Genomic DNA, 55,952 nt, shown 5'->3' with positions numbered 1-55,952 from the left:
CTGGCTGAAGCTCAACATCTTCCATTGGCATTTGACCGACGACGAGGCCTGGCGGCTGGAGATCAAGGCCTATCCGCAGCTAACCTCGACTGGCGTGCTGCGCGGCCCGGACGAACCTCTGCTGCCGCAGCTTGGAAACGGCGCTGAGCCGGTGGACGGCTCCTATTCGCAGGGAGATGTCAGGGAGATCGTCGCTCATGCTCTGGCGCTCGGCGTCGAGGTCGTGCCGGAAATCGATATTCCCGGCCACAGCACAGCCGCCCTCGTCGCCCTGCCGGATCTGGCCGACGGGCAGGAAGCGCCGGAGAGCTATCATTCCGTCCAGGGCTATCCCAACAATGCCCTCAACCCGGCCGTGGAGCCGACCTATGAGTTCCTCGGGAAAGTGTTCGATGAAATGGTCGAGCTGTTTCCCTCCGAATATATCCACATCGGCGGCGACGAAGTGGCCAACGGTTCCTGGCTCGCCTCGCCGCTCGCCCGCAAACTGATGGAGCAGGAAGGCATATCCGGCACGTTCGCGCTGCAATCCTATTTCCTGAAGCGGGTGAAGACGATGCTGACGGCGCGCGGCCGCAAGCTAGCCGGCTGGAACGAAGTCGCCCATGGCGGCGGCGTCGGCACGGAAGGCACGCTGCTGATGGCCTGGGAGAAACCGGAGGTCGGCATCGAGCTTGCGCGCGAAGGCTATGATGTGGTGATGACCCCCGGCCAGGCCTATTACCTCGACATGGTGCAGGCGGAAGCCTGGCAGGAGCCGGGCGCGAGTTGGGCCGGCACCGTACCCCCAGCGCATACCTACGCCTATGAGGCGGAAGGCGAGTTCCCCGAGGAATTGAAGGACCGGATAAAGGGCGTGCAGGCCTGCATCTGGCTCGAAAATTTCCTCTCCCGCGCCTATTTCAACCGCCTCGTCTTCCCCCGGCTGCCGGCCATCGCCGAAGCCGCCTGGACGCCGAAGGCGGGCAAGAATTGGGAGCGCTTCGCCGCGATCGTGCGGCTCAGTCCGGCCCTATAGGCAGATGTCCAGGGTCGTGATTGCCGCAGCCGTGATTGCCTGCATTGCCGGCAGCGCATGGCTATGTCACGAAACTGATAGAATAGATGCAGGATAATGTGGTTCCTTTCGATAGCGACGTCTGTCACCTAGAAGAGGAAACCCCATGAAGAAGATCATTTTGCTCGTGGCATTGGCGCTATCCGCCTCAAGCGCAATGGCAATGTCCCGCTATGACTCCCATCGCATGACCTGTTCGGCTCTTCACGACAAGATTGCCCGAGAGGGCGAAATCGTCCTGCGATACCCCTCGCACAGCGTCAACAATCTGATGATGTACGATCGCTACGTCTCAAACTCGGCGGCCTGCATTAACCGTGGTGCCATGTCGAGCGCCTCAGTGCCAACCTCGGACAATCCGAGCTGCAAGGTTCAGCGCTGTGTCTCGACGACGGGGAAGGGGCATAATCGCAAGTGAGCGATGTAAGCCGACTCTATTCAATGTCGGGTTCGATCTGAAAAGCTGCAGAGAAGGAGATCTCGGGACCTCTGCTTCCGGGAAGATCTGCGGTTTGATTTTGGCGGCGATCAAATCAGATTGGTATCCAGAATTATGGATATTAGCCCTCATTCTCAGCAACAATGGTTATTGAGTAATGTTAGATAGTAGAGCGGCCCACAGTACCCTTTGCAAATGGAGCATAACGGGTCCAATCTTCGAATCGCGCATATAGATCAAATGTGCATTTCTTGGAACTCAACGAACTTTCAGGCCCTCTACTTATGTTCAAAGACAATACTGTTTTTGTGATTGGTGCTGGTGCTAGCGACGAATTTAATTTGCCGGTCGGCTGGAAATTGATGAACACCATCAAGCAAAACTCAAAGTTCCGTTTTGACTACGGGCTTAAGGAGGGTGTCAAAGAAATCCACGATGCAATCGTCAGGCGGTATGAGAACCGCAACGATGAAATCAATGCCCGTTTTGAGGCATGCGCAGAGATTTACCGGGCGATTGACTCCGCCGGCTCGATTGACTCATTCATCGACCGAAACAATCACGTGCCACATATTGCCGAAGTGGGAAAGCTTCAGATTGCCTATGCTATTGCAAAAGCGGAAGGTGCTTCGAAGCTCGCGGTTAACCGAGATAGGAACAGGCAGGATCTAAACTGGGAAGCTCTAGATAACGCGTGGATTGCGACTTTCGCTCGGGCGCTATTCGACGGCGTTCGCACAACCGACGTCGACAACATTGGTAGCAATATTACCATTATCTGTTTCAACTACGACAGATGCATTGAATTTTATCTTATCGCGGCCATTGAACGGAGTTTTTATAAAGTTTCCCGCGAGCAGGCGTACAAGATTGTTAGTAACATGCGGATCATACATCCGTATGGGACGTTGGGAAGGCTCCCTCAGGGCTTGTTGGACCGGGACTACATACCCTACGGCCCCGATCTCGATCGATTGGATCTTTGGAGAGTAAGCGAGTCGCTCGTTACGTGGTCTGAGTCGATTCGTGATTCACAACAAGTGGATGCGATTAAGACTGCCATCGCCCAAGCGAGAGCTATTGTATTCTTGGGTTTTGCTTTCGCCAATCAAAACATGCGGTTACTTGAGGCTAACATCCCCGAAGGCAAATCCTACTATACCAAGGTCTACTCCACCGGATACGGCGTGCCGACTCAGGTGGAAGGGGCTCTCAAGGAAAAGATCACAAAGCTATACAGCGCGAGAATGGACGAGTTCATGGCACGATACATTCAGATCGAACACGGGCAGAAGTGCGCTGACTTCATAAACACTCATTTGATCAACCTGATGCAGTAGAACCCGACTTGGTGCTTCAATAAAGTTTAGAGCCAGATTTCTCACAGGTATTCACGGAGCAGCCGTGGCGAGATTACCCACATGGAGAGATGGGCGTCGGAAGAACCTTCGAAGCCACCGCGCGGCCCAAGCCCCAAGCGCATTGCCGCAGGCCTTTGTCACAAGGCACAAAACGCGCAAACTTTCACGAAATCTAACTCTTTGATCTTGGCAGTGATCAAAAGGAAATGGTGCCCAGAAGAGGACTCGAACCTCCACGCCTCGCGGCACAGGTACCTGAAACCTGCGCGTCTACCAATTCCGCCATCTGGGCGACGGACACGCATGTAAGGGGGTGGCTGTCCGGTGTCAACAGGGTTTTTGAAGTTTTCGTGGCAATCTTGAAAAAAGCGGTTGAAGCCCGGGTTAACCCCGGGCTGCCGCCCAGGCGCGGATGAGGCCAAGTCCCTGTTCCAGCAAGGCCTTTGCCTCGTTTTCATCGGCCGCTTCGACATAGCAGCGCATCTCCGGCGCATTGCCGGAGGGGCGGAAATGGATGATTCGGCCGTCGGCCAGCGTCACCCGCAGCCCGTCTATATCGCTCTTTGACGCGACGCCGGCGACCGGCGCCAGGAAGGCGGCGAGATTGGCGTCGGAGGCGCGCAGATGAGCCATCAGCGCCCCGCTGGTTTCGACCGGGAAATTCTCCAGCCGGTCGGCGGCGGCAAAGGGCAGGCGGTAGTTGGCGGCAACGGCCGACAGCGATTGTTTTGCCCGCGCGGCGGCGTAGAGCGTCGCCAGGATCGGCAGGAAGCTGTCGCGGGTCGGCAGGGCGCGGATCGGCTGTCCCTCGATGATGAAGCGGCTTGCCGTCAGCGTGCCGCCATTGGCCTCGAAGCCCATGACATTGGCCTTGCCGGCCGCTAAGGCCTCATCCATGCCGGCGATGACATAGGGCGAGCCGACGCGGGTGCGGGTAACGGCGTAGGAGCCGGCGGCCTCGATGCCGGAATTGGAGGTGACCGGCGTCACCACGACCTCCGCGCCGAGGAAATTCGCGGCAATCAGGCCGAGCAGGTCGCCGCGCAGCGGCTCGCCGGTTTCATCGGAGACAAGCGGCCGGTCGCCGTCGCCGTCGGCGGAGACGATCGCATCCAGCCCATGCTCCGGCGCCCAGCCCTTCAGCAGGCGGATGGTTTCGGCCGAGACCGCTTCGGTATCGACCGGAATGAAGCTTTCGGAGCGGCCGAGCGGCACGACGCGCGCGCCGTAATGCACCAGCACTAGGCCGAGCAGATCGCGCGCCACGGTGCTGTGCTGATAGACGCCGATGGTGAGGCCGGCGAGGCTGTCGGCGGGCAGCAGGGCGATATTGCGCTCGAAGAACAACGCCTCGGTCTCCGCCGTCCGGTCGTCGCAAGTGCCGGGCCTCTCATCGAGGTCGACGTCGCCGATCGCGGCGGCCTCAGTGCTGATCGCCAGCTCGTCCTGCTTGTCGATCTCGCCGTCGGGGCGGTAGAATTTGATGCCGTTGCGATCGGCCGGAATATGCGAGCCGGTGATCATCAGCGACGCGGCCTTGAGCTCCAGCCCGTAAAGCGCCAGCGCCGGGGTCGGCACCGTGCCGCAATCGACCGGCGTCAGGCCGGCGCGTTTCAGCGCGCCGATGCAGGTGGCCGAGATCGCCGGGCTGGACTCGCGAAAATCGCGGCCGACCAGGATGAGATCGCCGGGCTGCGCATGGCCGCTCTTCAACAGGTGGCGGGCATAGGCCGTGGCGTAGAGGGCAGACGCCCGTCCCATGAGATCGACGGACAGGCCGCGAAGGCCGCTGGTTCCAAATTTCAAGCTGCTCACGTGCAATCTCCTCGGAATGTTGCGCCTCTTATGGAACAAGCGGGGGAAAGGATCAACCGATCGATCGCGGCCGATAGCCGCCTTCGCGCCCCTGGTTTTGCCTTGAGGGAAGCCCCAAATATAGAGCGAGCCGCGGGAAAAGATGCTGGGTCGCCAAGACCAGCAACAGGAGTCTGCCATGACTGTTTTCGGCAAGATCGCGTTCGGCTGCGCCGTCAGCCTCGTTTTGTTGTCGCCACCGGATCTCGCCAATGCGGCCTCGAACAGCCCGAAGCTCGGCCTGCCTCCCCCAAGGGTCGGGCCCACTGTTTGCGACGCTCGCGGCTGTTTTGGTTTCGGCTCGCAGCAATGGTACCGCCCGCCCGGCTATCCCATTCCCTATACGCCGCCGAGCCTCGATAGGAGGTCGCGCTTTGACAATCCCCGCATCTACATCCAGCCGCGCAATCCTGTTCCGCCGAGAACCAACTTCCCGGCGCCGGTCAACAATCGCACACGGCATCAGATATGGTGCTCCGAACATTATCGGACCTACAATCCCGGCACCAATCTCTACACCACCCTTCACCACGGCTTTCAGACCTGCCGCTCCCCCTATTATTGAGTGAGCGGGAGCGCCTCTGGCGCCGGTTTCAGCACAGAGCACATCCATTCGCCTTGTCTATATGAGGAAGCGAAAATAAATCGCTTGCTTTTCTCGCGACTTGGGCAGTCCCTAGAGTGTCGCCGCTTCCACAGGGTCGCGGGCGAAGCAAGGAGCCCAGAATGGCAAAGGGTCAACTGAGAAGTACCCGCGAAGCGCGGAAACCCAAGAAGGGCAAGATCGTCGCTGTAAAGCAGCAGCCTGGTTCTCAGGTCAGGCAGGCTGCCAGCACGATCAGCCTCGGCAGGAAAGATAAGTGACGGAGCGAAGACGCGCCGCAGGCCGCGCCTTCTCGATATGTCAGTCGGCGGAATATCGGCCGGCGCGCCGCGGAGGTGCGCCGGAGAATGGGGTAGTCAGCTCTCCAGCGATCCGCGGTCGGTATGGCCGAGATCGCGATCGGGATCGATGATATCGCGCACCCGCTGCTTCAGCTCCTTCGGACCGGGGAAGCCGCCGTCGCGCTTGCGCTCCCACAGCAGCTCGCCATCGATACGGATTTCGAAGTTGCCGCCCGTGCCGGGGATCAGCGCCACTTCGCCCACGCTGTCGCTGAAAGTTTGCAGCAGTTCCTGCGCCATCCAGCCGGCGCGCAGCAGCCAGTTGCATTGCGTACAATAGAGAATGGTGATCCGGGGCTTGTCGGTCATCGGCGGTTTCCTTGTTGTTTGCTGACATTTAGGCTCAACTTTAATCGGCCGCAAGTTGGCCTCTTGCGTCGTCGGCCCTCCCATGTTCATTTTGCCCGAATTGTATTCGGGGGTCATGGGAATGCGGGTCGCCATCGTCGAAAACATGAAAAACACGCCGCTCGGCGCCCTCGGCATCGCGCTGGAAGAAGCGGGAGCGGAGATCGAATGGTTCCGTGCGTGGGATGGCGAGCGGCTTCCGAGCGATGTAGCGGCGCATGATGCGCTGGTGGTGCTCGGCGGCGAGCAGAATGCCCGCGACGACGACACCCACCCCTATCTGCCGGAGCTCGCAAGGCTCATGCGTCGGTTCGAGGAGACCGACAAGGCCGTGCTCGGCATCTGCCTCGGCAGCCAGATTCTGGCCCGCGCCTACGAGGCGGAAAATCTTCTCGGTGCCGCCCATGAATTCGGCTGGAAAACAGTTGGCGTCACCGAGGAAGGCAAGGCCGATCCGCTGCTATCTGCTCTCGGCGATGATTTCACCATCTTCCAATGGCACTCCGACACGTTCTCGCTGCCGACAGGCGCCATTCGCCTCGCCACCAACGCGGTGACCGGGAACCAGGCCTTCCGCATCGGCCGCGCCGCCTACGGCACACAGTTCCATTTCGAGGCCAATACCGGCGTCGTCGAAGGCTGGCGGACGGAGTTCAAGGCGTCGATCGAGCGCAACGAACCCGGCTGGCTGGAGCGCTATGCCGAGATCGCCGCACAACATGCGCCGGCGGCTGAGATCGCGGGGCTGGCGATCGCGCGCGCCTGGGTGAGGACGATTGGCGCTGAGGTGGAGCTGCAGGCGGCGTCTTAGAGCGGTTCAATCGGCTAGCGCATCTATTGCGGCTCTCCATTGCCGGAGGCGATCTGTGCCGCCCCGCCTATAGCGTTGCGAAATGCGTCATCGAAGCTGACGCCGCGGATTCGCCAGTGATGGATTTTTCCATTTTCCATCATCGACCAATCGGCGACCCAGCCGAGATCCTTGTCGCTCCAGACAAGCGAACCCGCCAAGGCGACATCGCCGCCGATGGTCTTGGCCAAGGCATCGAGTTCTTGCTGTGCCGTCCCCGCCAAACCCGTTGTGGTGAGGCCCCGGCTGACCAGCATTGCCTTGTTGGGCACAATGATTGCCATGGCAAACGGTCTGGCGGCCGCTTCGAAAGCGTCGATCATGTAAGGGCTTTCGTCACCGTCGCGGGTCAGCGTGAAAGTGCGTTGCGCATCGCGTACGACCAAGAAAATCGCGAGTTTCGGGCGCGGTGACAGCCACGGCTTGTGCCCGAGCGTGGACAGCAATTGATCGATGGTATCGGGCATGTAGATGCAAGTGAGGTCCTGCGGCCGGTCGTGGGTGCCTTGCTCGTCATGGATCGGGATACCTTCCAGGCGATCGCGATAGCTGTAGGTCGCGACGAAGGAGCCGGCACGCTGCAGCATCGCTTGAAAGGCATTCTCCGTCGTCACACGCTGATCGCCGCTGACCCTGACAAGCACGCGACCCAGGCAATCCTTGAAGCCGAGTTCGCGATTGATGGCGCCAGTGCCGGTAACGATTGCCTGCGCTCGGTAAAGCCGGCTCTGATCATCGGCGCGAGCGACGGCTGCCTCGTTGATGACTGCGAGCGCGAAGGCGATGGCAATCGATCGTGATTTCAACATCGGGACATCTCCGAACGCTGCCATGGTGTCGCGAAAGCAAGCGGCAGGCAATGTCAGATTATGATGGCCGAGCGACGTTGACGATGGCTTTGACAACGGCGTCAAGGCCACTAGATTTCATGGAAACCGGAGGAGACGAGATCATGACCCAGCCAGAATTACCCTGGAAAGGTGGATGCCGTTGCGGGGAGGTGCGATTGAAGATCAGCGCCAAGCCACTCCTGACCATGGCCTGCCATTGCACCGGCTGTCAGCGCATGTCCTCCAGCGCCTATTCGTTGAGCGTCGCCATTCCGAGCGAAGGTTTCGAAGTCACCCAAGGCGAACCCGTTATCGGCGGCATGCACGACGAAAACCTGAAGCACTATTTCTGCCCCTACTGCATGACTTGGATGTTCACGCGCCTGGAAGGGTTCGACTGGTTCGTCAACCTGCGCCCGACCATGCTCGACGACCCCAGTTGGTTCACGCCTTTCGTCGAGACCTGGACCAGCGAGAAATTGCCCTGGGTGACGACACCGGCAAAGCACAGCTATCCGGCGCTGCCGGAGATGAACGAGTATGAGGGGCTCATCAAGGAGTATGGGGAGAGAATCAACACCTAAAATCTTAGCGTGACATATGTCTACGAATGAGCCCTGCACCCGACTTCGTGTCAATATAGCGAGCCGGACGCCGAAACTTAATGGCCGACGGCCAGGATGAAGGGACCAGCGGAATCTGGTGTAGGTGTATTAGCGCTCTCTGCGCTTCCTTTCGTTCTTCTGCTGTGTAAACCGCTCTATAACTGGTCAAGCCGTCTTGAGAACGTTGTGGATCTTCTATTGCATAGTGAATTTCATGCCATTTTGATGGGCGCTTGTCTTTTATCTCACAAAGCTCCGCTAATAATTCATCTCTTTCCTGCCAGGTAGAAAAGTATATATTCTTTTGCGCTTTAATTATTTGAAGCTGATTTAAAGCCTTAACATCAGAATCCTTTTTTAATCGCAAAGTATATTTAAGTTTGTCTGGTAGTGTATAGATACCGCCGTCGTAAAAAGAAATGGAATATATGGGATTTATTGGCAAAAATAATATGCAACCAGAATTATTTAAACCTGCGGCGCCAAGGTCTCCCGTGGATTTTGGAAACCTATTTGTGACGATGGCGGGGTCATCGCTTGTAATGAAATTGGTTCTTGTTTCATTTTTGATGATGACGAATTTTAGATCGTCGATGGAATGCTTGGTGCTATCAAAAAGCTCAAGAAGAATTGAAACTTCTTCAGCATCTTTCGGGCGACTGTCGCTATCAAACTCATAAATGAGATCAGCCATTTCCGAATGTGCAATCTGCATTCTTTTGGCCGCGTAGTCTGTTCGCAGATATTGGAGGTAGGTAAATTGACGAAGGAATTCGATTTCTTCTGATCTAAGAATTTCTTCTTTGACGATTGAAGCAGCAATACGCGAGTAATCACCCTCGATATTCTGAAGTGATTTCTCGATGACTAAATCCTTTCCATAGAAAAAGGACTTCTCACATTGATTTTTTATCGGCGCATTGCGAATCGATAATTCACGATTGATGTTGAGGAGGTTGATGCATCGCAAGCTTATCTCGGATGAAAAGTTCTTGAGATAACAACGAGGCACATAATGTTGAGATCGATGCTCGCTCATCCATATCCCGAAAAGCAAAGAATAATAAAATACACCTTATAGATGTATTTTATTATTGCAATACTTTAGGTTGATTTAATCGCACAGAGGGAGCAGGGCATCTAACCGCTTCAGATATCCCTCACTCATCCCCCATCTTCAGCGCTGCAATAAACGCTTCCTGCGGGATTTCGACCTTGCCGAACTGCCGCATGCGCTTCTTGCCTTCCTTCTGCTTGTCGAGCAGCTTGCGCTTGCGGGTGGCGTCGCCACCGTAGCACTTGGCGGTCACGTCCTTGCGCAGCGCCTTCACCGTCTCGCGGGCGATGATGCGCCCGCCGATCGCGGCCTGGATCGGGATCTGGAACATGTGCTGCGGGATCAGGTCCTTCAGCTTCTCGCACATGACGCGGCCGCGCTTTTCGGCGGCGGAGCGGTGCACGAGCATCGAGAGCGCATCCACCGGCTCGGCATTGACGAGGATCGACATCTTGACGAGATCGCTCTCGCGATAATCGGTCAGGCTGTAGTCGAAGGAGGCATAGCCCTTGGAGATCGACTTCAGGCGATCGTAGAAGTCGAAGACGACTTCGTTGAGCGGCAGATCGTAGGTGATCATGGCGCGGTTGCCGACATAGGTCAGCTCGGTCTGGATGCCGCGGCGGTCCTGACAGAGTTTCAGGATCGAGCCGAGATAATCGTCCGGCGTCAGGATCGTCGCCTTGATCCACGGCTCGCGGAATTCGGAAATCTTGACGACGTCGGGCATATCGGCCGGGTTGTGCAGCTCGATCTCGGTGCCGTCGGTCATGGTGAGCTGATAGACGACGGAAGGTGCCGTCGCGATCAGATCGAGATTGAATTCGCGCTCCAGGCGCTCCTGGATGATTTCCAGATGCAGCAGGCCGAGGAAGCCGCAGCGGAAGCCGAAGCCGAGAGCGGCAGAAGATTCCATTTCAAAGGAGAAGCTGGCGTCGTTGAGGCGCAGCTTGCCCATGGCCGAGCGCAGGTCCTCGAAATCGGCGGCATCGACGGGGAAGAGACCGCAGAACACGACAGGCTGCGCCGGCTTGAAGCCAGGCAGCGGCGCAGCGGTCGGGCGCTTGTCCTCGGTGATGGTATCGCCGACGCGGGTGTCGGCCACTTCCTTGATCGATGCGGTGATGAAGCCGATCTCGCCGGGGCCGAGGCTGTCGACGGCGACCATCTTCGGCGTCAGCACGCCGACGCGCTCGATCTGGTATTTCGCATCCGTGCCCATCATGCGGATGGTCTGGCCCTTGGTCAGCGTGCCGTCGATGATGCGCACGAGAACCATGACGCCGAGATAGGTATCGTACCAGCTATCGACCAGCAGCGCCTTCAGCGGCGCCTTTTCACCGCCCGCGCTCTTTGGCGCCGGCAGCTTATGGACGATGGCTTCCAGCACGTCGGGAATGCCGAGGCCGGTCTTGGCCGAGATCAGCACGGCGTCGGAGGCGTCAATGCCGATCACTTCCTCGATCTGTTCCTTGATGCGGTCCGGTTCGGCCGCCGGCAGGTCGATCTTGTTGAGCACGGTGACGAGCTCGTGATTGTTGTCGATCGCCTGATAGACGTTGGCGAGCGTCTGCGCTTCGACGCCTTGGCTGGCATCGACCACCAGCAGCGAGCCTTCGCAGGCCGACAGTGAGCGGGAGACTTCGTAGGCGAAGTCGACGTGTCCGGGCGTGTCGATCAGGTTGAGAATATAGGTCTCGCCGTTATTCGCCTTGTAGTGCAGGCGCACGGTCTGGGCCTTGATGGTGATGCCGCGCTCGCGCTCGATCTCCATATTGTCCAGCACCTGCTCCGACATCTCGCGTTCGGCGAGGCCGCCCGTCGTCTGGATCAGGCGGTCGGCCAGCGTCGATTTGCCGTGGTCGATATGGGCCACGATCGAGAAGTTGCGGATATGCGAAAGCGGAGTGGTGGAATTGGTGCTCATGCGCGCCATATAGCAGCGCCGCCCCGCGCCGCAAAGCGGAAAAGCGGGGTTTTGGCGGCTATATTCGCATGAAGGCAGGCTTTTCGGGCGCTCCATTTATCAAGATCATTATCGCGCTTGATTCCATTATGTGATCGTGTATTTCTCTTATATTGGAATTGCGAGGCGGATGGTGCGAGCAAATGATGGATGACGATCTGGAGCTGGCGATCGGGGCTCGCATCAAGCAGTTGCGCATTGCCCGCGGTTTGACGCTGGACGAGCTGGCGAATGCCTCCGCCGTCAGCCGCGCCATGATTTCGCGCATCGAGCGGGCCGAGGCGAGCCCGACGGCATCCTTGTTGTCGAGGCTCTGCGCAGCCCTCGGCCTGTCGCTCTCGGCCTTCTTCGCCGCGGACGATAAGGATGTGTCGCCATTGGCCCGCCGCGACCAGCAAGCGGTCTGGCGAGATCCGGAAACCGGCTATGTCAGACGCGCCGTCTCGCCACCGGGGACGGAATCGAAGGTGGATGTTGTTGAAGTCGTCTTCCCTGCCGGCGCACGCGTCAGCTTTCCTCCGAATGCCGCGAGCCTTGCCATGACACAACATGTCTGGCTGTTCGAAGGCGAGATGGAGGTGACCCATCGTGATGTCACGCATCGCCTGATGCCCGGAGATTGCCTCTTCATGGGCGTCGGCGACGGTCATGCCTTTCATAATCCCGGCGAGGATCCGGCGCGCTATTGCGTCATCCTCGATCGCGGCCGCTCATAATCGTCAAGGACCTTTTTCATGCCCGATATTCGTCTTCTTTCCGCCGCCGAAGCCCGCGCCGTCGCTCCTGACCTCTGCGACGTGCTCGCCGATTGCGTCAACGGTGGCGCCTCGGTCGGCTTCATGCAGCCGTATAAGCCAGCCGACGCCATGCCCTATTGGCAAGGCGTCGCCGACAGCGTCGAGAGCGGCGCGACCCTGCTTCTTGTTGCCGTGATCGAGGGCAAAGTCGTCGGAACCGTGCAGGTGGGCGCGGCGCAAATGCCAAACCAGCCGCATCGCGGCGATCTCAAGAAATTGCTGGTGCATCGCTCTGCGCGTGGCAAGGGGCTGGCGCGGCTGCTGATGGCGGCGGCTGAGCGTGAAGCGGCCAAGCGCGGCAAGACCCTGCTGGTGCTTGATACCGCAACCGGCAGCGAAGCCGAAGCCATCTATCCCCGCCTCGGCTGGCAGCGGGTCGGGGTCATCCCCGATTACGCCATGTGGCCGGAAGGTGGGCTCTGCGATACGACGCTGTTCTATAAGCGGATCGCCGCTTGAACCGGGTCGGCATAGTCACTGTGAAAATGCGGCAAGCGCGTCATTCAGCGTCGCGGTCGGCGTCCAGTGCATCGCCTTCCAGCCGAATTGCCGCGCGGCCTCTATGTTGGCGGGATAATCGTCGATGAAGGCGATCTCATGGGCTTCGATACCGACGCGCTCGGTGGCCAGCCGGAAGAATTCAGGCGCGGGCTTCTGGTAGCCGAGCATGGCGGAATAGAAGATGCCGTCGAAATAGGAGGATAGGTCAAGCTTTTCCATCAGATAGGCGGCGCGGCGATGCTCCTGGTTGGTCGCCAGGTACATCGGGATGCCCTTGGCCCGCAGCGCCGCGAGGTCGCCAAGCAAGGCTTGGTCGAGGCGGGAGTCGTTCTCGAACCAGTAGTCGATCAGCGTTGAGGCGCTCAGCCCCGGCGCGATCCTCTCCAGAACGCGGGTGAGCCGGGGTTCCAGATTGTCGCGGCCGGTAACGACGTCTCCCCAATGGTCTTTCCTGAAGAATTCTTCCTGAAGCACCTCACGCTTGATACCGAGATCGCGTTCCAGATAGGTGCAGTAGTGCAGGCCATCGCCGGGTCGCCCATGCACCAGCACACCGTCGACATCGACCATCAGAACTTTCATGCGGCGCGAATCTCCCAGTGGAATGAAAGGCATGGGGAAGGTGGCGTTGTTTCTGCCGGCGATCAAGAGCGCATGCGGCTCTTTTTTCCGTCCTGCAATCCGTGTAAGCCTCTGCATTCCCCAGGGAATTTAGCCGGCGTCAGGAGGCTGCCATGCGCGTCATCTATTCGGAAGATCACAAGCTGAGGGACGCCAAGACAGAACTGCATGATGGGCAGCTTGTGACGCCTTTCGAAGCGCCGTTCCGTGCCGAATGGATATTGGCCGCCGTGAAGGAGGCCGGTTTTGCGGACATCGTCGCGCCGGAAGCGCATGGGTTGGAGACGGCGCGCAAGGTTCACGATCCGGCCTATCTCGATTTTCTGGGCGTGGTCTGGGAGCGCTGGGTTGCGGCCGGTTACAAGGGTGAGGCGATCGCCAATTCTTTTCCCGTGCGGCGCACCAGCCAGCGCGTGCCGGAAAACATTGTCGGCATGATCGGCCATTATGCCAACGCCGCCGACACCTCGATCACCAAGGGCTCCTATGAAGCGGCGCTCGCATCGATGCGCTGCGCATTGACGGGTGCCGATTGGCTCCATGCCGGCAATCGCTATGCCTTCGCCCTCTGCCGCCCGCCCGGCCACCACGCCGGATACGATCTCTTCGGGGGTTATTGCTTCATCAACAATGCCGCCGTCGCCGCGCAGCGGCTGCGCGACCACGGCACGAAGAAAGTGGCCGTGCTCGATGTCGATTTCCATCATGGCAACGGCACGCAGGATATCTTCTATCGGCGCGGCGATGTCTTCACCGCTTCGCTGCATGGTGATCCCATCCATGCCTTCCCCTATTTCTTGGGTCATGTCGACGAGAAGGGCGAAGGCGAAGGGTTGGGGGCGAACCGCAATTATCCGATGCCGCGCGGCACGTCCTGGGAAGAATGGTCGGCGGCACTTGCCGAGGCTCTCGCCCGCATCAAGAATTTCGGCGCGGAGGCGATCGTGCTCTCGCTCGGCGTCGATACGTTCGAGCGCGATCCCATCTCCTTTTTCAAGCTGACGTCGCAGGATTTCATTCGCATGGGCGAGCGCGTTGCCGGCGCCGGCCTGCCGGTTCTCGTCTGCATGGAGGGCGGTTATGGCGTGCCCGAGATCGGCCTGAACGTCGCCAACGTCCTCATGGGCCTCGAAGCCTGAGACGGGCCTGGATCAACGCGCGTGATCGCAGGATGAAAAGTTTGAATTTGTCAGTCCAGGGCCAGATCTCTAAAAAACCCGCATAAGAGGAGAGGTCATGGACCAGCAGCTTATCGAAAGTGGCACGGATGGCGGCGCGGCGCTGATGCCGCATCCGGATGTTGCGCCATCCTCCGGCGGCATTGCCGCCGGCGTGCTGATGTGCGTCCTGTCCATGTGCAGCATCCAATTCGGCTCGGCATTGTCGTCTCCGATCATCAATACCTATGGACCCGTCGGCGCGACGTGGCTGCGGCTCGTCTTCGCGTCTGCCGCACTGGCGATCATCGTCCGTCCGAAGATCATGAGCTACAGCCGCTCGCAATGGATCAGCGTGCTGGCACTTGGTTCCGTATCGGCGTTGATGACGGCTTCCTTCTTCTCGGCGATTGCGCACATTCCGCTGGGTCTTGCGGTCGCGATAGACTTCCTCGGACCTCTGCTTGTCGCGACCCTCGGCTTCGGGTTGAGCCGTCAGCTTCTCTGGCCCGTCTTCGCCGGCGTCGGCGTTCTGCTATTGGCCTATGACGGTGAGGAATGGGTGGGCAATCTGCCGGGCATCCTTTTTGCCTGCGGCGCGGGCGTGGGCTGGGCCTGCTATATCCTGTTGACGAAGAAGGTCGGCAACGCCTTCCAGGGTCTCGAAGGGCTTTCCATGTCGCTGCTGGTCGCGGCGGTCGTTTCAACACCTTTCGGCTTTGCCTCCGCCGCCCCGCATCTGACAGCCTCTGGCCTCCTCGAAATCGCCGGCCTGGCACTGCTCGTTCCGCTGCTCCCCTATGTGCTGGAAATGGTCGCGCTGCGGCGCATGCCGACCTCGTCCTTCGGCATCCTCATGAGCCTGGAACCCGCCATTGCTGCCGTTGCCGGCTTTATTATCCTGTCGCAGCCGATGACGCCGTCGCAGATGTTCGGCACGGCCCTCGTCGTCGCCGCCAGCATCGGCGCAACGATTTTCGCCACGAAGGGCTGAGCTTAGACAGTCTTCCTCGCCGGATCGTCCAATGCCGGATTATAGAAGAGTGAGAGCGTCAGGCTCTTGGCGATGCGCTCGGCTGTCGCCATGAACCAGGCCCTAGCTTCATCCGAGGGCGCGATATCCGCAAGCGTTTCCGAAAAAAGCGCCAGCCATTCTGGAAAAAGGTCCGGCGCGATGCCTTCGACGCCGAGATGAGCCTGCACCGGCTTGCCGCCATAGGCGCCGTTTTTGAACGCAACCGACGACCAGAAGCGTTTCATCTTCTCCATATGGTCCGGCCACCGACCGGCAAGACGACCGTCAAAAACCGGACCGAGCCGGGGATGCGCCTGAATGCGTCCGTAGAAAGTATCGACAAGCCGGTCGATGAAGGCTGCATCGATGCCGATGCGCGTCATCTCGGCTTCGGCCTTCTCGCGGATGCCGGCCAGGTGAGCGGCGCGACCCTGTATGTCAATGTTCATGTCATGCTCCTGCCGCCGCTCAGCATTTTGCGCAATACGGCGTTTGTCGGCCCTCTATCTATGCATTTTCATGGCGCAACCAAGATGTCATGCCGCCGTTGCGGCAATCTGTCAAAGTCATGGGGTAGTTGGCTCGGCATAGTCTGTTAGCCCTTGACCCCAGTGATCGTCCACTTTAGTTTTAGAATAATTCTAAAGATGGAGATTTTTATGTTGCTCGGGTTTTTCCGCTCGCCAAAACGTTCCTTTGCCTCTTTGTCCGAACAGGAAATTCTCGCCATTGCCATCGCCTCGGAAGAGGACGATGCCCGCATTTATCTCGCCTATGCCGATATTCTAAGAGACAACTATCCCGATTCCGCCAAGGTGTTCGAGGACATGGCCGAAGTCGAGGATACCCACCGCAAGACGCTGATCGACATGCACCGCAAGCGTTTCGGCGAGCGTATCCCGCTGATCCGGCGCGAACATGTCAACGGTTTCTATGAACGCAAGCCGGACTGGCTACGCAAGAACCTGTCGCTCGAAGCCATCCGTGCAGAAGCCGAGGGCATGGAACAGCAGGCCTATAATTTTTATGTCGAGGCGGGCAAGCGGGTTTCCGACGCCTCGACGCGCCAGCTCCTCGGCGATCTGGCGCTGGCGGAACAAGGGCATGAAGACATTGCCCGCATGCTTGGCGACAAGCACACGCCGGAATCGGTGAAGGAAGAAGAGGATGCGGATGCCCGCCGCAAGTTCGTGCTCACCTATGTGCAGCCGGGCCTTGCCGGCCTGATGGACGGCTCGGTCTCGACGCTTGCGCCGATCTTCGCCGCCGCCTTCGCGACGCAGCAGACATGGCAGACCTTCCTCGTCGGCCTGTCGGCTTCCGTCGGCGCCGGCATATCCATGGGCTTCACTGAAGCCGCCCATGACGACGGCAAGATTTCCGGCCGCGGCTCGCCGATCAAGCGCGGTTTTGCCTGCGGCATCATGACGGCACTCGGCGGATTGGGCCATGCGCTTCCCTATCTTATTCCCAATTTTTGGACCGCCACGATTACTGCGGCCATCGTTGTCTTCTTCGAGCTGTGGGCGATCGCCTTTATTCAGAACAAATATATGGAGACACCGTTTCTCCGCGCCGCCTTCCAGGTCGTTGTTGGTGGCTCCCTGGTGCTTGCAGCGGGCATACTGATTGGAAATGGGTGAGACGCGATCGGCGAAGCCGACGAAACGATCCAGTGAATCGTTTCGCGCGTCGAACGCCCTGAGCCCAAGCGAAGGGCCGGCGGGCACGGCATAGGCGATGTCTTGTCTTGTTCTGTAGGACGAAGATCAGACCGTTCTAAGGATTTTTGGAAAAACAAAAGGCCGGCAGATGTGCCGGCCTTTTGTATGAGTTCTGTTCTTATGGTGATTACTTGACGGCGCCGACGAGGACGTCGTTGCCATTTTCGATGGTGACCCAGCGGCCGGCATTGTAGCTCGCCTGGCGCTTCAGATAGGAATAGGGGGTCTGGTACCAGACCTTCACCTCGTCATCGAGATTGTCGAGAATGTAGTCGCCCTGATCGGTGCGCAGCGTCAGCACGGCATGGCCTTCGCCATCGGGTTTGCGTACGACCGTCATCAGAAGGTTGGCGGCGGAAATACCCTTCTGCATGAGAAGCTTGCGCTTCAGAAGCGCGAAATCTTCGCAGTCACCGGCCGTCTTCGGATATTCCCAATATTCTTCCTGGCCGTAGACTTCCATGTCGGTGGCAGGCGTGATGGTCTTGTTGACGCGCAGGTTGACCTGATTGACCAGCGTCCAGGTGGCGGCGTTCATATCGACAGGACCGGTATTGCGCGTCGGGCCGCATTCGTCGGCATGACGCTCGCAAAACTCATAGTGCCCGATGGGCTGGGATGTTACACCGCCGATGGTCATCGATGCGGTGTTCTGGGGGGCCGGCATGGCCGACGACGACATCGCAACTATAGCTGCGAAGGCAACGAATACGCCCTTAATACGCACGCCCACTTTCCTTGTATCGTCCCTGCATTTGTTAACAAATTGTTAATGTAAGGGGGCGCGCCAAGTCAATCGTTACTTAAGTGTTAACAGCGGAACCAGCCTTTATGGTTAATTTCAGCACAATCAAGAGGCTAGTCGCCACAATTCAATGCCTCTTATGATTACCGGAAGGCATGCGGGTTCTACCCCGCGGCGGGCCGTCCGCGGGTTTTTCACAAAGCTATCTATATGTTTTTACGGATGATTATGGAGCGCCAGCGTCTCCGCTGCGGTCAACATGCGCTCGATATCCTGCGGTCGGGACAGCCGATGATCGCCGTCACGCACAAGTGTTAACACGACATCGTCGGCCGGCAAATGTTCGACCAATCTTAACGAATGGGCAAAGGGCACATCCTCGTCCTGCATGCCCTGTAGGATATGAACCGGGCAGCCCGTTTCGATGATGCCGGTCAAGACGCGGTTGGCGCGGCCGTCCTCGATGAGCGCGCGGGTGAAGATATTCGGCTCGGGACTATATTCTGAAGGCTCCTCGAAATAGCCGCGTTCGGCAAGCGATCTCCGCTCGACATCGGAAAGGTTCGGCTCGATGAGATCGATAGTGAAGTCCGGGGCGGGAGCAATCAGCACAAGGCCCTGGATGGCCGGTGTCTTCTTGCGCTTGCGCAGTTCCTGGATGAGCCGCAGCGCGATCCAGCCGCCCATGGACGAACCGACAAGGACGATCCGCTTCGGCTTGGCGTAGTCGATGACGGCGAGCGCCTCTTCCAACCAGCGCGAAATCGTGCCGTCGGTGAAGACGCCGCCGGATTGGCCATGGCCCGAATAATCGAAGCGGATGCAGCCGAGGCCCAGCCGTTCGGCAAGCGCGTCGAGCTCCAGCGCCTTGGTGCCGCTCATATCGGAGCGATAGCCGGAGAGCCACACGAAGGTCGCGCCCTTTGCGCCTTTCCTGGCCGCGCGCAGTTGCACGGCGATCTGCCGTTGGTCGTCGGCGCTGCCCACGGAAATAAAGGTCGGTTCAAGGTCGGCTAGTGCTTCGGACATTAAAAACTCCCGGAATTTTGTGCTTTATAGAGCAGATTCGCACCCGCGCGAGTGCAAAAATCCTTCCGATTTCTGAAGAAGCGCATGCGCTATTTTGTGATGTTGCTGTGTCCTTTGCGCATCTTACGGCTGCGCCGCACAGTATTGGCACACGGGAGGTGATTTTTTCCTGGCATCATGCTATTGACTTCACCGCAGCTTTTACGACATTTCCGTCAGTTGCGCCGACGGGAGCGAGAGGCTGCAGCAATCCGAAACAATTCGTGGAGAGTACGACCATTCGCAGACCCTTTAAAACCGATGCGCCCGTGAAGGACGGGCCACGTTCCAACAGGGAAATCCGCATTCCCAAAGTTCAGCTCATCGCGGCTGACGGCCAGAATATGGGCATCGTCCCAACCGACCAGGCATTGAGAATGGCAGAGGAGGCCGGTCTCGATCTGGTGGAGATTTCCCCCAACGCTGAACCGCCTGTGTGCAAGATCCTCGATCTGGGCAAGCTGAAATACGCCAACCAGAAGAAGGCCGCCGAGGCGCGCAAGAAGCAGAAGGTCGTCGAAGTCAAAGAAATCAAGATGCGCCCGAACATCGACACGCATGACTACGACGTGAAGATGAAGGCGATCGAACGTTTCTTTGAAGAAGGCGACAAGGTGAAGGTGACCTTGAAGTTCCGCGGCCGTGAAATGGCCCACCAGGAACTCGGCATGAAGCTTCTCCAGCAGGTCAAGGAAGATACGCTCGAGATCGCCAAGGTCGAAGCCGAGCCCAAGCTCGAAGGTCGCCAGATGATGATGGTGCTTGCGCCAAAGTGAGGCGCGAGCAGACGTAAGAGGCCGGAGCCGTCCTGTTGGGCGGCTTTTTCCTTTTGTGCTCCGGGTTGATGCCTGTCATCGATCCGTAAAAGAATCCCCGCCGTGCCCGTTGCACTTACAGGCGACTGCGGTTATAAGCGCGCGTCCGAACTGACCGGCAGGGCATGCCGTGGCAGTTCAGAATGCTGGCGGAGCGGTTCGTCACCGTATCCGCCGTTCAACAACAAACGCTCCGGCACCTTGTCGCAGCCCCGGCCCAGCCGGATCTGTGGGGAGGCTTTTTACAAAGCGCGCCAGGAAGCATCGAAGGAGTAGCAAAATGCCCAAGATGAAGACGAAGTCCTCTGCCAAGAAGCGGTTCAAGATCACCGCGTCCGGCAAGGTCAAGGCAGCCGCTGCTGGCAAGCGCCACGGCATGATCAAGCGTACCAACAAGTTCATTCGCGACGCCCGCGGCACCATGGTTCTCGCAGAGCCGGATGGCCGTAAGGTTGTCAAGAACTACTTGCCGAACGGTCTCTGAGACTATTCGTAACGCTATAGACTAAGGAGATCATGAAATGGCACGCGTAAAAAGAGGCGTTACCGCCCACGCCAAGCACAAGAAGGTTCTGAAGGCAGCCAAGGGCTTCTACGGCCGCCGCAAGAACACCATCCGTACCGCCAAGGCCGCCGTCGACCGCTCCAAGCAGTACGCTTACCGCGACCGTAAGATCAACAAGCGCAACTTCCGCGCCCTCTGGATCCAGCGCATCAACGCTGCCGTCCGCGAATTCGGCCTGACCTACGGCCGCTTCATCGACGGTCTGAACAAGGCTGGCATCGAAGTCGACCGCAAGGTTCTCTCCGACATGGCGATCCATGAGCCGGAAGCTTTCGGCGCGCTCGTCGCCGCCTCCAAGAAGGCGCTGGAATATCTCAAGGACGCCGGCACGAAGAACGAATTCGAAGCTGCTGTGAACTAACACCGCTTCGCACGTATTTCGTGTATTCATTGCAAACCCGCGCTGGCAAAACCGGCGCGGGTTTTGTGTTTGCAGCACGCATGATCGAGCCCATTTGGCCTGATCAAAGCGCGCGCCGCCGCCGGCTGTGGCCGAACTTCGGCACATGACCCGTTTTCTTGGCGGGTTTTTGTCATTTGCCCGTTGATTGGCCGCGTGCACATGGGTAGTGATCTGCAGCGCTTCATCGTTGCCACCAGCTATCCGATGTATGTGTTCACCAATTATTCTGCGGAATGAGCGGCGCGGTGAGCCCGCCCTCCGCAAGGCAGGACAAGATGACGGAACTCGATACTCTTGAAACCCAACTCATGGCCGACGTGGCCGCTGCCACGGACGAGCAGGCGATCGAAGCCGTCAGGGTCTCCGCTCTCGGCAAGAAGGGCTCGGTTTCAGAACTGTTGAAGACGCTGGGCTCGATGTCGCCGGAAGAGCGGCAGACGCGGGGCGCGGCGATCAATGCGCTGAAGAATTCGGTGACCGACGCCATCAACGCCCGAAAGGGTGCGCTGCGCGATGCCGCGATCGAGGCCAAGCTGAAGGCGGAGACGCTGGACGTCAGCCTGCCCGTGCGTTCTTCGCCTGCGGAACGCGGCCGCATTCATCCGATCAGCCAGATCGTCGACGAGATCACCGCCATCTTCGGCGACATGGGCTTTTCGATCGCCGAAGGTCCCGACGTCGAGACCGATTATTATAACTTCACGGCGCTGAACTTCCCCGAAGGGCACCCGGCCCGCGAGATGCACGATACCTTCTTCTTCCAGCCGGACGAGAAGGGTGAGCGCAAGGTGCTGCGCACACACACTTCGCCGGTGCAGGTGCGCACCATGGAGACGCAGAAGCCGCCGATCCGCATCATCATTCCCGGCAAGACCTATCGCCAGGATAGCGACGCCACGCATTCGCCGATGTTCCATCAGGTGGAAGGCCTCGTCATCGACAAGACGGCGAATGTCGCCAATATCCGCTGGGTGCTGGAAGAATTCTGCAAGACCTTCTTCGAGGTCGACAATGTGACGATGCGCTTCCGCCCCTCCTTCTTCCCGTTCACGGAACCCTCGTTCGAGGTCGATATCCAGTGCGATCGCTCCGGCCCGATCGTCAAGTTCGGCGAAGGCACCGACTGGATGGAAATCCTCGGCTGCGGCATGGTTCACCCGAACGTGCTGCGCTATGGCGGTCTCGATCCGGATGAATATCAGGGCTTTGCCTGGGGCATGGGCCTCGACCGCATCGCCATGCTGAAATACGGCATGCCCGACCTGCGCGACTTCTTCAACGCCGACGTCCGCTGGATGAACCACTATGGCTTCCGCCCGCTCGACATGCCGACACTGTTCGGCGGTTTGAGCGTGTAAGGAAGGGATAAAGCACATGAAATTCACACTCTCCTGGCTGAAAGAGCACCTGGAAACGGACGCCACGCTCGACGAGATCTGCGCCCGCCTGACGATGATCGGGTTGGAAGTGGAAGACGTCGACGACAAGGCGGCATTCAAGCCCTTCGTCATCGCCAAGGTCCTTTCCGCCGAAAAGCATCCGCAGGCCGACCGGTTGAAGGTGCTGATGGTCGACAACGGCTCTGGCAAGCCGGTCCAGGTCGTCTGCGGCGCGCCGAATGCCCGCGCCGGCCTCGTTGGCGCCTTCGCGGCTGCCGGCACCTATGTTCCTGGTATCGATGTAATCCTGACGGTCGGCAATATCCGTGGCGTCGAAAGTCACGGCATGATGTGCTCGGAAAAGGAGCTGGAAATCTCCGACAGCCATGACGGCATCATCGATCTGCCGGAAGATGCGCCCGTCGGCACCAGCTTTGCCGCCTATGCCGGCCTCGACGATCCGATGATCGAGATCAACCTGACGCCGAACCGTCCCGACTGCACCGGCGTCTACGGCATCGCTCGCGACCTCGCCGCTTCCGGCCTCGGCACGCTGAAGCCGCGCCTGACGCCGACCTTCGCCGTCGACGGCGATACGCCGGTGGACTTGAAGATCGAGCTCGATGATGCCGCCCTCTGCCCAGGCTTCGCGCTCCGCCTCGTACGCGGCGTCAAGAACGGCCCGAGCCCGAAATGGATGCAGCAGCGGCTGCTGGCGATCGGGCTGCGCCCGATCAGCGCGCTGGTCGACATCACCAACTACATGACCTTCGATCAGGGCCGGCCGATGCACGTCTTCGACGCCGCCAAGGTCAAGGGCAATCTGGTCGTGCGCCGTGCCCGGGATGGCGAGACCGTGCTGGCGCTGGATGAGCGCGAATACAAGCTCAATCCCAACAATGTTGTCATCTCCGATGATGATGGCGTCGAGTCGATCGGCGGCATCATGGGCGGCGAGCATTCCGGCTGCGATGAGAACACCGTCGACGTGCTGATCGAATCGGCGCTTTGGGACCCGATGAACATCGCCAAGACCGGCCGCAGCCTCGGCATCATCACCGATGCCCGCTATCGTTTCGAGCGCGGCGTCGATCCGGAATATATGGCTCCCGGCCTGGAACGCACGACCGAGCTGGTGCTCGCCTGCTGCGGCGGCACCGCCGCCAAGGCCAAGGTCGAAGGCTATAAGGGCTACGACGCCAAGATCGTCGATTTCCCCTTCTCCGAGGTCAAGCGTCTGACTGGCCTTGACGTCTCGGTGGAAGAGGGCAGGTCAATCCTGACGAAGCTCGGCTTTTCGGTCTCCGGCTCGGGCGAGCGGGTCTCCGTCGCAGTTCCCTCTTGGCGGCCGGATGTCGATGGCAAGGCCGATCTCGTCGAAGAGATCATGCGCATCCATGGTGTCGACAATATCAAGCCGCAGCCGCTCGCAAGCCACAACGCCGTCAACGGCAAGATCCTGACAACGCTGCAGATCCGTACGCGCACCGCCAAGCGCGCGCTTGCCTCCCGCGGCATGCTGGAAGCCGTCACCTGGTCCTTCATCTCCGAAGATCAGGCCAAGCTCTTCGGCGGCGGCTCCAATGCGCTGAAGCTTGCCAATCCGATCGCCGCCGACATGTCCGACATGCGTCCCTCGCTCCTGCCGGGCCTGCTGTCGGCTGCGCAGCGCAACGCCGACAAGGGCTATGGCGACGTCGCGATCTTCGAAGTCTCCGGCACCTATGAAAACGACAGGCCCGAAGGCCAACGCCGCGTCGCCGGCGGCATCCGCCGTGGTACTGCGACGTTGACGGGCGCCGGCCGCATGTGGTCGAACGCCGCCAAGGGCGGCGGCAAGCCGGTCGATGTCTTCGACGCCAAGGCCGACGCACTGGCCGTGATCGAAGCCTGCGGCCTGCCGATGGGCAATATCCAGATCGAGCAGGGTGGCCCCGCCTGGTATCATCCGGGCCGCTCCGGCACCATCAAGATGGGTCCGAAAGTCGTGCTCGGCTATTTCGGCGAATTCCATCCGAAGACGCTGGAAGCGCTCGATGTCACGGGCGCGCTTGCCGGCTTCGAGGTCTATATCGACGCCATGCCGGAGCCAAAGAAGAAGACGACGCGCACCAAGCCGGCGCTGGAGCTTTCGCCGTTCCAGGCAGTCAAGCGCGACTACGCCTTCGTGGTCGACAAGACTGTGGAAGCCGGCGCCGTCATCCGCGCCGCCACGGGCGCCGACCGCAAGCTGATCACCGGCGTCAATGTCTTCGATATTTTCGAGGGCGCATCGCTCGGCGACGGCAAGAAGTCGATCGCCATCGAGGTGCAGATCCAGCCGGCCGAGCGCACGCTGACCGACGAGGATTTCGAGGCGCTGACCCAGAAGATCGTCGCCAACGTGACGAAAACGACGGGTGGCGTGCTTCGGGGGTGACAAGGTTTCCCTTCTCCCCGCCTGGGAGAAGGGGAAAGACCTACCGATGCAAATGGTAGACCTTGTTGACGATGGTCCACCGTCCGTCGATCTTCAGCAGTGACAGATAGTCGGAAAAGCGCATGCCGGCGAATTCGTCGACGACTTTGACGCTTGCGGCATCACCTTCGATATCGATCAGCTCGATCTCCATCAGCGGCACAGTGTCGGGCGGTGCGCTGCCTTCTTCAACGATGGCGCTGATGAATTCGTCGCGCGTCATCCATTCCACCGCACCCTGATAATTGCCTATGATCGCTACTCGTGGATGGAGCGCCTTGCGCAATGCCGGCTCGTTCGCGAATGCCATGCCATCGACATAGAGGTGAACAACCGCACGGATTGCTTGCTCTTCTGACATCTCGCTATTCCTCGTTTGAGTGCCTGTTAATATAGCATAAACGCCCCAACTGGCAAAAACGGCGGCGTGATCGCGAGGATTTGACCGGTCTTATTCTACGAAAATCCGTACGCTGGCGGCCCGGCCGGCGGCATCGATGACGGTCAGCGTCGAATAGCCGGCGCCATCCGGAATCCATTGATTGGTGCGGCGGCGAGAGAGATCGGGCAGCGGCTTGCCGTTGGCGAGCCAGCGGAACGGCGCGCGGCCGCCCTGCAGCTTCAATGCCAGCGGCATCGGTGGGTTGGCGCCGCTGCTCGCGCCAAGATCGACGCGCGCCCCCTCTGGCGGATAGACGATCTGTGGCGCCGGCTCGCGGGTCGAGGCTGACAGCAAGCCGGCGGCCGTCACCGAAAAACGCCGCTGGCTGATCGGCAGTTCGGTGGCGGAAATGCGCACCGCGCCCATGGGCGCCGGCGGAAACGGCGCGATGGCGACGCCGGATTTGGCGAAGCCTTCGAAGAGGATGGGGGCGGCTGAGACATAGCCCGCCAGGCCCGGCACCGCGCCATTGTCCGGCCGGCCGACCCAGACGCCGAGCACATGCGCACCATCGTAGCCGACGGACCACGCGTCGCGGTTGCCATAGCTGGTGCCGGTCTTATAGGCGATGCCGAGCTGCTTGCTGCCGGCCGGTGCAATGATATCGGAGAGAATGTCGGTGATGTTCCAGGCTGCGACCGGCTCCATCAGCGGCTCGCTTTCGATCGGCCCGGGTTGATCCTGAATGCCGTCGCCGATCCGCATCGGTTTGCCGCGGTTGGCAAGGCCTGCATAGAGCTGCACCAGATCCTTGAGCGTGATGCCGACGCCGCCGAGGCCGATGGCGAGGCCCGGCGCTTCGTTGGGCGGCAATACCGGCTTCACCTCGGCGCGGCGGAAACGCACCAGCAGCCGCGTCGGCCCGACGGCGTCGAGCAGACGCACGGCCGGCACATTGAGCGACAGTTGCAACGCCTCGCGCACGCTGACATCGCCCTGGTAGGTCATGTCGAAATTGCGCGGGCGATAACCGTAGAAATCCGCAGGACGGTCCTCGATGATCGTTTCCTGGGCGACGTATCCTTCTTCGAAGGCAAGGCCGTAGATGAAGGGTTTCAGCGTCGAGCCGGGCGAGCGCAGGACACGAGTCATGTCGATCCAGCCGGAGCGGCTGGAATCGAAATAATTGGCCGAGCCGACCTCACCGACGATGTCGCCGGTATGTGCATCCGCCATCACCATGGCGACAGAGACCTTCGGTCCCAACCGCTTCGATGCTTCATCGGCGACGATTTCAAGGCCTTGCTGAATATCCCGGCGCAGCGTCGTTCGGTGCCGGATGACGCCGGGTTGCTTGCGTAGCGCGGCCTCCGCGAGATGCGCGGCATAGGCCGGCAATTGCCGTCGCTTCGCGGGGACCGGGACGAGCGCTGCCCGCTCAGCTTCACCCTCGCCGACGGCAGCCGCAACGGCAGCGCGATCGAGCACGCGGCGGCGGGCTGCCTCGGCGCTTGCGAGATTGCGGTCCGGCCGGCGCTTTTCCGGTAATTGCGGCAGAGCGACCAGCAAGGCCGTCTGTGCGACGGTCAAATGCCGCGGCTCCTTGCCGAAATAGGCAAGGCTTGCCGCACGCACACCCTCCAGATTGCCGCCATAGGGCGCATGCGTCAGATAGAGATCGAGGATTTGCTCCTTGCTGAGCCGCCGCTCGATCTGGATGGCGCGGACGATCTGCAGCAGCTTTGCCGTCACCGACCGCTCATTGCGCGGCTCGATCAGCCGCGCCACCTGCATCGATAGTGTCGAGCCGCCCGAGACGATGCGGCCATGGCTAACGAGCTGCACAAGTGCCCGGCCGAGCGCCATCGGGTCGACGCCGTGATGGTCGTAGAACCGCCGGTCCTCGTAGGCGACCAGCATGCGCAGGAATTGCGGATCGACATCGGCGACATCGGTCTTCAGCCGCCAGCGCCCCTCCGGCGTGGCGAAGGCTCGGAGCAACTCGCCATTGACGTCGAGCACCTCTGCCGAGACGATGCCGGCCTTGTCGAGCGGAGGCGGAAAGGCGCGATCGCCGGCCTCGAGGCCAAGGACAAGCGCCGCCACCGAGAGGGCGCTCACCCCGACACCGATCGCAATTTTCCATCGTGTCTTCATCGCCTGCTCTTACTGCTGTGCTGCCAGCACCTCCATGCGGCCCATCGCCGTGCGGGCCGAGAATTGCGGACGATACATGTCCTCGACGCTCGCGGCCGGATGATCGTAGGTGCCGGGGGTAACGGCACGGACGACATAGGCGAAGGTCAGATCACGATCGGCGCCGGTGCTCTGGTCGAAAGCGGCGACGAAGCGGTCGTTGCGGAATTCGACATGGGCCGGCTGGATATCGCTGAGCCAGTCGAAGTTCGAAAGCTGGGCGCTGTTGACGATGCTCGGATTGTCGATCTCGAAGCCGGCGGGCAGGAGATCGGTTACGAGAAGGCGCTGCGGCCAGTCAGTGTCCTCGGTAACATGCAGCACCACGACGTAACGCTCGTTCTGCTGCGCTTGGCTGACATTAGCCTCCTCGCCATCGAGCGTGTAGTACTTGCGCTCGATCTTGAAGCCGTTGCCGCCGGCCGGCAGTGGTGCGACCGGAGCGGCGACCGTAGTCACCGCGGCCGATAAGGGCTGGCGTGTGGTGTTGGTGACGGTCAGCGGATGTCCCATCAGGGCGTCGCCGGTCATTTGGGCCATGTAAGCGCCGCTATGGGCAGCGCCGTTGACATCCAGCGTCAGGCCGTCATCGCCGTTCTGCAGGGCGCGGGCAGCGAGCAGCATCCAGGTTTGTTCCTGGGTGCTGGTATAGGTCTTGGTCTGCCATTCCTTGGCAACGACCGACGCCAGATCTGGAATGATCGGGGGCACAGGGCGGCTTTCGGCAGCAAGTGCCAGCACGGCCGCGCCGTCGCGCAGCGACGAACCGTAGTCGGAACGAGCGAAGCTGACCTTGGTCACCGCCGCCTTTTGCGACATCTGCAGCGCATCGACGAAGATGTTGCGTGAGCGCTGGGCATCGCCATAGAGCGCGAGAGCGGCCGCCAGATGTGCCTTGGAGAGTGGCGTCGGGAAGTCGTTCAGCATGGTGTCGGCGTAGTAGCGCAGATCGCTGATCGAAGCCTTCTTGTTGCGGGCGAGCACGTAGAGCGCATAGGCGATCTCGTTGCCCTGGTCCTTGACGTTGGTGTTGATGCTCAAGGAGTTCTGCAGGTTTTCCAGTGCTTGCACCATGGCCTGATCCGGCACGGTGTATTTCTGCTCGCGGGCGCGGGTCAGGAAGTCTGTGACATAGGCGTCGAGCCAGAGATCGCCGGAGCCCGGAGCCCAGAGGCCGAAGCTGCCCGTCGACGACTGATAGGACATTTCGCGATAGATTGCGTCCTGAACGCGCTTGTGGATTTCAGCGTCGTCGGCAAGACCGTTCTTGATCGCCATATCGCTGAAATAGAGCAGCGGCATCGCGCTGCTGGCTGTCTGCTCGGCGCAGCCATAAGGATAGCGGCTGAGGCTCATCAGCAAAGCGGGCACGTCGAAGGCGCTGGAGCGGCTGACATTGAGGCTGACGGAAGCGCCCGGCAGCACGCTATCGGCCAAAAGGTCGGCATTGACTGTCAGGCTCTTGCCGGGGGCAAGCGCGATGACGCGCCGTTCGGTGACTGGTAGCTGCGCCGGGCGAACTGGAATATCGACCGATTGATCGAGCGACATGCCGGAAGCATTCGACAGCTTGATCGAAACCGTACCGTCGCCGGGCTGTCCGCCGGTCAGCGGCAGCGTGATGTTGTATTTACCGCCGGTCTGTAGGTTGATCGTCTGCTGCGCAGCGCTTGCATCCACGGTCACGGCCGAGTTGCCCGTCACTGCCAGCCTGTAGTCGCCGGCGGGCGCGTCAGTATTGGCGATATCGAGCCGGAGATTGGCCTTATCCCCCGGAGCGAGGAATTTCGGCAGGCTAGCGGTGACGACGACGGGGTCGCGGATGATCACATCCTGCGTCGCATGGCCGATCCCGGCCTTCGACCAGGCGACGGCCATCAGGCGTGCCGTGCCGTTGAACTGCGGAATGTCGAAGCTGACATTGGCCTTGCCACTGGCATCGAGCTTGATCGGGCCGGAGAAGAAGGCGATCAGCTTTTCCGTCGGCGGGCTGGCCTGCAAGGCCGCCTGTCCGCCATCGCCACCGGTGCGCAACCGCCCGGTGGCGCCGAGCGAGCCGTCGATCAGGCGGCCGTAGAGGTCGCGGATTTCGAGGCCGAGCTGGCGCTGGCCGTAATACCATTCGTCCGGGGCTGGCGGCTGGTAGCGCGTGAGGTTGAGAATGCCGACATCGACGGCGGCAACCGTGACATAGGCATCCTCGTTGGCGCCCGCGCCCGCCACCTGCACGCCGATAGTCAGCGGCTGACGGGGCAGGGTCTTCTGTGGCGCATCGAGCTTGACCTGCAGCTTGCGTTCGCCGGGATCGACGATCGCCCATTTGATGCCGATTGCGCGCATTGGCATGCGGCTTTCCTGGGCATCGCCGGGGCGGAAGAGGGTGGCGGTTACATAGGTGCCGGCGCCCCAATCGGCGGTGACGGGGATGTCGACTTCGCCGCCGGTGGCGCCGATATCGGCATTGGTCACCGAGATCAGCGTTTCGGACCCGGCCGTCACCATCAACTGGCCGGCGTAACGCGAGGTCACCTTCAGCTTGGCAGTATCGCCGACATGGTAGCTGTCCTTGTCGAGCGCAATTTCCAGTGCATCAGGTGTCTGTGTCGAGGTGGAAGCGACATACCAGCCAGCGTTGAATTCGACGCTGGATTCCGGCCCGTTCGTATCGGTCGTCTCCACCTCCAGCCGATAGCGGCCCCAGGTCACCGGCACCGAGATTCTAGCGCCGTCCGTTGTGGCGTTGACCGTGCCGGTGGCCACCTGCTTGGTCGACATCACGGGCTCGTATTTCCAGCTACTGCCGTCGCGATACCATTGGTAGTCGCGTTCGACACTGAGCAGCTTCCAGGTCAGGCCCTGCATGGCCTGCTTCTGGCCGTTCTGGTCGACGGCGATGACATGGAAATTGCCGATCGAATTTTCGCCGAGATCGCCGTCGAATTCCGGCTTGATGCCGATCCGCGGCCCATCCGCCTTGACCGGCAGCGTCAGAGAGCGCTCGACGGCCCGGCCGCCGGCCTCCTGCATGCGCACGGTGATGTTGGCATTGAGGAGCTGCGTGGTCGAAGGCGTGTCGGCTATGGTGACGTCGAAGGTCGTCTTGCCGTCTTCGTCCAGCGCCTGCAGGTCTTCCAGCGGCATTTGCGAGCTTTCGGCCTTGTTGTCGCCGCTGCTGTCGCTATCGCTGTTGTCCTGCCCGGCGCCCTCGTCGGCGAGGCCGAATTCATAGCCCTTATAGTCGGCGCTCTCGCGGGTCGGCTTCAGCGTCACTTCGCCTTCGAGGCTTAGGCCCGCGGCCGGCGCGCCGTAGAGGTAGCGCCCTTCGATATTGACCGGTGTGGGTTGGCCGACTTCGATCGCCTTCGCGTCGCTCTTCATGTCGAATTCGATGCGATCCGGCACGAAATCGTCGACGAGGAAGGTCTGTGAGCCGATGGAGGTACCCTTCGGGTCGGTATAGATGTTCATTGTCCAGGTGCCGCGCATCGAGGTCTGCTGTAGCGGCAGGTCGACATTGTAGCCGCCGAGCTTGCCGCCGTCGGTGACGATGCGGCGGTCCTCGACGCCGTCGGGGCGCAGGAAGACGAAGGTGAGCGGCAGGTTCTCGACCGCCATCGAGCTGACGTCGCGGGCAAGAGCGGAGGCATGTACCGTCTCGCCGGCGCGGTAGATACCGCGTTCGGTCCAGGTGAGCAGATCGATCGCGCCCGGCGCCGTGCGTCCGGTGACGCCGCGGTCGGAGAGATCGAAGCCGGCGCGGGTCATGTCGAGGAAGACGTAATCCTGGTCGCCGTTCTGCGCCGTGATGACGGCCGGGGTCATGCCTGCCGTGCCCCGCATCAGGCCGGCGCTGAAGGTGGCGCGGCCGTTCGCATCGGTCTTCGCAGTGCCAAGGATTTCATTGTTCTTGGCGAGCAGTTGCAGTTCGACGCCAGCGATCGGCTTGGCGCTGCCAAGCGAGCGGGTGAAGACGTTCAAGCCGTCGGTGCCGGCATAGGTCGTGACACCGATGTCGGAGACGACGAACCATTGCGTAGCCTGCGGATCCCACTCCTGGCCGCCGTTCGGTGTGACGGCGGTCAGGACATAGACGCCCGGCTTGCGCTTGGGCAGCGCCTCGTCGACCGGGAAACTTGTGACGACGTCCTTGTTGAGGTCCTGCTGGATATCGATTGAACCCTGCCAGACCAGTTCGCCGCTGGTGTCCTGGATGGTCTGGGCGCTATAGCTGTCCATCTGCGTCAGGAACTGCGAATTGCTGAGCAACTGGGCAATGTTGCGGTCGCCGATGCGGTAGAGCTTCAGATTGGCCGTGGTGGTGTTGACCGAAACCAAGGGAATGCCGCGACGCGCCGTCGACGGCAGCACGAAATTGTCGCCGGTGAAGCGGATCGAGGCGGTGCGGTCCTTGACATAGACATCGATGTCCACCTGGGCGGCAAGGTTCTCATCGACAGAGGAGGGCAGGCCGCGGCGCAGCGAAATCTTGTAGTGCTGGCCGAATTCGAGGCCTTCGACGCAGATCTGGTTGTCCTTGGCGTCGACGCCCTTGGGGGCGGCGCCGTTGACGGTCACGAAGGGCGTGTAGTCGACGCCGCTCTTCACCAGTTTTTCGGAGAATTGCAGGCAGGCGCGGGGCGAGGCGTTGTCGTTGTCCAGCGTGTTGCCGGTGACACGGAAGCCCTGCCGGGCTTTGAGATCGTCATAGGCGGCCTGGATCGTCGGGGAGCCGGCCAGAGCGAGGCTTGCCTTATAGGCGCTGAGCGCCTGGCGATAATTCTGTGCATTCTGCAGCGAGGTAGCGAGCACGGCGAGTGCGTCGGCGCGGCTGCGCGTCGTGCGGGAAAGCTGATAGCCGTTGAGAGCAGCGTAAGCCGCCTGGGTGGCGACGGTTGTATCGTTCGTTATCGTGTTGGCGGCCCGTGCCATCTCGACCCAGAGCGCGCCATTGTCAGGCGCAAGCGACAGCGCGCCCTGGAAGGCGTTCAAGGCATTGTTGACGTTGCCGGAGGTCAGCTCGATGCGGCCGAGCGCCGTCAGGCTTTCGACGCCTTGTCCCTTCAACTCATTGGCGAGCGTGAGCCTGCTCTTCGCATCGCGCGCGCTCTGTACGAAATTGTCGGAAAGGAAGGGGAGGGCGGGTGCGGCGCCGATATCCGGCTCGTTGGCGGCAGCCGTTTCGACGATCTTGCCGGCGACAGCGCCGGGGAAACTGTTGAGCTGGTTGAAATCGGACTTCAGGAAGCACCATTTCACCTTGGGATTATAGGTGAAGGCCTTGCAGGATTTGTCGCCGATGCAGGATGTCGAGCACTGGTCCAGCGTGACATTCTGTTCGGTGCGCAGATCGAAGCCGAAATAGTCCCCATCCTGTGTGGTGACCACCTGGCGCTTCGTATCGGCGGCGCTCGCCGGCGTCAAGGCAGCGAAGGTGGCGAGAAGAAAAGCGGAAAGTCCGATAAACGCGCGCTTAGACATAAGTCCCCCCAACGCTGTCCGTTTCGATTGGCCGCACTCTTCAAACTTCGGGCTAATTTGTCAACCGAGCGTCGAGATGCAAAAGTGGGATTTCGACTATACCGATCTATTTGAGGTGACGTTTTCGATCAAAAATTGCTACTTTAGTCTACGCTTTTCAAGGCTTTCGACAGAATGCTCGATGGGAATGCCCAATCATCCAGTTCGCAATGGACTGCGCATGCGAAGATGTCATTCGGCACGGATAAGCAAAGAAAAATCAAAAGCTTATTTTGTAGAAGGTCGATACCTTGTTTCGCAGTACAGACCTTTACAGAGCGTCTGTTTCATCCTCATGACGATGGCTGCTGAGGATCGCGTTCAGTTCGTCATCGAATAGATGTGTCACCTGTTCATCGGCACCGGCGAGGGGGCGCCGGTGCCGATGTTGCGTGAGAATGGCTGACGATCCTACCGGTTCGTCATCGCCAGCGAGGCATCCGAATAGCGCTTGCCGGCCACCAGCTCGAGCGGCATGACATCGCTCAATTCCTGAAGTTCGCCGGCCGAGAGCGTGATGTCGGCAGCGGCGGCATTCTGCTCCAGATGGTTCAGCTTGCGGGCGCCGGGGATCGGCACGATGTCGTCGCCCTGGTGCAGCACCCAGGCAAGTGCGAGCTGTGCCGCCGTGACGCCCTTGTCCTTGGCGAGGGCTTCGAGCTTGGCGACGAGTGCGGCGTTGGCGTCGAAATTCTCGGCCTGGAAACGCGGCAGATTGCGGCGGAAGTCATCGGCTGCCAGTTCGTCCGCATTGCGGATCGCGCCGGTCAGGAAGCCGCGGCCAAGCGGGCTATAGGGCACGAAGCCGATGCCGAGTTCACGGCAGGCGGCAAGGACCTCTTCCTCCGGATCGCGGCTCCACAGCGAATATTCACTCTGCACGGCGGCAATCGGATGCACGGCATGGGCGCGGCGAATGGTGGCGGCGCTGGCTTCGGAAAGCCCGAGCGCCCGCACTTTGCCCTCCTTCACCAGCTCCGCCATGGCGCCGACGGTATCTTCGATCGGAACATTCGGATCGACGCGGTGCTGGTAGAAGAGGTCGATGACATCCGTGTCGAGGCGTTTCAGCGAGGCTTCGGCCACCTCTTTCACATGTTCCGGCCGGCTGTCGACGCCGACCATCGCTGCCGGACCGGATTTTTCCAGATCGAGCTTGAAGCCGAACTTCGTCGCGATGACGACGCGATCCCTGACGGGCTTCAGCGCACGGCCGACCAGCACCTCATTGGTGAAGGGGCCGTAGGTCTCGGCCGTATCGAAAAAGGTTACGCCGAGGTCGACGGCGCGATGCAGCGTTTTGACGGACTCGTTATCATCCGTAGCGCCATAGGCGAAGCTCATGCCCATGCAGCCGAGACCGACGGCGGAGACAGAAAGTTCCTTGCCGAGTTTGCGGGTTTTCATAGTCGTATCCTTTTGAGCTTAATTCCGAGCCGCGACGACAATGATTGCCTGCCGCGTGACAAGCGAGAAACTATGCCTGGCGATAACGAATGAAAATGCATGCAAATCCAAATAGGCTGTTCTATTATTTAGATCAATGAACAGAACCCAGCTCTCTCAGTTGGCGGTCCTCGCCGCCGTTGCCGCCCATCGCAGCTTCCGCGCCGCCGGCAAGGAATTATCGATTGCGCCCTCCGCCGTCAGCCATGCGGTCTCCAGCCTGGAGGAAAGCCTCGGCGTGCGGCTGCTTGCCCGCACCACCCGAAGCGTGGCGCCGACGGAGGAGGGTAAGCTGTTGTTGGAACGCCTGGCGCCGGCACTGGAGCAGATCGATATTGCCTTGGAGGATACGCTTGCCGCCCGCGGGCGTCCGGCCGGCAACCTTCGCATCACCGCGCCGCGTTTTGCGACCGACCTGCTGCTCGCCCCGCGGCTCGGCGATTTCCTGAACACCTATCCCGATATCACGCTGGAGATCGCCAATGAGGATGGCTTCAGCGATATCGTCAAGGAAGGTTTCGATGCCGGCATTCGCCTGGAGGAGAGCATCGAAGGGGATATGATCGCGGTAAAGGTCTCGCCGGATATCCGCACCGTCATCGCCGGCTCCCCGGCCTATTTCGACAAGAATCCGAAGCCTTTGCATCCGCGCGATCTCGTCCATCACCGCTGCATCAAGCGGCGATTTACCGATGGCTCCCTCTATCGCTGGGAGTTCGAGAAGGACGGTCGTGAGTTGATCGTCGCCGTCGACGGGCCTTTGATCGTGATCGAGGACCGGCTTGCGGTTCTGGCGGCGATCAATGGCGCCGGCCTAGCCTATCTGTTTGACATCCGCGTGCAGCAGGAACTGGCCGAGGGCAAGCTCATCCGCGTGCTGGAGGACTGGTGTGCACCCTATCCCGGCTTCTGCATCTATTATTCCAGCCGTCGTCAGATGCGCCCGGCACTCAGGGCCTTCATCGATTTCTTCAAATATACCGGGCAATAGGAGAGCAGCGGGGCAGGCCCCGCCGCTCTTGCCACGAGGCAATCACGCTGCGGCTTTCTGATTGGCAGCGGTCATCGCCAGCTTCGAGAGGATCTTGTCGGTATTTCCCTCTTCCTGCAGCGTCTGGTCGAGTAGCTTCACCACCTGCTGCTGGCCGAGTGTGTTCGCCCAGGTGCGCAGCGTGCCGTAGCGGGCAATCTCATAATGCTCGACGGCCTGCGCGGCGGAAATCAGCCCGGCATCGAGAGCAGGCGTTCCCTTGAACTCATCGATGATCTCTTCGCCTTCGGCGATGATCCCTTGGATGGCTTCGCAAGTCTTGCCTTGCGCGCGTTTGCCGATCAGTTCGAACACCTGCTGCAGGCGTTCCACATGTCCTTCGGTTTCCTGCAGATGCTTTTCGAAGCCGGCCTTGAGATCCGGCGATTGCGCTGCGCGAGCCATCTTGGGCAGTGCCCGAACGATTTGCCGCTCGGCATAATAGATGTCCTTCAGTGTATCGTAGAACAGATCTTCCAACGTCTTGTCCTTGGCCATTATCTCTCTCTCCGTGTTGTCAGAGCCTGATTTTTCTGGAATGCCGCTCGACGGCGACCCCTACAGAAGCCAGTGCAATCCCAATTGTTCCCGCTGCTGACAAAATTCGGGGTGGCGGCGTGAGATAAGGTGTCTGTACCAGTCACGCGGGCGGAGAGAGGTTCGAGACGATGAAGAAGCCGGGATCGATGAAGGGGCTGGAGGAGCTCGGCCGCGTCCGGCTGTCGAAGAATTTCTTCCTGCGTGATTTCCTGCACTCGGAGATCGCCGATTTCCATCGCATTCCGAATATCCCCGATGATCCTGATCTGGCAATCGAGACCGGCAGCCGGCTTTGCGAGGAGCTGCTGGAGCCGCTGCAGGCGACCTTCGGACGACTGCATATCCGTTCAGGCTACCGCGCGCCCGAGGTCAATGCCTTCGGCAACAGGAACGGCTTCAATTGCTCGACCAATGCCCACACCGCCACGCATCATATTTGGGATATGCGCGATCTTTATGGTTGCATGGGCGCGGCAGTCTGTATCGTCGTGCCGTGGCTTATCGACAATTGCCGCGAAGAGGGAGATTGGCAGAAGCTTGCCTGGTGGATCCACGATCACCTGCCCTACGCTTCGCTCTGCTTCTTCCCGAAGTTGTGGGCCTTCAACATCCAATGGCACGAGCGGCCGCAACGGACGATCCAGAGCTATGCCCCGCCGCGCGGCATGCTGACCAAGCCCGGCATGGCAAATTGGCAAGGCGATCATTCGGCCCTCTACGAAGGGTTTCCGAAACCGATTATTTGACTGGGCATGATCTTATCCAAAAACCGCTTCACACTTTTTGGGATCAAGCCCTAAAAACTGATGCGGTAACGAATGTGGCCGTCGCTCTCGACATAGCTGTCATAGAGCTTGCGGGCCGTCGTGTTGCTCTCTTCCGTATGCCAATAAAGCCTCGCCCAGCCGTTCTTTTGGCAGAGGGCGACGAGGTCATCCATCAACGCCTGGCCGACACCCCGGCCACGTGCGCTTTCATCGACGAACAGGTCTTCCAGATAGCAATCCGGCGTACGCACCCAGGTGCCCTCATGCGTCAGGCAGAGCGTGAAACCCTTGACCTCGCCATCGACTTCGGCGACGCGCATGAAGATGGCGGACGCCGGATCGAAGACCCGGCGCCATGTCTTGTCGGTGATATCCGGTGCGATGCCGACGCCATAGAAAGCGAGATAGTCGGCCCAGAGCTCGCGCCAGCGGCTTTCGTCTTCAGGCTTGGCATCGCGGATCACCACGGTCATCGTTTTGTTCCTGCCTACGTTATTCGCCGGCTTTGTCGAGCAGGCTCATCGCTTCGTCGGAAAGCGAAAGCTTTGCCGAATTGATCAGCGCGTCGAGCTGGCTGAGACTGGTGGCGCTGGCGATCGGCGCGGTAACACCCCGTTTGCGCAGCAGCCAGGCGAGCGCGACATCGGCCGGCGTGGATTTGGTTTCCGCCGCGACTGTATCAAGAGCAGCGAGAATGCGGAAACCCTTGTCGTTGAGATAAGTCGCGACGCGGTTTTCGCGTGCCCGGCCTTCGGTATCGGCCTTGCTGCGGTATTTGCCGGTGAGGAAGCCGGCCGCGAGGCTGAAATAGGTGATGACGCCGATTTCTTCCTTGACGCAGAGGTCCGCGAGCGGACCTTCGAAGCTGTCGCGCGCATAGAGATTATATTCCGGCTGCAGCACGTCGTAGCGCGGCAGGCCAGCCTTGGCCGCGGCGTCGAAGGAGGCCTGCAACTGTTCGGCATTGAGATTGGAGCAGCCGGCATGGCGAATCTTGCCCTGTTCCTTCAGCTTGGCATAGGCGCCGAGCGTCTCCTCATGCGGGGTTTCCGGGTCCGGCCAGTGCGAGAGGTAGAGGTCGATATAGTCGGTCTGTAGGCGCTTCAGCGAATCCTCGACCGCCTGCAGGATGTAGTCCGCCTTCAGCCCTTTCTTGCCGGGACCCATTTCCGAGCCGACCTTGGTGATGATAATGGCCTTGTCGCGGGCGACACGGCCCTGCTTCAGCCACTTGCCGATGATCTCCTCGGAATCGCCGCCCTTGTTGCCCGGAACCCAGCTTGAATAGACGTCGGCTGTATCGATTGTGTTGAAGCCGGCGTCGAAGAAGGCGTCGAGCAGAGCGTAGGAGGTCCTCTCATCGGCCGTCCAGCCGAAGACATTGCCGCCGAAGACGATCGGCGCGGTGAAAAGATCAGTTCGTCCAAGCTTACGCATTTCCATAATGGCTCTCCAAATCACTTGAGCAAAAACCGGCGTGGGGAAAAGGCCGGAAGGGGAGGGGACGTCGCGGCAAGCTATCGTTCTACCATTGGAAATGCCACTAACGATTATTTTATTCGGCCGCCGATCGTCGGTAGTGGCTGGGCGGCAGCTCATTATACTTCGACCAGACGCGCCGCATATGCCGCGGCGAGGCGAAACCGGATTTTTCCGCCACGCGCTCCATATCCAGCCGCGAGTTAGCGAGCACATCGCGGGCGAGCGTGACGCGCATCAGATTGACATAGGCGGTTACCGACAGCCCGGCATGCTCCTGAAACAGGCGGGAAATATGCCGCGCGCTCATCGCGCCGATACCGGCGAGCTCCGCGAGCGACCAGCCATGGGCGGGATCGGCCATGATCGCATCCTGAACGCGGTGAATGGCGGGATGCACATGGTTGCGGCCGCTGAGCCAGGGCGAAAGCTGCGGGTCGGCGCCGGTGCGGCGCATGTAGACGACCATGTGTCGGGCGATGGTCAACGCTGTCACCGGCGAGGTGAGTTTCGAGACGATGTGCAGCATCAGGTCCGTGCCGGTGGAGATGCCGGCGCTGGAATAGCGCTCACGGTCCTCGACGTAGAGCCGGTTGTCGAGAACCCGCGCAGTCGGGGCATGGTGCTGAACTTCCTCGATGCACGCCGCATGCGTCGTGCAGGCATAGCCCTCGAGCAGCCCGGCGCGGGCAGCAAGCACGGCCCCGGAACAGATGGTGATGAGGGTGACGCCCGGACGGATTGCCGTCCTTAGCCAGGTGGCAAGGAGCTCATTCTCTTCATCGATGTCGCCGGCATCAGCCGGCGGCGTGACGCTGCCGGAGACGATAACCAGTGCACCATCGGGAACGCGATCGGGCAGCGGCAGCAGGTCGGCAAGCGTCAGGCCGATCGAAGTGGTCTGGGTCGGCCGGGCAGCAATGAAACGGTAATCGAACAGGATATCCTCCTGTTCGATATTGGCGCGGCGCAGAACCTCCACCGGCCCGGCGACATCCATCAGCAGCGTATAGGGCGGCAGTACGACATAGACAGGAATGGTCCGGAGGTGTCGGCCGGTTTGGTTCATGCAGCGCTCCTGGTGGTCGCGGCGGCAAGCGTATCTTCCACGGTGGCGATGCGGGCGAAACGGCCTGATAGCACCAGCTCGGTCCGCTTCTTGATATCGTCGGCGCTGAACACCGTGCCGGAGGCGTGCGTCATCGGAAAAGTCAGCGTCGCCTCGGTGACATAGTCGACATCGTAGCCGAGGTCCGAGGCGTGGCGCGTCGTTGTTTCGCAGCATTGTTCGGTGCGGATGCCGGAAACGATCAGTTTGCGGATGCCGTTTTCCACCAGCCAGACGTCGAGACCGGAACCCACGAGCGCGGAATGGCGGGTTTTGTGAAATACGGCGTCAGCCTCCAGCGCAATCTCCTCGAGCTTGCGGACATATCCGCTCGCCAGGCTGAAATGCTCGTCGCCATCGACATGGAAAATCTGGACCACCGGAATGCCGCGGGCTTTGGCTCCGTCGATCAGTGCCTGTAGCCGGTCGACGAAATCCGGCAGATCATCGGTTTGCCAGTATGGGCGCTGACGAAAGGACTCCTGAACATCGATGACCAGCAAGGCGGTGTCGGCATGGGACATTTTCGTATCTCCTGTGTTTGAAGGATAACCGAAGCTAGACCCGCCTTGATAGCCTCAAAAGCCAAATGCCGGACAAAATGAGGACAAATCCGGCCATAGAGACATCCAGCAGCGCAACGAGTTTTCGGCTTGACGCTGCTCCATGCCATTGCGCCTTGGATAAGTGCCGAATAGAGTTGGTCCCGGTTTCGTCGCGAGCGAGACGACCCATCGTTTCGTTCCACCCATCAATTTCATAAGGTCCTGTTCGAAAGCCGCTCAGCGCTTGCCGCCCTGCGGTTGTTTGCTTCGGGATCGTGCTCCAGGAGGAAAATCATGCTGCGTTTCGGAATTTTGTCGACCGCCAAGATCGGCCGCGAACTCGTCGTGCCGGCTATTCAGGATGCGGAAAATTGCGTGGTGACGGCAATCGCCAGCCGTGATCTGGGGCGCGCTCGCGACATGGCGGATCGCTTCTCCGTCCCGCATGCTTTCGGCTCCTACGAGGAAATGCTCGCCTCGGACACGATCGATGCCGTCTATATTCCGCTGCCGACTTCGCAGCATGTCGAATGGACGATCAAGGCGGCCGATGCCGGCAAGCATGTGCTCTGCGAAAAGCCGATTGCGCTGAAGGCCGACGAGATCGACAGCCTGATCGCTGCCCGCGACCGCAACAAGGTGCTGGTGACGGAAGCCTATATGGTTACTTATACGCCGGTCTGGCAGAAAGTCCGCTCGCTGCTGCAAGCCGGCGCCATTGGCCGGCTGCGGCACATCCAGGGCGCCTTCACCTATTTCAACCGCGATGCCGGCAATATGCGCAACATCCCCGAGCTCGGCGGCGGTGGCCTGCCCGATATCGGCGTCTATCCGACGATCAGCAGCCGCTTCGTCACTGGTCGCGAACCCCTGCGCATCCAGGCGGTCACCGAGCGCGATCCGGAATTCGGCACGGACATCTATTCCAGCGTCAAAGCCGATTTCGGCGATTTCGAAATGACCTTCTATATCTCGACGCAGATGGCTGCCCGCCAAGTCATGGTTTTCCACGGCACGGACGGTTTCATCGAGGTGAAGTCTCCCTTCAATGCCGACCGCTATGGCGCCGAAGAGCTGGAGCTGACCAATCGCGGCCACTCGGAATCGCAGATCTTCCGTTTCCCCGATAGTCGTCAGTACAAGCGCGAGGCGGAAGCTTTTGCCTCGGCCGCAATGGGCAAGGGTGCAGAAGTCGTGACGCTCGAAAGCTCGAAGCTCAATCAGAAGGTCATCGACGCCATTTATCGCGCCAGCGAAAAGGATGGCTGGGAGCCGGTCTGAACTGGTGGAGCATGATCCCAAAAAGTGCGCAGCGGTTTTTGGATAAGATCATGCAAAATCAAAGAGCTAGAGCATGATGACGATTCGAAGGAAGTCATCGTCCTCTAGGGATTTTGACGGTGGCGGAAGACGAAGCGTGAATAGCCAAAGAAGCTGAACGCAGTCGCCGCCGCCGAGGCCAGGATCAGCGCGATGATTGGCTTAAGGGTTGGCGCGGAAACGAGCAGCGAGCTGAACAGGGCATAGTTCAGCAATGCCGAGGTCAGGCCGACCGAACCATAGCGGAAGCCTTCGGCCGCGAGCGAGCGGTTGGAACGGCCAAAGGTGAAATTGCGGTTGAGGAACCAGGTGGCGAGCAGTGCGCTCGGGATCGAGATTGCTCGGCCGACGAAGGGGCCGAACGGCGTGAACCAGAGCAGCAGATGCAGCACGCCCGCATCGACCACGAAGCCGATGCCGCCGGCGATCAGGAAGCGAAGGAGCTTCTTCATGCAGCCTTGGCCTTTTTCCTCCGGCTCGCCGGCTTTTCGTGTTCGGCCATATAGAGCGTTTGCTCATCGCCAATCTGCCGCGATGGCGGTTTGGCCAAGCTCATATAGTGGATGCGAAGCTGTTCGGCGCGGGCGCGAGCGACGGAATCGAGGATCAGTCCGGCTGTGAACAGCATGAAGGAAATCATCATCAACGCCATCGACAGTACCCAGGTGGGCATGCGGGCGACCATGCCGGTTTCGAAATATTCGACAAAGACCGGGATCATGAAGCCGATACTCGCTTCCATGAACATGGCGCCCAAAATGCCGAAGAAGGCGAAGGGCCGCGTTTCCTTCATCAGCATCGCGAACATCCAGAGGATCTTCCAGCCGTCGCGGAAGGTCGAAAGCTTGGAATGCGAACCCTCCGGCCGACGACCGTAATCGAGTTCCAATTCGCTGACGGGCAGCTTCAGCCGGGAAGCATGCACCGACATTTCCGTCTCGATCTCGAAACCGCCGGAGACAGCCGGGAAGCTCTTGACGAAGCGCCGGGAGAAAGCGCGGTAGCCGGAGAAGATATCCGTGAAATCGGCGCCGAAGATCGTGCGGTAAAGCCAGTTGAAGATCCGGTTGCCGAAGGCATGGCCCTGTCGGCCGGCATCGTCATGTACGCCGCGGCGTGTGCCCACCACCATGTCCGAGCCTTCGGTCAGAAGTGTGCGGATCAATTCCTCGGCATCATCAGGCGCATAGGTGCCGTCGCCATCGGCCATGAGGTAGATGTCTGCGTCGATATCAGCAAACATGCGGCGCACCACATGGCCTTTGCCCTGACGCCGCTCGCGTACGACGGTCGCGCCCGCAAGCATGGCATGCAGCGCTGTGCCATCGGTGGAGTTGTTGTCGTAGACGTAAATGCCGGCATTCGGCAGCGCCTCGCGAAAGCCGCGTACGACCTGGCCGATGGTTGCGGCCTCGTTGTAGCAGGGCAGGAGAACGGCGATATTCAGGTTCTCATTCCACATGGTCTCTGGCCAATTCCTACGCATGACTTTCACTTGAGGCCCCGACGGATAATTCGAATGAGAACTTATCCCGCTGCGCGTTAATAAGACCCTATGGCTGAGGATGAAAAATGGCAGGTTGTGATCTCTGCGGGAACATTATCGTGATATCGGCTGCGGCGTGGGCCTGCTTTACCCTTTCTTGATCGGCAGCCGTTAGCATGGCGCCCTTGCATGTCCTTCAAACACGAGGTTCGAAATGGTGCAGGCGGTGGGATTATCGCGTGGATCGGCACTGGCGGTAACGCAGAAGACGTCTTCGCGCTGGTCGCAGCCATGGCTCGTCTCGCTGATCTACAGCGCCGTCATCATCGCCGCGCTGTTGATCCTCAATCGTCACGCCACGGACTATGTCGGCCCCGACAATGACGACATCATGCGCCTGGTCGAAGTACGCGATTTTCTCGGTGGCCAAGGCTGGTTCGACATGGTGCAATACCGCCTTGGCCTCGATGGCGGCACGCTCATGCATTGGTCGCGCTTCATCGACCTGCCGATCGCTGGCCTGATTGCCTTCTTTCGACTGTTCCTTGCGCCGGAAAACGCGGAGGCGGCAGCGCTTACGGTTTGGCCGCTGCTGCTCGTGCTGCCGCTGATGTTCTCCATGGGCCTAGCCGGACGCCGCATCGCCAGCACGGAAGGCATGCATTTCTCGCTCGGTCTGACGGCGCTCTTCATCCTGGTGTCGAGCCGTTTCAAGCCGGGCTCCATCGACCATGACAATGTGCAGCTCGGGCTTGTCGCGCTCACGGCCGCCATGCTGGCCGACGAAACCTGTAGGCCGCGTAATTTCGTCATCGCGGCCATCGCCCTTGCCATCGCCCTCGGCATCGGTGCGGAGACCACGCCGTTCGTCGCGGTCGCCTGCATGGCTGTTGCCGGGCTCTGGGCGTGGGATGGCGAGATTTTCGCGCCCGCCGCCCGCGCCTTCGCCTTGACGCTGACGATCGCCGTCAGCGCCGCTTTCTTCGCGCTGGTGCCGCCGCATCTCTATTCCAACGTCACATGCGACAATCTCTCGCTCGGCTTCTATAGCATCATCAGCATCGGCGGCGCCGGCCTGTTATTGTCCGCGCTGTTTGCCAGCCGCCTGTCGCGTCCCTGGCGTCTGGCGGTGTTGGCGGCCAATGGCGCCGTTGTCTTCGCGACGACATTGGCGATCGCGCCCCAATGCCTGCGCAATCCGCTCGCCGATCTCGATCCGATGCTGGTGCAACTTTGGTTGAACAGCGTCACCGAGGCGCAGTCGATCCTGACCCTGTCCCATCATCAGCCGGATTCGCTCGGCGCGTTCTATGCCACCGGCCTCATGGCGATCGTGGTCTGCATCTTCCGCATGATGCGCGGCGAGCGTGCCCGCTTGCATGCCGTCCTTTTGGCGATGGTGGCCGTCAATTGGATCATCGCGCTGGTGCAGGTGCGCGGAGCCGAGTTTTCCAATCTGCTCGCCATTCCGCCGCTCGCGCTGCTGCTTGCCGAGCTTCGTCGCATCTCCGTCGCTGACACGGAAGATATGGGCGCGGCCTTCTTTTATGTTGCCGCCACGCTGCTTTCGGTACCCGCCGTCTGGGCCGTCGGCGGCGCGCTTGCCAACAACGGGATCGCAAACAGTTTCTCCGCTCCAGTCGCCAATGCGGAAGAGAAGGGAGAATGCGCCTCAAAGGACGCGCTGGCGCCGATCGCTAGTCTCGATCCCGGCGTCGTTGCCGCGCCGTCCAACATGGGCTCGCCCATGCTGCGCTTCACGCCGCATCGCGTGCTGTCGGCTCCTTATCATCGCAACCAGGGTGGTATGCTGACCGAGCTGCACATCGGCCTTGCGGAGCCGAAAGAGGCAGAAGCCTTCCTGCGCGGCGCCCATGTAACATTGCTTGCCTTCTGCCCCAGCGACCCGCAAGTGGAAGAAGTTTCCAAGCTGAAGCCGGAAGGGCTCTACGCCCAACTCGGCCAGGGGCATGTGCCCGCCTATCTCGAACCGATCCCAGTGGCGGCGAAGTCGGACGTGCAGTTCTTCCGGTTCAAGCCGCAGGATTGAGGGTGCCCGTATCGCAGGTGGGCTGACTATTGCAGCCGATGCGACTCTGTCACAAATCGCCGATAGCCTGCGTTATCTAGTATGTCGGACCAACGGATCTTCATGGAAGAACAATCGCGCGCTGAACCGTCGAACATCCTGCGCAAGGTGAGTGGGCGCTTCTTTCGTTCTGTCCCTGTCGAACGCCTCGACCATGTCCTCGATCCTCCGGACGAGAGGAGCGCGGGCCGCTATCATCGGCTCGGTCAGCCTGCCCTTTATATGAGTGCGTCCCCCGAGTGGGCGGTCATGGCGATTTCAGGTTATATGCGCGAAGACGGGCGGAGGCGTGTTGTTGTGCCGTTGTTGGTCGGCGACGCATTTGTGCTCGATCAGCATGATCAGCAGGCGTGTGAACGGCTCGGCATTGATCGGAATGCCTCCAATTTCCCCTGGCGCCCCGCACTGGCTGCCGGCGAGGAGCCGCCGTCCTGGCGCACCGCCGATGCTGCCAGAGCGGCGGGTGCCGATGGCATCATCGATCGATCAAGAATGATCCCCGGTGGCTGGCATCTCAATCTGTTTCGCTGGAATGCGCTCGGCGGTCCATCTGTCGAGGTGAGCGGTGATCCGGTTGAGATTACTTTGTCGGAAGATGGCCCGAAGTGGGGTCTGTAACCAAAGCTTTGTAAATCCCTTTTGCGCACATGCGCCCGGATCAGGCCTGGCGACGCTCCAGCACGTCGAGCGTGATGAGATAACCAATGAAGCCGAGGTTGTAACCGCCGAGCGCAACGAACAATGTCGTCAGAGGCGGCGGAACCACGGAGGCGGCGACGGCTGCCATGAAGGCGATGCTGACCAAGGCCGCGCCCAGGATCGAACCGATCGCCGAACGCTGCAGGCCGGCCGCAATTCCGATGATCATGGCGGTTACGAATATCATCGCTCCACCTCCTCTTTACCAAAAACAAGTTTGCACAGAATTGCACGAGGATGGCTAAGAAAGGCTTTGTTGATAGGGTTAACGCATGATGAAGGAATAGGCTCCGCATTTGCGGCGACTTTCGATAAAAGGACCGTATGAGCAGCTTCTTTGAGAATGATTCGCCGACGAATCTTGCGGAATATTCCGTCTCGGAATTGTCCGGATCGATCAAGCGCACCGTTGAGAGCGCCTTCGATCAGGTGCGTGTGCGCGGCGAAATTTCCGGCTATCGCGGACCGCATTCCTCCGGCCACGCCTATTTTGCCCTGAAGGATGACCGGGCCCGCATCGACGCGGTGATCTGGAAAGGCGCATTTTCCAAGCTGAAATTCCGCCCCGAGGAAGGAATGGAAGTCATCGCCACCGGCAAGGTGACGACCTTCCCGGGCTCCTCGAAATACCAGATCGTCATCGAAACGCTGGAGCCGGCAGGCGCTGGTGCGCTGATGGCTCTGCTGGAGGAGCGCAAGCGCAAGCTCGGCGCCGAGGGCCTGTTCGATGCGGATCGAAAGCGCCGTCTTCCTTTCATGCCCAAGGTCATCGGTGTCGTCACCTCGCCGACCGGCGCGGTCATCCGCGACATCCTGCACCGCATCTCCGATCGTTTCCCCGTGCATGTTCTGGTGTGGCCGGTGAAGGTGCAAGGTGACGGGTCCGGCGATGAGGTGGCGAATGCGATCCGCGGCTTCAATGAATTTGTACCAGGGGGCGCCGTTCCCCGCCCGGACGTGCTGATCGTCGCCCGTGGCGGCGGCAGCCTGGAGGATCTCTGGAGCTTCAACGACGAGGCGGTCGTCCGCGCTGCCGCGGCGAGCGAGATTCCATTGATCTCCGCCGTCGGTCACGAGACCGACTGGACGCTGATCGACTATGCCGCCGACGTACGGGCGCCGACGCCGACTGGAGCCGCGGAAATGGCCGTGCCGGTCAAGGCTGAACTTGAGGCACAGCTCGCAAGCCTTTCCGCCCGCCTGCAGGGCTGTATGGGCAGGCAGATGGATCAGCGTCGGCAGGCGGTGCGTGCCCTGCTTCGGGCGCTGCCCTCGCTCGACCAGCTTCTGGCCCTGCCGCGCCGCCGCTTCGATGAGACCGCCGCCGGGCTGGGCCGTGGGCTGGAGATGAACACGCTCAACAAGCGCCGCGCCTTCGAGCGCATCGCCGCGCATCTGCGGCCCGATGTGCTGTCGAATCGTATCGCCGAGCGGAGGCAGATGCTGAGCGAGCGGATCAATCGCGCTGAGCGCACCGTCGAGCGGATGATCGATCGCGCCCGCGCCCGCATCGGCCGCGCCGATGCGGTTTTCGCCACGCTGCCGTCGCGGCTGGCGGCGCAGACCGGCCGCGCCCGCGATCTGTTAGGCAATCTTTCCCGCCATGCCGACACCGCGATACGCCATCAGCTCGTGCGGGCGCGTGGCGAGTTGGTGGCCCAGGAGCGGATTTTGCAATCGCTTTCCTACAAGAACGTGCTGAAGCGTGGCTACGCCGTCGTGCGCGACGCGACCGACCGGCCCGTTTCTTTGGCAGCAGCGCTTGCCACGGGCGCCGCGATCTCGATCGAATTTGCCGATGGCCGCATCGGTGCCGTCACCGGCGACAACCCTGCCACTGCATCGCCGGGGGTGCCGCCGGAAGGCACGCCGCCGCCGAAGAAGCGGGCCGCGAAACCGGCTGATGCCGCCGATCCGCCGAAGCAGGGAAGCCTGTTCTAATGCGCATCCTCCTCGTGCTCGCCCATCCTCTTGGGGATAGTTTTGCGGCTGCAGTAGCGAAAACTGCGGAGGAGACTCTCGTCGCCGGCGGGCATCAGGTGGATCTGCTCGATCTCTACCGTGAGGATTTCGACCCGCGCCTCTCCGAAGTCGAGCGGCGCGGTTATTTCGATGAGCCTTATGACGCTTCCGTCGTCGAGAATATCGTCGCCCGGCTGCAGGCGGCCGAGGGGCTGATGCTGGTCTTTCCACAGTGGTGGTTCAATTTTCCGGCCATCCTCAAGGGCTTCTTCGATCGGGTCTTCGCTCCCGGCGTCGCTTTCCGCCACGATGCTGCCGGCGGCCGCATTGTGCCGCAATTGAGCAATATCCGCCTGTTCTGGGCGTTGACGACGACTGGTTCGCCCTGGTGGATCGTGCATCTCTACATGGGCAATCCGGTGCGCCGCCTTTTGAAACGTGGCATCGCCGCCTTCTGCTCAAAGCGGCTCGATTTCCGTATGTTGACCCTGCACGATATGGATCGGATCGGCGAAGCCGGGCGTCTTGCCCATCTTGCACGCGTCAGGAATGCCCTGGCTGCCCTTTCGCTTTGAACCAACTAATCCTCCCGGTATCCAACCAATCAATTCGGCTGATATGCGGTTTTGGCGACGTATGTTATTCTAACACCATGTTTTTTTAGGAGGGCCATACGATGAGGTTGGCCTCTTATAACGTCGAAAACCTGTTCGACCGCGCCAAGGCGATGAATCTCGATAGCTGGGATGAAGGCCGCCCGATCTTGGAGAAGTTCGCCGCACTCGAAGGCCTGCTCGGCCAAGTGAGCTATAACGACGCCGACCGGAAAAGGATGACGGAACTGATCGTCCAGCTTGGCCTGGAGAAAAGCGATACCGGTCCCTTCGTTCTCCTTCGGCGCAATCGCGGTGCGCTGTTGACGCGGCCGAAGACGGGCGGTGTCGTCGTCATCGCCGATGGCCGCGCCGATTGGGTCGGCTCGCTGGAGCTGCGCGAAGAGCCGGTGGATGAAGAGGCGATGCGCAACACGGCGCGCGTCATCGGCGATGTCAATGCCGATGTGCTGGGTATTGTCGAAGTCGAAGGCCGGCCGGCACTCTCTTCCTTCAATTCATTGATCGTGCCGGCTGTCGGCGGCGATCCTTTCGCGCATGTCATGGTGATCGACGGCAATGATGAGCGCGGTATCGATGTCGGTCTCATGACGCGGAAAGATTTCCCGATCGATTTCATGCGCAGCCATGTCGATGATCGCATGCCGGATGGTTCGCTGCTCTTCTCGCGGGATTGCGCCGAATATCGTGTTACGACGCCCGCCGGCGCGACGCTCGTCGTTTTGGTCAACCATTTCAAAAGCAAGGGCTATGGCGGCGTGCAGGTTTCCGATGCCCGCCGCAGGACGCAAGCGAAGCGGGCGCGGGAAATCTACGAGGCGCTGTTGACGGAAGGTGTCGATTACGTCGCCTTGATCGGCGACCTCAACGACTATCCCGATAGCCAGCCGCTGAAGCCGCTGACCACCAGCACCCTGAAGGATGCCTTTACCCATCCCGACTTCGATGATGGCGGCTATCCCGGTACCTATGGCCTCTGCAACACCACCAACAAGATCGACTATCTTTTCCTGTCGCCGACGCTTTTCGACAAGGTTCAAGGCGGTGGCGTTTTCCGCAGGGGCTTATGGCCGGGATCGAGGCCGAAGCGCTGGGACGTCTATCCGGAGCTGACGGCGGAAAAACAGGGCGCCTCGGACCATGCGGCCGTATGGGTGGATCTCGATATCTGAAAATACCTTCGCTCCATCGAAACGAAGGTATTGATGACTTACGCCCACTCGCCTCTGCGCATGACCGGCACGCGCGAGCCGTCGAACTTGATGCCGTCGATGTCGACCTTGTCGGAGCCGATCATCCAGTCGATGTGAATGAGGCTGGAATTGCCGCCCTGGGCCTTGATCTGCTCCTGGCTCAACGTCGCGCCATCGATGAAGCACTTGGAGTAGCATTGGCCGAGCGCGATGTGGCAGGACGCATTTTCGTCGAACAGCGTGTTGTAGAACAGGATGCCGCTGGCCGAGATCGGCGAGGAATGCGGCACCAATGCCACTTCGCCGAGGCGCCGCGCGCCTTCGTCGGTATCCAGCACCTTGTTCAGCACCTCTTCGCCGCGCGACGCCTTCGCCTCGACAATGCGGCCGCCTTCGAAGCGAACCCGGATATTGTCGATCAGCGTGCCCTGATGCGAGAGCGGCTTGGTCGAGGAGACATGACCTTCAACACGCAGCGCATGCGGCGTGGTGAACACCTCTTCGGTCGGGATGTTCGGGTTGCAGGTGACGCCGTTTTTGGCGACCGAGGCGCCGCCATGCCATTCGTGGCCATCGGCAAGGCCGATCTTCACGTCCGTGCCCGGACCCTGGAAGTGCAGGGAGGCGAAGCGCTGGCCGTTCATCCAGGCCGAACGCTTGTGCAGATTGGCATTGTGCTCAGCCCAGGCCCCGATCGGATCCGGCACGTCGACGCGCGAGGCGGCGAAGATCGCCTTGGCGAGCTTGGCGACGGCGATGCCTTCCGGATCGTCCGGGAAGACCAACTTCGCCCAGGAGGGATTGGGGTAGGAGACGATGTTCCAGTTGATGTCGAAATTGGAGATCTTTTCCAGTGCGGGCTTGTAGGCGGCGGAGTTGGCGCGATTGGCACGCGCGACCCTGGCCGGGTCCTGGCCGGAGAGCAGCATCGGATTATCGCCGGAAATGGCAAGCCGCGCGGCGTTGTTGGCATAGGCCTTGGCCATGCCTTCATAGAGCCAACTCGAGGCGCGGTCGAAGCTCTCCTCATGGCCGTATTCATAGCGGGCAAGCGTGGTTTCTTCGTCGGAATAGAACGTGGTGACGAGACCGGCGCCGGCCTTATAGGCCTCGCGGGTGATCAGCCGCACCAGCGGCATCGCGACGACCGGCGCGGTAATAACCAGGTCCTGGTTCTTCTGCAGTTGCAGCCCGACCTTCACGGCCACTTCGGCAAGCTTTTCCAGCTTGGCGGGATCGACGGGATGATGGTTGGGGGAGGCGAACGTCATGGCAAACCTGCGTGTGAGGATCGGAAGAACGGTCCCAGACTTAGACTTGTTTGCGACGGAAATGAAGGCCGTTTTGTTCTTTTGGCACGATCAGGCAATCAACGGCGCGGCCTTCGCCTTCAAAATCCTCAGCGCATCCTGGGGGTTAAGGCGCACTTGCAGGCCGCGCTGGCCGCCGTTGATATAGACATAGGCCTCGGCCATCGCCTGTGCCTCGATCGCCGTCGGCACCGTCTTCTTCTGGCCGAAAGGGCTGATGCCGCCGACATGATAACCCGTCAGCCGCTCGGCATCGGCGGGCTTCATCATAGCCGCCGATTTGCCGCCAAACGCGCCGGCGAGCTTTTTCATGCTGACCTCATGATCGGAGGGGACAACCACGCAGACCGGCTTGCCATCCACCTCCGCCATCAATGTCTTCAACACCCGATGCGGCTCCTCGCCCAACGCTTCCGCCGCCTGCATGCCGACACGCTCGGCATTCGGATCGTAGTCATAGGTATGGACGGTGAAGGCAACCTTGGCCTGAGTCAGCACCTGCGTGGCGCGGGTGGTTTTGGACATGCGGATACCGGTGTCTTTGGCGATGCGGATCTCATCCGCGCTTAGAATGAATGCGGTCGAGCTTTTCAAGAATTTCCAATCCGCGCGCGCTATCACCGTTTGCTGCTCTCAGGCGGAAGCGTGTTTCGGCGTCGAACTCAGTCAGCGCTTTCGTTGAAAGTTCTTCGAAAAGCTTGTTGAGGCTCGTGCCGCGGGCGGCGGCAAGAGCTTTCAGTCGCTCATGTTGATCGTTTGGAAGGCGGATTGTCAGTGTACTCATGTCAAAGCCTCCTTTGAGTAAGGAATTCACCTGCTGTGCGGATTTCCAACCGTGGAAATAGTAATTCAGCTCGTGCGAAGTCTCTCTTATTTGCCGTTATCAGAGCTGAAGCACCACCGCCGACTGCTAGTTCGATCAGATGATTGTCTGCTTCATCACGTAAATTCGGGCGCCACAAATAGTATATGGGGGTCCACAAACAACTTGAAAGGAAAGCATCCAACAAGGCTATCCGATCGTCTTTCGATATCAGCCGATCATCAAAGAGGGCATCTCTTCCGCATACATCTTCATATTCAGCAAAGAGGGCGTTACCGACTAGTGGAATTAGGTGTCCTTCAAGGCAAAGACGAATGACATGCCGCGGAGCTCCATCCGCATTCATGATGGCTGAGACGAAAATATTTGTGTCGACGACCACTTTCATCAGTTTTTGATAGCATATATGCTATCATTTTGGAAGCCAATTGGCTTTAGTCAGTTTCCGAAAATGCCTGCATAAATCTCCGGCTTGAACCCGATCAACAATTTTTCATCGGCCTCCAGCACCGGGCGCTTTATCATCGAAGGTTGGGCCAGCATCAGCGCGATGGCCCTGTCCTTGGTGAGATCGGCGCGATTTTCTTCGGGGAGTGCCTTGAAGGTGGTGCCGGCGCGGTTGAGGACGGTTTCCCAGCCGGCTTGCGCGGTCCAGCGTTCGAGATGGTCGCGGTCGATGCCGACGGCCTTGTAATCGTGGAAATCATAGGCGATGCCATGGCCTTCCAGCCAGGTCCGTGCCTTCTTCATCGTGTCGCAATTCTTGATGCCGTAAATGGTAATCGTCATGTCGAATCCGTCTCTTGCTGTGCGCTCTCGCATAGCACGCAAGCGGAGATGAGCGAAAGTCTGGGGACGGCTCGACGGTCATACGTCCGCTGAGGTGCCTCAGTCTTCCAGCGCTCCCGGCTTGCGGGCGGCCGTGCTCGGCCTGTCACAGCCGATTTTCATCAAGTCGCCGCGGCGGCGCACGAGGCGATCGGAGACGCGGGTGACGATGAGGCCGGCTTGCGGAGCATGGATATCGATCGTCCCATTCGGCATGCCGGGAGCGGTAATGATCGTCGCCAGCAGATCGCCTTCATCGACATGTTCGCCGATATTGCGATGGAAGAGCACGGTACCGGCCTGCGGCGCCCGGATTATCTCGACATTGTCGAGCGGCACGGCGGGCCCGGTAAAGCTCGGCAGGCTCACGCCTTCATCCCGCACTGCGCCGCGGGCAGCGAGGAAACCCCAGAGCCCTTCGGCGTCCCTCTTCGCCATCTCTGGATAGACATCGCGCGTGCCGCGCAATTCGGCGGTCACAGACAGTTTTCCCGGTAGCCGCGCCTTCTTCTCGCCGGGCACTTCGTATTTCCAGGCGAAGCTGACAGCCTCCTCGAAGGCGGAGCTTTCACCATCCGACAGCAGCACGGCGTCCATGTTCAGCGCCGCCGCCAGATCGGCTGCCTCCGGCCAGAAGGCGTCGTCGATATAGGCATATTGCAGGGATTCGTCATCGCAATGCAGGTCGATCACCAGATCGGCCGCAAGCGCCATATGGATGAGCTGCCGCTTCAGCCGGTCAGCGGCCGGGTAGCGCCCCAGGTTTTCGAGCAGCAGATGGCGGTCGCGCGCCGAGATCAGCGGAAAGTCGCGATTGAAATTGGTGCGCGTGCCCAAATCGAACCGGCCCTGCATTTCGCCGAAATGCGATTGCGCCGCGCCGATCGGATTGGCATGCGGCACGACGATGATATCGCTCAGAACCGCGCCTTCCGTCTCCGCCTGCCGCAGCCGCTCGCAGAGGAAATGGGCCAGCGCCGTGCCCGGCAGTTCCCCGGCATGCAGCGCCGCCTGGATATAGACCTTCGGCGCATCCGGCTCGCTGCCTGAAAAATGCAACACGGGCAACCGCCACGCGATCCCCGGCGTATCGCCGTCGATAGTGATGTGCGTAATGTCCATGTGTTTCTCTCCTGCTTATGATGGCCCGATACCAAGTCGTGGCCTCCGTCCGCAACAATTATGGGAAGGCGGCGCGCGGATGGATCAGAACTTGTTTCACCGCCTGCCGAAAGACAAGGTTCCGCTTCCGGAGCCTTTGTCATCGCTTCTGTTCTATAGGCCGCCGCTCCTGCGCAGGCTCATGATCAGGGCGAGGCTGAGCAGGACGGCGCCGGCACCGAGGAGGAAGGGTGCCGTATAGCCGAACTGATTGGCAAGCAGGCCGGCGATCGGGCCGGTGCTTCCGAGCGCCACATCCAGGAAAACCGAATAGAGGCCAAGCGCCACGCCGCGATTTTGTGCTGGAACGTGCGCCATCGCCTCGTTGCCGAGCGCCGGAAAGATCGGTGCAAAGCCGGCTCCGGCAAGAGCTGCGCCGATGATTGCGACCGTGGGCGAGGGAGCAAAGGCCAGCGCCATCAGCCCCAGGATCTCCACCACCAGCGAGACGCGTGCCAGCGGCAAGCCGCCGAAGCGCGCGACGGCTTGCGCCAATCCGAGGCGGACGCCGATGAAGGCCAGGCCGAAAGCGCTCAACGCCAGCGAAGCCCCATCCCAATCGCGGCTATGGAAAAAGAGAGCGACAAAGGCCATCACCACGCCGAAGCCACTGGAGGCAAGCGCCAGCGCCACGCCGAAAGGCGCAACACGGCTGAGGACCTGGCCGGTGCCGATGCCCTTCTCCTTGACGCCGGGTACGGCCGGCCGCGTTTGCGCCAGCATCAGGCCGGCAATTGCCAGGCCGATCGTCACGGCGCCCGTGGCGAAGAAACCATATTGCCCCTCCAGCCAGGCGCCGAAGGGTGCTGCAAGCGCGATGCCGCCATAGGTGGCGATGCCGTTCCAGGAGATGATGCGCACAGTTTCGCGCGCGCCCATCAGCCCGATCGCCCAGGTAATCGCCGCCGTGCTGACCAGGCTTTCACCGACACCCAGCGCCAAGCGGCCGACAAGCAGCAGCGCCAGGCTCAGAACCGGAGCACCCGTCACCAGCGCCGATGCGAGCGTCAGGGCGCCGGAAAATCCATAGGCGATGAAACCGAGGAAAACCGAACGGCGCGGCCCATACTGGTCGCAAAGCCGGCCGACCTGTGCGCGGCTGATGATGGTCGCCACATATTGCGCGCTGATGGTGATGCCGGCCCAGACGACGCCGAAACCGAGACCGCTGTCGACATAGGTCGGCAGCACGGCGAGCGGCAGGCCGATGGCGATATAGCCGAAGAAGGTCAGCGCTACGATGGAAAGGAGGGATAGTGTCGAGGTGGACTGGATGGTCTGGGAGGCAGTGTTCACGAGATATCGCCTGCGGGCACCGCGCGCGGTGTCCTTGCTGTTTGCCATGCGGATCGGGGTTCGTACCGGACAGGAGTGGCGGCAACGGCCCATCGACCGTGCGACGTCACGGATCAATTTCGTATCAGGCGGGAAACGGTGGGGTCAATGAAATTGCTGCTTTGCAGCAAAAATTCATGGCGTCTTCAAGCAATTGTGGCCAGCGCCGTGGCGGAAGGGAACCGCACTAGGCCCGGCCGCGGGAAGGGAGACAAGGTGACGATAGCGCCACCTTGCCCTTGGGTTCACATCGTCAACACCACGCTTGCCGTCGTCCGCCCCGCCTCAAGGTCGGCATGCGCTCTGGCCGCATCTTTCAGTGCGTATTCCGCGCCAATCGGATTGATCAGGCCGGCCTGCAATTCCATCATCAGCGCCTCGGCGCCCCGTCGATAGAGATCGGGATCGTTGGCGTAGGTCAATACGCTCGGGCGAGCGAGACCGATGGCGCGGGGGGCGGTCAGTTCCTCGATCTGGATCGGAGGAATGGGGCCGCCGGCCTGGCCGATGCTGGCGACCATGCCGAAGGGCCGGACGGTGGCGAGCGTCTGCGACAGCATCGCGCCGCCGATGCCGTCGATGGCGAGATGCACGCCCCGGCGGTTGGCGATGCGGCGCGTTTCCTCCACCCAATCCTCGGAATTATGCAGGAGAACGGCGTCGGCGCCGGCTTCATAGGCAAATCCCGCCTTGGCTTCGGAACCGACAGTGCCGATGACGTTGGCGCCGAGCCGCTTGGCCCAGCGCGTCACGATCTGCCCGACACCGCCGGCTGCAGCATGCACCAGCACCCATTCGCCCGATTGCAGCGGATGAACCTTGTGGAGCAGCATATGGGCGGTGAGCCCGCGCAACATCGTGCTGCCTGCGAGCCTTTCGCTGACATCGTCCGGCAGCCTCACCAGCCGGGAGGCAGGCAGGGTGCGCACTTCCGCATAACTTCCCAGCGGATGGCCGACATAGGCGACGCGATCGCCGACCGACAGACCTTCGACGCCGGAGCCGATTGCCTCCACGATGCCGGCGCCCTCGAAGCCGAGAACGGTCTGGCCGGGCGGCAGAGGGTACAGTCCAGAACGGACATAGATATCGACGAAATTGACGCCGGAAATGCTTTGGCGGATGCGGGCCTGGCCGGGACCCGGCTCGGTGATGGCAAGATCAACGAGCGTCATGGTTTCGGGACTGCCGGGACCGGTGATGGCGATGGCTAAGGGCATTGAACGGTCTCCTTTCAGACGGGCTTTTGATCACAAAGGTGCGTCTGAATAAATTCGGTATGAGTTCACGGTATCTGTGCAATAATGCACAGATGATCGATTGGCAGGACCTTCTTCATTTCGCTTATCTGGCGCGGACCGGCTCGCTCTCGGCGGCTGCGCGTGAGCTCGGCGTCGACCATGCCACGGTCGGCCGGCGCATCGCCGCACTAGAACGTACGCTCGACCTGCGCCTGATCGACCGTAGGCCGCGCACCTCGCCGCTGACGGCCGATGGCCGGGCGATCGCCGAGCTGGTGGCCGGCATGGAGGACAATGTCGAGGCCATCAGACGCTATTCAA

At 60.6% G+C, this 55,952-nt stretch carries 55 protein-coding genes and 1 tRNA gene (2 of these 56 only partly in view); 26 read left to right on the top strand and 30 right to left on the bottom strand.

The genetic code is table 11. The features are described 5' to 3' along the window. The 3 genes from PH547_RS18685 to PH547_RS18675 form a co-directional block, all read left to right on the top strand. Positions 1–1,018, top strand: the 3' portion of a protein-coding gene (locus PH547_RS18685; RefSeq protein ID WP_104821679.1) for a beta-N-acetylhexosaminidase. Its footprint begins 902 nt before the window's first position; the window shows 1,018 of its 1,920 coding nt (coding positions 903–1,920); its start codon lies off the left edge, out of view; the stop codon is at positions 1,016–1,018. Between the two features lie 145 nt (positions 1,019–1,163). Then, on the top strand, positions 1,164–1,475 hold the full coding sequence (locus tag PH547_RS18680) for a hypothetical protein (RefSeq protein WP_104821680.1): 312 nt from the start codon (positions 1,164–1,166) through the stop codon (positions 1,473–1,475). 272 nt (positions 1,476–1,747) lie between these two features. Beyond that, positions 1,748–2,836 (top strand): hypothetical protein, encoded by a 1,089-nt coding sequence (locus tag PH547_RS18675; protein ID WP_260303277.1) that lies wholly within the window; start codon positions 1,748–1,750, stop codon positions 2,834–2,836. A gap of 228 nt (positions 2,837–3,064) precedes the next feature. Here PH547_RS18675 and PH547_RS18670 read toward each other — a convergent pair. Next, positions 3,065–3,149: transfer RNA gene (locus PH547_RS18670), tRNA-Leu, on the bottom strand. 92 nt (positions 3,150–3,241) lie between these two features. Then, a complete protein-coding gene (locus PH547_RS18665) occupies positions 3,242–4,663 on the bottom strand; it encodes a phosphomannomutase (protein ID WP_285169106.1) in 1,422 nt (473 codons plus the stop codon). Between the two features lie 187 nt (positions 4,664–4,850). On the opposite strand from PH547_RS18665, the gene PH547_RS18660 reads away from it, so the two are divergent. Next, complete coding sequence (locus tag PH547_RS18660; protein ID WP_285169045.1) at positions 4,851–5,276, top strand: hypothetical protein; 426 nt, start codon at positions 4,851–4,853, stop codon at positions 5,274–5,276. 161 nt (positions 5,277–5,437) lie between these two features. Further along, positions 5,438–5,575 carry a hypothetical protein gene (locus tag PH547_RS18655; RefSeq protein ID WP_199773510.1) on the top strand — a complete coding sequence of 46 codons (138 nt, stop codon included), beginning with the start codon at positions 5,438–5,440 and terminating at the stop codon, positions 5,573–5,575. Positions 5,576–5,671: 96 nt separating this feature from the next. Here the strand turns inward: PH547_RS18655 and PH547_RS18650 are convergent, their stop codons facing one another. Beyond that, on the bottom strand, positions 5,672–5,965 hold the full coding sequence (locus tag PH547_RS18650) for an Rdx family protein (RefSeq protein WP_028750867.1): 294 nt from the start codon (positions 5,963–5,965) through the stop codon (positions 5,672–5,674). A 121-nt stretch (positions 5,966–6,086) separates the two neighbouring features. On the opposite strand from PH547_RS18650, the gene PH547_RS18645 reads away from it, so the two are divergent. Continuing rightward, positions 6,087–6,815 carry a type 1 glutamine amidotransferase gene (locus PH547_RS18645; RefSeq protein ID WP_285169044.1) on the top strand — a complete coding sequence of 243 codons (729 nt, stop codon included), beginning with the start codon at positions 6,087–6,089 and terminating at the stop codon, positions 6,813–6,815. A 23-nt stretch (positions 6,816–6,838) separates the two neighbouring features. On the opposite strand, the gene PH547_RS18640 is transcribed toward PH547_RS18645, so the two are convergent. Beyond that, positions 6,839–7,663 carry a DUF2066 domain-containing protein gene (locus tag PH547_RS18640; protein WP_285169043.1) on the bottom strand — a complete coding sequence of 275 codons (825 nt, stop codon included), beginning with the start codon at positions 7,661–7,663 and terminating at the stop codon, positions 6,839–6,841. Positions 7,664–7,806: 143 nt separating this feature from the next. Here PH547_RS18640 and PH547_RS18635 point away from each other — a divergent pair, with 143 nt between their 5' ends. Beyond that, on the top strand, positions 7,807–8,268 hold the full coding sequence (locus PH547_RS18635; RefSeq protein WP_285169042.1) for a GFA family protein: 462 nt from the start codon (positions 7,807–7,809) through the stop codon (positions 8,266–8,268). Between the two features lie 4 nt (positions 8,269–8,272). Here PH547_RS18635 and PH547_RS18630 read toward each other — a convergent pair whose 3' ends face one another. Continuing rightward, complete coding sequence (locus PH547_RS18630; protein WP_285169041.1) at positions 8,273–9,328, bottom strand: DUF4238 domain-containing protein; 1,056 nt, start codon at positions 9,326–9,328, stop codon at positions 8,273–8,275. Positions 9,329–9,449: 121 nt separating this feature from the next. Beyond that, positions 9,450–11,282, bottom strand: a complete 1,833-nt coding sequence (gene lepA / locus PH547_RS18625; protein ID WP_104824951.1) for a translation elongation factor 4 — start codon at positions 11,280–11,282, stop codon at positions 9,450–9,452. Between the two features lie 176 nt (positions 11,283–11,458). Between lepA and PH547_RS18620 the strand changes: the two genes are divergently transcribed. Beyond that, a complete protein-coding gene (locus PH547_RS18620; RefSeq protein ID WP_285169040.1) occupies positions 11,459–12,028 on the top strand; it encodes a helix-turn-helix domain-containing protein in 570 nt (189 codons plus the stop codon). Positions 12,029–12,046: 18 nt separating this feature from the next. Further along, entirely contained in the window at positions 12,047–12,568 is a 522-nt protein-coding gene (locus PH547_RS18615) for a GNAT family N-acetyltransferase (RefSeq protein ID WP_285169039.1), read from the top strand. Between the two features lie 15 nt (positions 12,569–12,583). Here the strand turns inward: PH547_RS18615 and PH547_RS18610 are convergent, their stop codons facing one another. Then, positions 12,584–13,192 (bottom strand): HAD family hydrolase, encoded by a 609-nt coding sequence (locus PH547_RS18610; RefSeq protein WP_285169038.1) that lies wholly within the window; start codon positions 13,190–13,192, stop codon positions 12,584–12,586. Between the two features lie 152 nt (positions 13,193–13,344). Here PH547_RS18610 and PH547_RS18605 point away from each other — a divergent pair, with 152 nt between their 5' ends. Both PH547_RS18605 and PH547_RS18600 read left to right on the top strand, forming a co-directional pair. Continuing rightward, entirely contained in the window at positions 13,345–14,370 is a 1,026-nt protein-coding gene (locus PH547_RS18605) for a histone deacetylase family protein (protein WP_104821688.1), read from the top strand. Positions 14,371–14,467: 97 nt separating this feature from the next. Next, complete coding sequence (locus tag PH547_RS18600) at positions 14,468–15,382, top strand: EamA family transporter (protein ID WP_104821689.1); 915 nt, start codon at positions 14,468–14,470, stop codon at positions 15,380–15,382. 2 nt (positions 15,383–15,384) lie between these two features. Here PH547_RS18600 and PH547_RS18595 read toward each other — a convergent pair whose 3' ends face one another. Further along, on the bottom strand, positions 15,385–15,852 hold the full coding sequence (locus PH547_RS18595) for a group III truncated hemoglobin (RefSeq protein WP_104821690.1): 468 nt from the start codon (positions 15,850–15,852) through the stop codon (positions 15,385–15,387). A gap of 210 nt (positions 15,853–16,062) precedes the next feature. Between PH547_RS18595 and mbfA the strand changes: the two genes are divergently transcribed. Then, a complete protein-coding gene (gene mbfA, locus PH547_RS18590; RefSeq protein WP_260303281.1) occupies positions 16,063–17,046 on the top strand; it encodes an iron exporter MbfA in 984 nt (327 codons plus the stop codon). 208 nt (positions 17,047–17,254) lie between these two features. Here the strand turns inward: mbfA and PH547_RS18585 are convergent, their stop codons facing one another. Further along, complete coding sequence (locus tag PH547_RS18585; protein ID WP_104821692.1) at positions 17,255–17,854, bottom strand: transglutaminase-like cysteine peptidase; 600 nt, start codon at positions 17,852–17,854, stop codon at positions 17,255–17,257. 234 nt (positions 17,855–18,088) lie between these two features. Then, entirely contained in the window at positions 18,089–18,901 is an 813-nt protein-coding gene (locus PH547_RS18580; RefSeq protein WP_104821693.1) for an alpha/beta hydrolase, read from the bottom strand. Between the two features lie 278 nt (positions 18,902–19,179). Here PH547_RS18580 and infC point away from each other — a divergent pair, with 278 nt between their 5' ends. From infC to pheT, 5 genes are all read left to right on the top strand, one after another. Then, a complete protein-coding gene (gene infC / locus PH547_RS18575) occupies positions 19,180–19,716 on the top strand; it encodes a translation initiation factor IF-3 (RefSeq protein ID WP_183868856.1) in 537 nt (178 codons plus the stop codon). A gap of 319 nt (positions 19,717–20,035) precedes the next feature. Next, the gene (gene rpmI, locus PH547_RS18570) at positions 20,036–20,239 is read left to right on the top strand and encodes a 50S ribosomal protein L35 (protein WP_028750884.1); all 204 of its coding nucleotides are present in this window, start codon (positions 20,036–20,038) and stop codon (positions 20,237–20,239) included. 37 nt (positions 20,240–20,276) lie between these two features. Further along, positions 20,277–20,681 (top strand): 50S ribosomal protein L20, encoded by a 405-nt coding sequence (rplT, locus tag PH547_RS18565; protein ID WP_104821695.1) that lies wholly within the window; start codon positions 20,277–20,279, stop codon positions 20,679–20,681. 317 nt (positions 20,682–20,998) lie between these two features. Beyond that, positions 20,999–22,081, top strand: coding sequence for a phenylalanine--tRNA ligase subunit alpha (gene pheS, locus PH547_RS18560; protein ID WP_260303283.1), 1,083 nt, complete (start codon positions 20,999–21,001; stop codon positions 22,079–22,081). A 16-nt stretch (positions 22,082–22,097) separates the two neighbouring features. Beyond that, the gene (gene pheT, locus PH547_RS18555) at positions 22,098–24,521 is read left to right on the top strand and encodes a phenylalanine--tRNA ligase subunit beta (protein ID WP_260303284.1); all 2,424 of its coding nucleotides are present in this window, start codon (positions 22,098–22,100) and stop codon (positions 24,519–24,521) included. A gap of 40 nt (positions 24,522–24,561) precedes the next feature. On the opposite strand, the gene PH547_RS18550 is transcribed toward pheT, so the two are convergent. From PH547_RS18550 to PH547_RS18535, 4 genes are all read right to left on the bottom strand, one after another. Next, positions 24,562–24,921: a nuclear transport factor 2 family protein gene (locus tag PH547_RS18550; RefSeq protein WP_104821697.1), complete on the bottom strand. Its 360-nt coding sequence runs from the start codon at positions 24,919–24,921 to the stop codon at positions 24,562–24,564. Between the two features lie 90 nt (positions 24,922–25,011). Next, a complete protein-coding gene (gene pbpC, locus PH547_RS18545) occupies positions 25,012–27,099 on the bottom strand; it encodes a penicillin-binding protein 1C (RefSeq protein ID WP_104821698.1) in 2,088 nt (695 codons plus the stop codon). Between the two features lie 9 nt (positions 27,100–27,108). Next, the gene (locus PH547_RS18540) at positions 27,109–32,616 is read right to left on the bottom strand and encodes an alpha-2-macroglobulin family protein (RefSeq protein ID WP_285169037.1); all 5,508 of its coding nucleotides are present in this window, start codon (positions 32,614–32,616) and stop codon (positions 27,109–27,111) included. Between the two features lie 450 nt (positions 32,617–33,066). After that, positions 33,067–34,062 carry an aldo/keto reductase gene (locus tag PH547_RS18535; protein ID WP_104821700.1) on the bottom strand — a complete coding sequence of 332 codons (996 nt, stop codon included), beginning with the start codon at positions 34,060–34,062 and terminating at the stop codon, positions 33,067–33,069. Positions 34,063–34,198: 136 nt separating this feature from the next. Between PH547_RS18535 and PH547_RS18530 the strand changes: the two genes are divergently transcribed. Beyond that, positions 34,199–35,092: a LysR family transcriptional regulator gene (locus PH547_RS18530; RefSeq protein ID WP_285169036.1), complete on the top strand. Its 894-nt coding sequence runs from the start codon at positions 34,199–34,201 to the stop codon at positions 35,090–35,092. Positions 35,093–35,134: 42 nt separating this feature from the next. On the opposite strand, the gene PH547_RS18525 is transcribed toward PH547_RS18530, so the two are convergent. Further along, positions 35,135–35,629 (bottom strand): YciE/YciF ferroxidase family protein, encoded by a 495-nt coding sequence (locus PH547_RS18525; protein WP_104821702.1) that lies wholly within the window; start codon positions 35,627–35,629, stop codon positions 35,135–35,137. Positions 35,630–35,799: 170 nt separating this feature from the next. Here PH547_RS18525 and PH547_RS18520 point away from each other — a divergent pair, with 170 nt between their 5' ends. After that, a complete protein-coding gene (locus PH547_RS18520; protein WP_285169035.1) occupies positions 35,800–36,417 on the top strand; it encodes a hypothetical protein in 618 nt (205 codons plus the stop codon). Between the two features lie 50 nt (positions 36,418–36,467). On the opposite strand, the gene PH547_RS18515 is transcribed toward PH547_RS18520, so the two are convergent. The 4 genes from PH547_RS18515 to PH547_RS18500 all read right to left on the bottom strand — a co-directional run bounded on the left by PH547_RS18515 (position 36,468) and on the right by PH547_RS18500 (position 39,549). Continuing rightward, positions 36,468–36,911, bottom strand: coding sequence for a GNAT family N-acetyltransferase (locus PH547_RS18515; RefSeq protein WP_285169034.1), 444 nt, complete (start codon positions 36,909–36,911; stop codon positions 36,468–36,470). 19 nt (positions 36,912–36,930) lie between these two features. Beyond that, a complete protein-coding gene (locus tag PH547_RS18510; protein WP_285169032.1) occupies positions 36,931–37,881 on the bottom strand; it encodes an aldo/keto reductase in 951 nt (316 codons plus the stop codon). 112 nt (positions 37,882–37,993) lie between these two features. Further along, positions 37,994–38,986, bottom strand: a complete 993-nt coding sequence (locus PH547_RS18505) for a GlxA family transcriptional regulator (protein ID WP_285169031.1) — start codon at positions 38,984–38,986, stop codon at positions 37,994–37,996. Continuing rightward, the gene (locus PH547_RS18500) at positions 38,983–39,549 is read right to left on the bottom strand and encodes an isochorismatase family protein (RefSeq protein WP_283048666.1); all 567 of its coding nucleotides are present in this window, start codon (positions 39,547–39,549) and stop codon (positions 38,983–38,985) included. The genes PH547_RS18505 and PH547_RS18500 overlap by 4 nt, the downstream gene beginning before the upstream one ends. Before the next feature lie 315 nt (positions 39,550–39,864). Between PH547_RS18500 and PH547_RS18495 the strand changes: the two genes are divergently transcribed. Further along, the gene (locus PH547_RS18495; protein ID WP_285169030.1) at positions 39,865–40,851 is read left to right on the top strand and encodes a Gfo/Idh/MocA family protein; all 987 of its coding nucleotides are present in this window, start codon (positions 39,865–39,867) and stop codon (positions 40,849–40,851) included. Between the two features lie 104 nt (positions 40,852–40,955). Here PH547_RS18495 and PH547_RS18490 read toward each other — a convergent pair whose 3' ends face one another. Together PH547_RS18490 and PH547_RS18485 are read right to left on the bottom strand one after the other, a co-directional pair. Further along, positions 40,956–41,342: a GtrA family protein gene (locus PH547_RS18490; protein WP_104821709.1), complete on the bottom strand. Its 387-nt coding sequence runs from the start codon at positions 41,340–41,342 to the stop codon at positions 40,956–40,958. After that, positions 41,339–42,352, bottom strand: a complete 1,014-nt coding sequence (locus tag PH547_RS18485) for a glycosyltransferase (RefSeq protein WP_104821710.1) — start codon at positions 42,350–42,352, stop codon at positions 41,339–41,341. The genes PH547_RS18490 and PH547_RS18485 overlap by 4 nt, the downstream gene beginning before the upstream one ends. 238 nt (positions 42,353–42,590) lie before the next feature. Between PH547_RS18485 and PH547_RS18480 the strand changes: the two genes are divergently transcribed. Together PH547_RS18480 and PH547_RS18475 are read left to right on the top strand one after the other, a co-directional pair. Beyond that, entirely contained in the window at positions 42,591–44,426 is a 1,836-nt protein-coding gene (locus tag PH547_RS18480; RefSeq protein WP_104821711.1) for a hypothetical protein, read from the top strand. Positions 44,427–44,528: 102 nt separating this feature from the next. Continuing rightward, a complete protein-coding gene (locus PH547_RS18475; protein ID WP_285169027.1) occupies positions 44,529–45,083 on the top strand; it encodes an RES domain-containing protein in 555 nt (184 codons plus the stop codon). Positions 45,084–45,123: 40 nt separating this feature from the next. On the opposite strand, the gene PH547_RS18470 is transcribed toward PH547_RS18475, so the two are convergent. Then, a complete protein-coding gene (locus PH547_RS18470) occupies positions 45,124–45,351 on the bottom strand; it encodes a homogentisate export protein (protein ID WP_104821712.1) in 228 nt (75 codons plus the stop codon). Between the two features lie 137 nt (positions 45,352–45,488). Between PH547_RS18470 and xseA the strand changes: the two genes are divergently transcribed. From xseA to PH547_RS18455, 3 genes are all read left to right on the top strand, one after another. Then, positions 45,489–47,105, top strand: coding sequence for an exodeoxyribonuclease VII large subunit (xseA, locus tag PH547_RS18465; protein WP_285169026.1), 1,617 nt, complete (start codon positions 45,489–45,491; stop codon positions 47,103–47,105). Then, positions 47,105–47,701 carry an NAD(P)H-dependent oxidoreductase gene (locus PH547_RS18460; RefSeq protein WP_104821714.1) on the top strand — a complete coding sequence of 199 codons (597 nt, stop codon included), beginning with the start codon at positions 47,105–47,107 and terminating at the stop codon, positions 47,699–47,701. Before xseA ends, PH547_RS18460 begins: the two co-directional genes overlap by 1 nt. A 101-nt stretch (positions 47,702–47,802) precedes the next feature. Beyond that, positions 47,803–48,912 carry an endonuclease/exonuclease/phosphatase family protein gene (locus PH547_RS18455; RefSeq protein WP_104821715.1) on the top strand — a complete coding sequence of 370 codons (1,110 nt, stop codon included), beginning with the start codon at positions 47,803–47,805 and terminating at the stop codon, positions 48,910–48,912. A gap of 38 nt (positions 48,913–48,950) precedes the next feature. On the opposite strand, the gene PH547_RS18450 is transcribed toward PH547_RS18455, so the two are convergent. The 8 genes from PH547_RS18450 to PH547_RS18415 all read right to left on the bottom strand — a co-directional run bounded on the left by PH547_RS18450 (position 48,951) and on the right by PH547_RS18415 (position 55,610). Continuing rightward, a complete protein-coding gene (locus PH547_RS18450) occupies positions 48,951–50,204 on the bottom strand; it encodes an aminopeptidase (RefSeq protein ID WP_104821716.1) in 1,254 nt (417 codons plus the stop codon). A 90-nt stretch (positions 50,205–50,294) separates the two neighbouring features. Continuing rightward, complete coding sequence (gene ybaK / locus PH547_RS18445; protein WP_104824956.1) at positions 50,295–50,768, bottom strand: Cys-tRNA(Pro) deacylase; 474 nt, start codon at positions 50,766–50,768, stop codon at positions 50,295–50,297. 31 nt (positions 50,769–50,799) lie between these two features. Beyond that, positions 50,800–51,027 carry a toxin-antitoxin system HicB family antitoxin gene (locus PH547_RS18440; protein WP_104821717.1) on the bottom strand — a complete coding sequence of 76 codons (228 nt, stop codon included), beginning with the start codon at positions 51,025–51,027 and terminating at the stop codon, positions 50,800–50,802. Position 51,028: 1 nt separating this feature from the next. After that, positions 51,029–51,454, bottom strand: coding sequence for a putative toxin-antitoxin system toxin component, PIN family (locus tag PH547_RS18435; protein WP_104821718.1), 426 nt, complete (start codon positions 51,452–51,454; stop codon positions 51,029–51,031). 50 nt (positions 51,455–51,504) lie between these two features. Next, positions 51,505–51,855 (bottom strand): ArsC family reductase, encoded by a 351-nt coding sequence (locus PH547_RS18430; protein WP_104821719.1) that lies wholly within the window; start codon positions 51,853–51,855, stop codon positions 51,505–51,507. A gap of 99 nt (positions 51,856–51,954) precedes the next feature. Beyond that, on the bottom strand, positions 51,955–53,016 hold the full coding sequence (locus PH547_RS18425; protein ID WP_104821720.1) for a M14 family zinc carboxypeptidase: 1,062 nt from the start codon (positions 53,014–53,016) through the stop codon (positions 51,955–51,957). A gap of 153 nt (positions 53,017–53,169) precedes the next feature. Further along, the gene (locus PH547_RS18420) at positions 53,170–54,351 is read right to left on the bottom strand and encodes an MFS transporter (protein WP_104824957.1); all 1,182 of its coding nucleotides are present in this window, start codon (positions 54,349–54,351) and stop codon (positions 53,170–53,172) included. Between the two features lie 284 nt (positions 54,352–54,635). Then, the gene (locus PH547_RS18415) at positions 54,636–55,610 is read right to left on the bottom strand and encodes a quinone oxidoreductase family protein (RefSeq protein WP_104821721.1); all 975 of its coding nucleotides are present in this window, start codon (positions 55,608–55,610) and stop codon (positions 54,636–54,638) included. Positions 55,611–55,702: 92 nt separating this feature from the next. On the opposite strand from PH547_RS18415, the gene PH547_RS18410 reads away from it, so the two are divergent. Then, positions 55,703–55,952, top strand: partial view of a LysR family transcriptional regulator gene (locus PH547_RS18410; protein ID WP_104821722.1) — the beginning only. It continues 629 nt past the right edge of the window; the window shows 250 of its 879 coding nt (coding positions 1–250); the start codon lies at positions 55,703–55,705; its stop codon lies off the right edge, out of view.

Origin of the sequence: Rhizobium cerradonense (assembly GCF_030182455.1) — a bacterium.
In the GTDB taxonomy this organism is placed as follows: Bacteria; Pseudomonadota; Alphaproteobacteria; order Rhizobiales; family Rhizobiaceae; genus Rhizobium.
This window is presented reverse-complemented; position numbering and strand designations above follow the sequence as displayed.

Excerpts from the sequence above, each read along its gene's own strand:
- PH547_RS18595 (WP_104821690.1), bottom strand. The coding sequence starts at position 15,852 with ATGAACATTGACATACAGGGTCGCGCCGCTCACCTGGCCGGCATCCGC.
- PH547_RS18630 (WP_285169041.1), bottom strand. The coding sequence starts at position 9,328 with ATGAGCGAGCATCGATCTCAACATTATGTGCCTCGTTGTTATCTCAAG.
- lepA (WP_104824951.1), bottom strand. The coding sequence starts at position 11,282 with ATGGCGCGCATGAGCACCAATTCCACCACTCCGCTTTCGCATATCCGC.
- PH547_RS18660 (WP_285169045.1), top strand. The coding sequence starts at position 4,851 with ATGACTGTTTTCGGCAAGATCGCGTTCGGCTGCGCCGTCAGCCTCGTT.
- PH547_RS18640 (WP_285169043.1), bottom strand. The coding sequence starts at position 7,663 with ATGTTGAAATCACGATCGATTGCCATCGCCTTCGCGCTCGCAGTCATC.
- PH547_RS18645 (WP_285169044.1), top strand. The coding sequence starts at position 6,087 with ATGCGGGTCGCCATCGTCGAAAACATGAAAAACACGCCGCTCGGCGCC.
- PH547_RS18485 (WP_104821710.1), bottom strand. The coding sequence starts at position 42,352 with ATGTGGAATGAGAACCTGAATATCGCCGTTCTCCTGCCCTGCTACAAC.
- pbpC (WP_104821698.1), bottom strand. The coding sequence starts at position 27,099 with ATGAAGACACGATGGAAAATTGCGATCGGTGTCGGGGTGAGCGCCCTC.
- PH547_RS18600 (WP_104821689.1), top strand. The coding sequence starts at position 14,468 with ATGGACCAGCAGCTTATCGAAAGTGGCACGGATGGCGGCGCGGCGCTG.
- rplT (WP_104821695.1), top strand. The coding sequence starts at position 20,277 with ATGGCACGCGTAAAAAGAGGCGTTACCGCCCACGCCAAGCACAAGAAG.
- PH547_RS18520 (WP_285169035.1), top strand. The coding sequence starts at position 35,800 with ATGAAGAAGCCGGGATCGATGAAGGGGCTGGAGGAGCTCGGCCGCGTC.
- ybaK (WP_104824956.1), bottom strand. The coding sequence starts at position 50,768 with ATGTCCAAAACCACCCGCGCCACGCAGGTGCTGACTCAGGCCAAGGTT.
- PH547_RS18480 (WP_104821711.1), top strand. The coding sequence starts at position 42,591 with ATGGTGCAGGCGGTGGGATTATCGCGTGGATCGGCACTGGCGGTAACG.
- xseA (WP_285169026.1), top strand. The coding sequence starts at position 45,489 with ATGAGCAGCTTCTTTGAGAATGATTCGCCGACGAATCTTGCGGAATAT.
- pheT (WP_260303284.1), top strand. The coding sequence starts at position 22,098 with ATGAAATTCACACTCTCCTGGCTGAAAGAGCACCTGGAAACGGACGCC.
- PH547_RS18615 (WP_285169039.1), top strand. The coding sequence starts at position 12,047 with ATGCCCGATATTCGTCTTCTTTCCGCCGCCGAAGCCCGCGCCGTCGCT.
- PH547_RS18510 (WP_285169032.1), bottom strand. The coding sequence starts at position 37,881 with ATGGAAATGCGTAAGCTTGGACGAACTGATCTTTTCACCGCGCCGATC.
- PH547_RS18530 (WP_285169036.1), top strand. The coding sequence starts at position 34,199 with ATGAACAGAACCCAGCTCTCTCAGTTGGCGGTCCTCGCCGCCGTTGCC.
- PH547_RS18440 (WP_104821717.1), bottom strand. The coding sequence starts at position 51,027 with ATGAGTACACTGACAATCCGCCTTCCAAACGATCAACATGAGCGACTG.
- PH547_RS18540 (WP_285169037.1), bottom strand. The coding sequence starts at position 32,616 with ATGTCTAAGCGCGCGTTTATCGGACTTTCCGCTTTTCTTCTCGCCACC.
- PH547_RS18525 (WP_104821702.1), bottom strand. The coding sequence starts at position 35,629 with ATGGCCAAGGACAAGACGTTGGAAGATCTGTTCTACGATACACTGAAG.
- PH547_RS18415 (WP_104821721.1), bottom strand. The coding sequence starts at position 55,610 with ATGCCCTTAGCCATCGCCATCACCGGTCCCGGCAGTCCCGAAACCATG.
- PH547_RS18620 (WP_285169040.1), top strand. The coding sequence starts at position 11,459 with ATGGATGACGATCTGGAGCTGGCGATCGGGGCTCGCATCAAGCAGTTG.
- PH547_RS18470 (WP_104821712.1), bottom strand. The coding sequence starts at position 45,351 with ATGATATTCGTAACCGCCATGATCATCGGAATTGCGGCCGGCCTGCAG.
- PH547_RS18490 (WP_104821709.1), bottom strand. The coding sequence starts at position 41,342 with ATGAAGAAGCTCCTTCGCTTCCTGATCGCCGGCGGCATCGGCTTCGTG.
- PH547_RS18580 (WP_104821693.1), bottom strand. The coding sequence starts at position 18,901 with ATGTCCGAAGCACTAGCCGACCTTGAACCGACCTTTATTTCCGTGGGC.
- PH547_RS18455 (WP_104821715.1), top strand. The coding sequence starts at position 47,803 with ATGAGGTTGGCCTCTTATAACGTCGAAAACCTGTTCGACCGCGCCAAG.
- rpmI (WP_028750884.1), top strand. The coding sequence starts at position 20,036 with ATGCCCAAGATGAAGACGAAGTCCTCTGCCAAGAAGCGGTTCAAGATC.
- PH547_RS18635 (WP_285169042.1), top strand. The coding sequence starts at position 7,807 with ATGACCCAGCCAGAATTACCCTGGAAAGGTGGATGCCGTTGCGGGGAG.
- PH547_RS18515 (WP_285169034.1), bottom strand. The coding sequence starts at position 36,911 with ATGACCGTGGTGATCCGCGATGCCAAGCCTGAAGACGAAAGCCGCTGG.
- PH547_RS18650 (WP_028750867.1), bottom strand. The coding sequence starts at position 5,965 with ATGACCGACAAGCCCCGGATCACCATTCTCTATTGTACGCAATGCAAC.
- PH547_RS18460 (WP_104821714.1), top strand. The coding sequence starts at position 47,105 with ATGCGCATCCTCCTCGTGCTCGCCCATCCTCTTGGGGATAGTTTTGCG.
- PH547_RS18550 (WP_104821697.1), bottom strand. The coding sequence starts at position 24,921 with ATGTCAGAAGAGCAAGCAATCCGTGCGGTTGTTCACCTCTATGTCGAT.
- PH547_RS18430 (WP_104821719.1), bottom strand. The coding sequence starts at position 51,855 with ATGACGATTACCATTTACGGCATCAAGAATTGCGACACGATGAAGAAG.
- PH547_RS18655 (WP_199773510.1), top strand. The coding sequence starts at position 5,438 with ATGGCAAAGGGTCAACTGAGAAGTACCCGCGAAGCGCGGAAACCCAAG.
- PH547_RS18505 (WP_285169031.1), bottom strand. The coding sequence starts at position 38,986 with ATGAACCAAACCGGCCGACACCTCCGGACCATTCCTGTCTATGTCGTA.
- PH547_RS18425 (WP_104821720.1), bottom strand. The coding sequence starts at position 53,016 with ATGGACATTACGCACATCACTATCGACGGCGATACGCCGGGGATCGCG.
- PH547_RS18450 (WP_104821716.1), bottom strand. The coding sequence starts at position 50,204 with ATGACGTTCGCCTCCCCCAACCATCATCCCGTCGATCCCGCCAAGCTG.
- mbfA (WP_260303281.1), top strand. The coding sequence starts at position 16,063 with ATGTTGCTCGGGTTTTTCCGCTCGCCAAAACGTTCCTTTGCCTCTTTG.
- PH547_RS18495 (WP_285169030.1), top strand. The coding sequence starts at position 39,865 with ATGCTGCGTTTCGGAATTTTGTCGACCGCCAAGATCGGCCGCGAACTC.
- PH547_RS18435 (WP_104821718.1), bottom strand. The coding sequence starts at position 51,454 with ATGAAAGTGGTCGTCGACACAAATATTTTCGTCTCAGCCATCATGAAT.
- PH547_RS18680 (WP_104821680.1), top strand. The coding sequence starts at position 1,164 with ATGAAGAAGATCATTTTGCTCGTGGCATTGGCGCTATCCGCCTCAAGC.
- PH547_RS18535 (WP_104821700.1), bottom strand. The coding sequence starts at position 34,062 with ATGAAAACCCGCAAACTCGGCAAGGAACTTTCTGTCTCCGCCGTCGGT.
- pheS (WP_260303283.1), top strand. The coding sequence starts at position 20,999 with ATGACGGAACTCGATACTCTTGAAACCCAACTCATGGCCGACGTGGCC.
- PH547_RS18605 (WP_104821688.1), top strand. The coding sequence starts at position 13,345 with ATGCGCGTCATCTATTCGGAAGATCACAAGCTGAGGGACGCCAAGACA.
- PH547_RS18500 (WP_283048666.1), bottom strand. The coding sequence starts at position 39,549 with ATGTCCCATGCCGACACCGCCTTGCTGGTCATCGATGTTCAGGAGTCC.
- PH547_RS18610 (WP_285169038.1), bottom strand. The coding sequence starts at position 13,192 with ATGAAAGTTCTGATGGTCGATGTCGACGGTGTGCTGGTGCATGGGCGA.
- PH547_RS18475 (WP_285169027.1), top strand. The coding sequence starts at position 44,529 with ATGGAAGAACAATCGCGCGCTGAACCGTCGAACATCCTGCGCAAGGTG.